General features: G+C 67.9%; 38 protein-coding genes, 2 tRNA genes and 2 pseudogenes (1 of these 42 running past the window's edge). 13 read left to right on the top strand and 29 right to left on the bottom strand.

The window, feature by feature from the left end:
• Positions 1 to 367: pseudogene (locus BST17_RS29280) on the top strand (hypothetical protein); the annotation flags it as partial.
• Position 368: 1 nt separating this feature from the next.
• Here the strand turns inward: BST17_RS29280 and BST17_RS11335 are convergent.
• On the bottom strand, positions 369 to 1286 hold the full coding sequence (locus BST17_RS11335) for a LysR family transcriptional regulator (protein WP_083057924.1): 918 nt from the start codon (positions 1284 to 1286) through the stop codon (positions 369 to 371).
• A gap of 83 nt (positions 1287 to 1369) precedes the next feature.
• Here BST17_RS11335 and BST17_RS11330 point away from each other — a divergent pair, with 83 nt between their 5' ends.
• Both BST17_RS11330 and fdhD read left to right on the top strand, forming a co-directional pair.
• On the top strand, positions 1370 to 3709 hold the full coding sequence (locus BST17_RS11330) for an FdhF/YdeP family oxidoreductase (protein WP_083057923.1): 2340 nt from the start codon (positions 1370 to 1372) through the stop codon (positions 3707 to 3709).
• Complete coding sequence (gene fdhD, locus BST17_RS11325; protein ID WP_083057921.1) at positions 3702 to 4523, top strand: formate dehydrogenase accessory sulfurtransferase FdhD; 822 nt, start codon at positions 3702 to 3704, stop codon at positions 4521 to 4523. The genes BST17_RS11330 and fdhD overlap by 8 nt, the downstream gene beginning before the upstream one ends.
• Before the next feature lie 79 nt (positions 4524 to 4602).
• On the opposite strand, the gene clpX is transcribed toward fdhD, so the two are convergent.
• Together clpX and BST17_RS11315 are read right to left on the bottom strand one after the other, a co-directional pair.
• Positions 4603 to 5883: an ATP-dependent Clp protease ATP-binding subunit ClpX gene (gene clpX / locus BST17_RS11320; RefSeq protein ID WP_083057920.1), complete on the bottom strand. Its 1281-nt coding sequence runs from the start codon at positions 5881 to 5883 to the stop codon at positions 4603 to 4605.
• Positions 5884 to 6184: 301 nt separating this feature from the next.
• On the bottom strand, positions 6185 to 6490 hold the full coding sequence (locus BST17_RS11315) for a hypothetical protein (protein ID WP_109750091.1): 306 nt from the start codon (positions 6488 to 6490) through the stop codon (positions 6185 to 6187).
• Positions 6491 to 6656: 166 nt separating this feature from the next.
• Between BST17_RS11315 and BST17_RS11310 the strand changes: the two genes are divergently transcribed.
• A complete protein-coding gene (locus BST17_RS11310; RefSeq protein ID WP_083057918.1) occupies positions 6657 to 7028 on the top strand; it encodes a DsrE family protein in 372 nt (123 codons plus the stop codon).
• A gap of 55 nt (positions 7029 to 7083) precedes the next feature.
• Here BST17_RS11310 and BST17_RS11305 read toward each other — a convergent pair whose 3' ends face one another.
• The 4 genes from BST17_RS11305 to BST17_RS11290 all read right to left on the bottom strand — a co-directional run bounded on the left by BST17_RS11305 (position 7084) and on the right by BST17_RS11290 (position 10043).
• Positions 7084 to 7710 (bottom strand): ATP-dependent Clp protease proteolytic subunit, encoded by a 627-nt coding sequence (locus BST17_RS11305; RefSeq protein WP_083057916.1) that lies wholly within the window; start codon positions 7708 to 7710, stop codon positions 7084 to 7086.
• Positions 7707 to 8306 (bottom strand): ATP-dependent Clp protease proteolytic subunit, encoded by a 600-nt coding sequence (locus tag BST17_RS11300; RefSeq protein ID WP_030133729.1) that lies wholly within the window; start codon positions 8304 to 8306, stop codon positions 7707 to 7709. Before BST17_RS11300 ends, BST17_RS11305 begins: the two co-directional genes overlap by 4 nt.
• 110 nt (positions 8307 to 8416) lie before the next feature.
• Positions 8417 to 9928: a trigger factor gene (tig, locus tag BST17_RS11295; protein WP_083057915.1), complete on the bottom strand. Its 1512-nt coding sequence runs from the start codon at positions 9926 to 9928 to the stop codon at positions 8417 to 8419.
• A gap of 41 nt (positions 9929 to 9969) precedes the next feature.
• Positions 9970 to 10043, bottom strand: a tRNA-Pro gene (locus BST17_RS11290).
• A 130-nt stretch (positions 10044 to 10173) separates the two neighbouring features.
• Between BST17_RS11290 and BST17_RS11285 the strand changes: the two genes are divergently transcribed.
• Positions 10174 to 10244, top strand: a tRNA-Gly gene (locus tag BST17_RS11285).
• 53 nt (positions 10245 to 10297) lie between these two features.
• Here BST17_RS11285 and BST17_RS11280 read toward each other — a convergent pair.
• Positions 10298 to 10546 carry a hypothetical protein gene (locus tag BST17_RS11280; RefSeq protein ID WP_234807629.1) on the bottom strand — a complete coding sequence of 83 codons (249 nt, stop codon included), beginning with the start codon at positions 10544 to 10546 and terminating at the stop codon, positions 10298 to 10300.
• A 117-nt stretch (positions 10547 to 10663) separates the two neighbouring features.
• Complete coding sequence (locus BST17_RS11275; RefSeq protein ID WP_083057912.1) at positions 10664 to 11095, bottom strand: hypothetical protein; 432 nt, start codon at positions 11093 to 11095, stop codon at positions 10664 to 10666.
• 161 nt (positions 11096 to 11256) lie between these two features.
• On the opposite strand from BST17_RS11275, the pseudogene BST17_RS11270 reads away from it, so the two are divergent.
• Both BST17_RS11270 and BST17_RS11265 read left to right on the top strand, forming a co-directional pair.
• Positions 11257 to 12439: pseudogene (locus BST17_RS11270) on the top strand (serine hydrolase domain-containing protein).
• Positions 12440 to 12504: 65 nt separating this feature from the next.
• The gene (locus BST17_RS11265; protein WP_083057910.1) at positions 12505 to 13323 is read left to right on the top strand and encodes a hypothetical protein; all 819 of its coding nucleotides are present in this window, start codon (positions 12505 to 12507) and stop codon (positions 13321 to 13323) included.
• 72 nt (positions 13324 to 13395) lie between these two features.
• On the opposite strand, the gene BST17_RS11260 is transcribed toward BST17_RS11265, so the two are convergent.
• Genes BST17_RS11260 through BST17_RS11245 form a run of 4 tightly spaced genes read right to left on the bottom strand, consistent with a single transcriptional unit; the run spans position 13396 to position 16998 of the window.
• Positions 13396 to 15069 carry a cation:proton antiporter gene (locus BST17_RS11260; protein WP_083057909.1) on the bottom strand — a complete coding sequence of 558 codons (1674 nt, stop codon included), beginning with the start codon at positions 15067 to 15069 and terminating at the stop codon, positions 13396 to 13398.
• 46 nt (positions 15070 to 15115) lie between these two features.
• Entirely contained in the window at positions 15116 to 15922 is an 807-nt protein-coding gene (locus BST17_RS11255) for an Fpg/Nei family DNA glycosylase (protein WP_083057907.1), read from the bottom strand.
• Positions 15923 to 15936: 14 nt separating this feature from the next.
• Entirely contained in the window at positions 15937 to 16416 is a 480-nt protein-coding gene (locus BST17_RS11250; RefSeq protein WP_083057905.1) for a ribose-5-phosphate isomerase, read from the bottom strand.
• Positions 16417 to 16458: 42 nt separating this feature from the next.
• Positions 16459 to 16998 (bottom strand): TetR/AcrR family transcriptional regulator, encoded by a 540-nt coding sequence (locus tag BST17_RS11245; protein WP_083057903.1) that lies wholly within the window; start codon positions 16996 to 16998, stop codon positions 16459 to 16461.
• An 85-nt stretch (positions 16999 to 17083) separates the two neighbouring features.
• Between BST17_RS11245 and BST17_RS11240 the strand changes: the two genes are divergently transcribed.
• Entirely contained in the window at positions 17084 to 17824 is a 741-nt protein-coding gene (locus tag BST17_RS11240) for an SDR family oxidoreductase (protein ID WP_083057902.1), read from the top strand.
• Here the strand turns inward: BST17_RS11240 and BST17_RS11235 are convergent.
• The 4 genes from BST17_RS11235 to BST17_RS11220 all read right to left on the bottom strand — a co-directional run bounded on the left by BST17_RS11235 (position 17821) and on the right by BST17_RS11220 (position 21435).
• Positions 17821 to 18780: an isopenicillin N synthase family dioxygenase gene (locus tag BST17_RS11235; protein WP_083057901.1), complete on the bottom strand. Its 960-nt coding sequence runs from the start codon at positions 18778 to 18780 to the stop codon at positions 17821 to 17823. The two genes, BST17_RS11240 and BST17_RS11235, sit on opposite strands and share 4 nt — an antisense overlap.
• Complete coding sequence (locus BST17_RS11230) at positions 18777 to 19223, bottom strand: nucleoside deaminase (RefSeq protein WP_083057900.1); 447 nt, start codon at positions 19221 to 19223, stop codon at positions 18777 to 18779. The genes BST17_RS11235 and BST17_RS11230 overlap by 4 nt, the downstream gene beginning before the upstream one ends.
• The gene (locus BST17_RS11225; protein WP_083057899.1) at positions 19220 to 20617 is read right to left on the bottom strand and encodes a purine-cytosine permease family protein; all 1398 of its coding nucleotides are present in this window, start codon (positions 20615 to 20617) and stop codon (positions 19220 to 19222) included. The genes BST17_RS11230 and BST17_RS11225 overlap by 4 nt, the downstream gene beginning before the upstream one ends.
• 209 nt (positions 20618 to 20826) lie before the next feature.
• Positions 20827 to 21435: a mycothiol-dependent nitroreductase Rv2466c family protein gene (locus tag BST17_RS11220; protein WP_083057897.1), complete on the bottom strand. Its 609-nt coding sequence runs from the start codon at positions 21433 to 21435 to the stop codon at positions 20827 to 20829.
• Between the two features lie 96 nt (positions 21436 to 21531).
• On the opposite strand from BST17_RS11220, the gene pepN reads away from it, so the two are divergent.
• Together pepN and BST17_RS11210 are read left to right on the top strand one after the other, a co-directional pair.
• A complete protein-coding gene (pepN, locus tag BST17_RS11215) occupies positions 21532 to 24126 on the top strand; it encodes an aminopeptidase N (RefSeq protein WP_083057896.1) in 2595 nt (864 codons plus the stop codon).
• Between the two features lie 85 nt (positions 24127 to 24211).
• The gene (locus BST17_RS11210; RefSeq protein WP_083057894.1) at positions 24212 to 24550 is read left to right on the top strand and encodes an HNH endonuclease; all 339 of its coding nucleotides are present in this window, start codon (positions 24212 to 24214) and stop codon (positions 24548 to 24550) included.
• A gap of 118 nt (positions 24551 to 24668) precedes the next feature.
• Here the strand turns inward: BST17_RS11210 and BST17_RS11205 are convergent, their stop codons facing one another.
• The 3 genes from BST17_RS11205 to BST17_RS11195 are packed head-to-tail and all read right to left on the bottom strand — an operon-like array spanning position 24669 to position 26038.
• Complete coding sequence (locus BST17_RS11205) at positions 24669 to 25151, bottom strand: DUF5130 domain-containing protein (protein ID WP_083057893.1); 483 nt, start codon at positions 25149 to 25151, stop codon at positions 24669 to 24671.
• Complete coding sequence (ctaJ, locus tag BST17_RS11200) at positions 25138 to 25341, bottom strand: aa3-type cytochrome oxidase subunit CtaJ (RefSeq protein WP_083057891.1); 204 nt, start codon at positions 25339 to 25341, stop codon at positions 25138 to 25140. The genes BST17_RS11205 and ctaJ overlap by 14 nt, the downstream gene beginning before the upstream one ends.
• 52 nt (positions 25342 to 25393) lie before the next feature.
• Positions 25394 to 26038, bottom strand: coding sequence for an HNH endonuclease (locus tag BST17_RS11195; protein ID WP_083057889.1), 645 nt, complete (start codon positions 26036 to 26038; stop codon positions 25394 to 25396).
• Positions 26039 to 26190: 152 nt separating this feature from the next.
• Between BST17_RS11195 and BST17_RS11190 the strand changes: the two genes are divergently transcribed.
• Together BST17_RS11190 and BST17_RS11185 are read left to right on the top strand one after the other, a co-directional pair.
• Positions 26191 to 26595, top strand: a complete 405-nt coding sequence (locus tag BST17_RS11190; RefSeq protein ID WP_083057888.1) for a globin — start codon at positions 26191 to 26193, stop codon at positions 26593 to 26595.
• Positions 26595 to 28121: an alpha-amylase family glycosyl hydrolase gene (locus tag BST17_RS11185; protein WP_083057886.1), complete on the top strand. Its 1527-nt coding sequence runs from the start codon at positions 26595 to 26597 to the stop codon at positions 28119 to 28121. Before BST17_RS11190 ends, BST17_RS11185 begins: the two co-directional genes overlap by 1 nt.
• Positions 28122 to 28166: 45 nt before the next feature.
• On the opposite strand, the gene BST17_RS11180 is transcribed toward BST17_RS11185, so the two are convergent.
• The 5 genes from BST17_RS11180 to ssb form a co-directional block, all read right to left on the bottom strand.
• Positions 28167 to 28829: a DUF8010 domain-containing protein gene (locus tag BST17_RS11180; protein ID WP_083057885.1), complete on the bottom strand. Its 663-nt coding sequence runs from the start codon at positions 28827 to 28829 to the stop codon at positions 28167 to 28169.
• The gene (locus BST17_RS11175; protein ID WP_083057883.1) at positions 28826 to 29239 is read right to left on the bottom strand and encodes an acyl-CoA thioesterase; all 414 of its coding nucleotides are present in this window, start codon (positions 29237 to 29239) and stop codon (positions 28826 to 28828) included. The genes BST17_RS11180 and BST17_RS11175 overlap by 4 nt, the downstream gene beginning before the upstream one ends.
• Entirely contained in the window at positions 29232 to 34091 is a 4860-nt protein-coding gene (locus BST17_RS11170; RefSeq protein ID WP_083057882.1) for an NAD-glutamate dehydrogenase, read from the bottom strand. The genes BST17_RS11175 and BST17_RS11170 overlap by 8 nt, the downstream gene beginning before the upstream one ends.
• Positions 34092 to 34284: 193 nt before the next feature.
• Positions 34285 to 35958 carry an energy-dependent translational throttle protein EttA gene (gene ettA, locus BST17_RS11165; protein ID WP_083057880.1) on the bottom strand — a complete coding sequence of 558 codons (1674 nt, stop codon included), beginning with the start codon at positions 35956 to 35958 and terminating at the stop codon, positions 34285 to 34287.
• Between the two features lie 77 nt (positions 35959 to 36035).
• On the bottom strand, positions 36036 to 36482 hold the full coding sequence (gene ssb, locus BST17_RS11160; protein ID WP_083057878.1) for a single-stranded DNA-binding protein: 447 nt from the start codon (positions 36480 to 36482) through the stop codon (positions 36036 to 36038).
• 256 nt (positions 36483 to 36738) lie between these two features.
• Here ssb and pknB point away from each other — a divergent pair, with 256 nt between their 5' ends.
• The gene (gene pknB / locus BST17_RS11155) at positions 36739 to 38574 is read left to right on the top strand and encodes a Stk1 family PASTA domain-containing Ser/Thr kinase (RefSeq protein WP_083057877.1); all 1836 of its coding nucleotides are present in this window, start codon (positions 36739 to 36741) and stop codon (positions 38572 to 38574) included.
• Between the two features lie 75 nt (positions 38575 to 38649).
• Here pknB and BST17_RS11150 read toward each other — a convergent pair whose 3' ends face one another.
• The 4 genes in view from BST17_RS11150 to BST17_RS11135 are tightly spaced (at most 23 nt apart) and all read right to left on the bottom strand, a layout consistent with a single transcriptional unit that may run on beyond the window.
• On the bottom strand, positions 38650 to 40659 hold the full coding sequence (locus BST17_RS11150) for a bifunctional copper resistance protein CopD/cytochrome c oxidase assembly protein (RefSeq protein WP_083057875.1): 2010 nt from the start codon (positions 40657 to 40659) through the stop codon (positions 38650 to 38652).
• A 23-nt stretch (positions 40660 to 40682) separates the two neighbouring features.
• Positions 40683 to 43028, bottom strand: coding sequence for a glycerol-3-phosphate 1-O-acyltransferase (locus BST17_RS11145; protein ID WP_083057874.1), 2346 nt, complete (start codon positions 43026 to 43028; stop codon positions 40683 to 40685).
• Positions 43012 to 44532: an HAD-IB family hydrolase/lysophospholipid acyltransferase family protein gene (locus tag BST17_RS11140; RefSeq protein ID WP_083057872.1), complete on the bottom strand. Its 1521-nt coding sequence runs from the start codon at positions 44530 to 44532 to the stop codon at positions 43012 to 43014. Before BST17_RS11140 ends, BST17_RS11145 begins: the two co-directional genes overlap by 17 nt.
• Positions 44529 to 44840, bottom strand: the final stretch of a protein-coding gene (locus BST17_RS11135; RefSeq protein WP_083057871.1) for a wax ester/triacylglycerol synthase family O-acyltransferase. Its footprint extends 1158 nt past the window's final position; the window shows 312 of its 1470 coding nt (coding positions 1159-1470); the start codon falls outside the window, past its right edge — the gene reads right to left on this strand; its stop codon occupies positions 44529 to 44531. Before BST17_RS11135 ends, BST17_RS11140 begins: the two co-directional genes overlap by 4 nt.

Genomic DNA, 44840 nt, shown 5'->3' with positions numbered 1-44840 from the left:
CCGCATCAACTACCACCACCGCCCCGAACTCCTCCGACACCCGCCGCACGACCGATCGCAATGGGCCGACCGGGCCGGACAACTCGACCGGCTACTGCACCCACCCGAGAACCCGCCGCGGGCCAAGGCATTCGACGAGACGCCACGGCCGGAAGACGAGGATCCCTGGCCGGGCCACGAGGTCAGCGTCGACCTGCCGGAGTACATGTTCGACGAGACCCGCTGGCCCGATGACGACATCACCGACGACGACATCACCGACGCCGCGCTGCTCGAACGATTCCGCCGACTCACTGCCGACATCGACTTCTGGGAGTGGGTCACCGGTGACCATCACCACGGCAGCATCGGTGTGCGCGGACCGTGACTCACGAGCCGCCGAGGTGGCCTCCGATGTCCAACCCGGAGGCCACCTCGACGAGCGCGGCCGCCACGATGGAGGCCGGCACCCGGTCCAGCACCACCAGACCGATCGCCGGCCGGGCGCCGTGCTGCACCATCGGCCGGGCGGAAAAGCCCTGCGGCAGACCGAGCGTCGGCAGCCATGCGGTCGACGCGATCGTCGCCCGTCCGGATCCGGCCAGATGCGCATAGAGCGCGTCGACGGAGTCCGCCTCCACGGCAGGGCGGTACTGCACGCCCTCGGCGGCCATGTTGGCATCCAGGATCCGGCGATTGCGCATCGTCGTGGTGAGCACGCACAGATCGAGCTTGGCGGCGTCCGACCACGCCACCTCCGCGGTCAGCAGCAGCGGGTGGTCCTGCGGAGCCAGCAGGACATACTGCTCCCGGTACAACTCGACCGACCGGGTTCCCGGAGGTGCCTCATCATCCAGGTACGTCAGGCCGGCGTCGATCTCGAAATCGGCCAGTCGCCGCGCGATCTCGCGTGACGACAGCGCCTCGATCCGCACCGAGGCCGCCGGATTACGCGCCAGGAATTCCGCGGAGATGAACGGGCTGACCGGGACCGCCGTAGGTATCGCGCCGATTCGCGCCGTGACGGTCAACCGCCCCCGCATCCGCTCGATATCGGTGAGCATGTCATCACGCTCGGCCACGATGCGCTGCGCCCAGGCGACCACCCGGCGGCCCTCCTCGGTGAACCCCTCGAAGCGATGTCCGCGCTGCACGATCACGATGCCGAGATCCTTCTCCAGCCGCCGGATCGCCACCGACAGCGTCGGCTGACTCACGTGACACCGTGCGGCGGCGCGGCCGAAGTGCCGCTCGGCCGCCAGCGCCAGCAGATAGTCCAGGTGCTGCAATTGGATGTCATTGGCCATCGATAGCAAGCGTCTATCACTGCATGTGAAATAGCAAATATGATCTGACCTGCGGCGGGCGCGGCCGGGTCTAGGTTGGAGTGATGACCGATATCGACGCGACGTATCACGAAGACGATCTCGTCGTCAGCGGCGCCAAGGACGAGGCTGCCGGGGTCAAGGCCGTCATGGTCAGCATGCAGCGCGCCCTCACGCAGATGGGTCCGGTGCGCACCGCGGCAGCCCTGGCCCGGCTCAACCAGCGGCATGGATTCGACTGCCCGGGGTGCGCCTGGCCCGAAGAGCACGGGGGCCGCAAGGTTGCCGAGTTCTGCGAGAACGGCGCCAAGGCCGTCGCCGAGGAGGCCACCAAGCGGACCGTCACCGCCGACTTCTTCGCCCGGCACTCGATCGCCGAGCTGTCCGACGAACCCGAGTACTGGTTGTCCCAGCAGGGTCGTCTGACCGAGCCGATGGTGCTGCACCCGGGTGACGATCACTATCGCCCGATCAGCTGGGACGACGCGTACCGGCTGATCGCCGGCGAGATGCAGGCCCTGTCCAGCCCGGACGAGGCCGTGTTCTACACCTCCGGGCGGACAAGCAACGAGGCCGCCTTCCTGTACCAGTTGCTGGTCCGCAGCTTCGGGACCAACAACCTGCCCGACTGTTCCAACATGTGCCACGAGTCGTCGGGCACCGCACTGGTCGACGCCATCGGCATCGGCAAGGGCTCCGTCACCGTCGAGGACCTCACCGTCTCGGACCTGATCGTCATCGCGGGGCAGAACCCGGGCACCAACCATCCGCGCATGCTGTCCATCCTGGAGAAGGCAAAGGCCAACGGCGCCAAGATCATCGCGATCAACCCGCTGCCCGAGGCCGGGTTGATCCGGTTCAAGGATCCGCAGAAGGTACACGGCGTGGTCGGCGACGGCGTGCCGATCGCCGACGAGTTCGTCCAGATCCGCATCGGCGGTGACATGGCCTTGTTCGCCGGGCTGGGGCGGCTGCTCTTCGAGGCCCAGGATGCGGCGGGCCAAGATGTCCAGATCATCGACCGGGACTTCATCGCCGAACACACCTCCGGGTTCGCCGATTATGAACGTCAGACACGCGAGGTCAACCTCGACACCGTGCTGGACGCCACGGGCATCGAGCGCGCACAGCTGGACAGGGTCGCGCACATGATGGCCTCCGCGCAGCGCATCATCGTCTGCTGGGCGATGGGCCTGACCCAGCACAAGCACGCGGTGCCCTCGATCGCCGAGATCTCGAATCTGTTGTTGCTGCGCGGGATGATCGGCAAGCCCGGCGCCGGTCTGTGCCCCGTCCGCGGCCATTCCAACGTGCAGGGAGACCGCACCATGGGCATCTGGGAGAAGATGCCCAATCCGTTCCTGGACGCGCTGGACGAGCACTTCGGCATCGTCAGCCCCCGCAAGCACGGTTACGACACCGTCGATGCGATCCGGGCAATGCGCGACGGCAAGGCGAAGGTGTTCATCGCGATGGGCGGCAATTTCGCCTCCGCAACCCCGGACACCGAGGTCACCGCGGCAGCGCTGCGCAATTGCACGCTGACCGTGCAGGTCTCGACGAAGCTCAACCGCAGCCACCTGGTGCACGGCCGGATGGCGCTGATCCTGCCCTCGCTGGGCCGCACCGACCGCGATATCCAGGCCGGCGGCAAACAGTTGGTGTCGGTGGAAGATTCGATGTCGATGGTGCACCTGTCCCGCGGCAGCCTGCACCCGCCGAGCGATCAGGTGCGCAGCGAGGTGGCGATCATCTGCCAGCTGGCGCACGCCCTGTTCGGTAGCGAGCATCCGGTGCCGTGGAGCACCTTTCATGCCGACTACGACACCATCCGCGATGCCATCGCCGCCGTCGTCCCGGGCTGTGCCGACTACAACCGCAAGGTGCGCGCCCCGGACGGCTTCCAGCTCCCCCACCCGCCGAGGGATTCGCGCGAATTCCCGACGATCACCGGCAAGGCCAACTTCGCCACCTATCCGCTGGAGTGGGTGCCGGTGCCGCCCGGCCGGCTCGTGCTGCAGAGCATGCGCAGCCACGACCAGTACAACACCACGATCTACGGTCTCGACGACCGCTACCGCGGGGTGAAGGGCGGTCGCCGGGTGGTGTTCGTCAACCCCGCCGACATCGCGGGATTCGGCCTCGCCGAGGGTGACATCGTCGACCTGGTGTCCGAATTCACCGATGCCGACGGACATCTCCAGGAGCGCCGCGCCGAGGCCTTCCGGGTCGTACCGTACTCGACACCGAAAGGCAATGCAGCGGCGTACTACCCGGAGACCAACCCGCTGGTGCCACTCGATCACGTTGCGGCGCGGTCGAATACGCCGGTTTCGAAGGCCATCGTGGTGCGCCTGGAGAAGGCCCGGCCGGCCGAGCGAAGCGACGGACAAGACCATGGGTAGGGTCACCACCCGGGTCCGGGTGCAGCACGTGACCGCCGATCAGGCGGTTGCCCGACCGGAGACACTGGCTGTCGAGGAGCCGCTGGAGATCCGGGTGAACGGCACGCCGTTGACCGTGACCATGCGCACCCCGGGTTCCGATGTCGAACTGGCGCAGGGCTTCCTACTCACCGAGGGGCTGATCGCCGGGCGGGCCGATATCGTCTGCGTTCAATACTGCAGCGGCGCGGGCCCGGACGGGCTCAACACGTACAACGTGCTCGACGTGACGTTGGCGGGCGATGTCCCGACGCCTGATGTTGATGTCACCAGGAACTTCTACACGACATCATCGTGTGGCGTATGCGGCAAGGCCTCACTGGATGCCGTCCGGTTGAGCAGTAAGCACGGGCCCGGTGACGATCCGGCCACCGTCGCCGCGGAGACCATCGCCGCACTGCCCGACAAGCTACGCCGACGGCAGAAGGTGTTCGCCGCCACCGGCGGCCTGCACGGGGCGGCCCTGTTCGACACCGATGGCGAACCGCTGGTGGTGCGGGAGGATATCGGCCGGCACAACGCGGTGGACAAGGTGATCGGGTGGGCACTCGAATCCGACCGGATCCCGCTGGCGGGCACCGTCCTGCTGGTCAGCGGGCGCGCCTCGTTCGAACTCACCCAGAAGGCGGTGATGGCCGGCATCCCGGTGCTGGCCGCGGTCTCGGCGCCCTCCTCGCTGGCCGTCGACCTGGCCAGCCAGTCCGGTCTGACGCTGGTGGCGTTCCTGCGCGGTGAGTCGATGAACGTCTACTCCCGGCCGGACCGGATCGTCTGACCTCGCCGACCCGTCCGCGCAGACCGAGAAACACGAAAGCCCCCGCCGTCGGCGGGGGCTTTCGCTGTGAGCGGGACGCCTAGGCGCTCTTGTCGCGACGCTCGCTGCGGGCCGGCTTACGCGGCACGATGGTCGGCAGCACATTGTCGAGCACGGTCTCCTTGGTGACGACCACCTTGGCGACGTCGTCGCGGCTGGGGATGTCGTACATCGCCGGCTGCAGGACCTCTTCCATGATGGCTCGCAGGCCACGGGCGCCGGTGCCGCGATGGATGGCCTGGTCGGCGATCGCATCGAGCGCCTCGGGCGTCATCTCCAGTTCGACACCGTCCATCTCGAACAGCCGGGTGTACTGCTTCACCAGGGCGTTCTTCGGGGTGGACAGGATCTGAACCAGCGACTCCTTGTCCAGGTTGGTCACCGAGGCGACGACCGGCAGGCGGCCGATGAACTCGGGGATCAGACCGAACTTGATCAGGTCCTCGGGCATGACCTCCGCAAAGTGGTCCTGGGTGTCGATCTCTGCCTTGGAGTGCACCTCGGCGCCGAACCCCAACCCGCGCTTGCCGACCCGGTCCGAGACGATCTTCTCCAGGCCCGCGAACGCACCGGCCACGATGAAGAGCACGTTGGTGGTGTCGATCTGGATGAACTCCTGGTGCGGATGCTTGCGGCCGCCCTGCGGAGGCACCGAGGCCTGGGTGCCTTCCAGGATCTTCAGCAGCGCCTGCTGCACACCCTCACCGGACACATCGCGGGTGATCGACGGGTTCTCGCTCTTGCGGGCGATCTTGTCGACCTCGTCGATGTAGATGATGCCGGTCTCGGCGCGCTTGACGTCGTAGTCGGCGGCCTGGATCAGCTTGAGCAGGATGTTCTCGACATCCTCACCGACATAGCCGGCCTCGGTCAGCGCGGTCGCATCGGCGATGGCGAACGGGACGTTGAGCATCTTGGCCAGCGTCTGGGCCAGGTAGGTCTTGCCGCAGCCGGTGGGCCCGAGCATCAGGATGTTGGACTTGGCCAACTCCACCGGCTCGGCCCGCGAGTCGCGGCTCTTCTCCTGCGCCTGGATGCGCTTGTAGTGGTTGTAGACCGCAACCGCCAGGGTCTTCTTGGCGGTGTCCTGCCCGATGACGTAGCCCTCAAGGAACTCGCGGATCTCGGCAGGCTTGGGCAACTCATCGAGCTTGACGTCGTCGGCGTCCGCCAACTCCTCTTCGATGATCTCGTTGCAGAGGTCGATGCACTCGTCGCAGATGTACACACCAGGCCCTGCGATGAGCTTCTTGACCTGCTTTTGGCTCTTTCCACAGAACGAGCACTTCAGCAGGTCTCCGCCATCTCCAATGCGCGCCATGTGGGAGGGTCCTACTTCCTGTTTGCAGTCAGTCAGATGTGGGTTGCCCCGGGGGTTAACCCGACGCTACCCGTTCGTTCCGTCACGGTGCGACCGAAGGGCCGAATCGCGTCGGTGGTATTCGTTCGCGTGCAGGAGAACATATCTCTCCCGGTGGCTTGCCACCCGGCGGCACGCGGACCGTATCCCTGGCGTGTCGCCGCCGTGACGGGATTGCCGTGTAAACAACCAGGTCGCGCCGCGCAGTTCGCCGCTGTCCACGATACCGTCCGCGGCCGACGGCAAACATCGGGATATTTGTTCACCGCGGTCCGAGACCACCGGGACCCACCGGTCCCGGACCGACCGGGCCCGGCCCCACCGGTCCCGGACCGACCGGGCCGACGCCCACCGGACCGACGACCCCGCCCACGCCCACCGGACCGGCCGGCCCCACCACGGGGTTGACGCCGTAGGGCAGGCACTGAACCACCGCCGGGTTCCAGTAGGTACCGGGCGGGCACGCCGGCTCCTCGGCATGGCCGAGCGGCGGCAGCAACATCTGTGCGGCCAGCAGTCCGCTCCCGATCGTCAACCCCGCCGTGAACAGCGTCATCCGATGCGTCATCACAACATCTCCCCTCTGCCCCGCCCGACCCGGCATCAGCGTTGCACTCGGCAACTCGCGGCGAGGGCATTTTGACGCAAACGTCAACAATCGGTGCACGGCCGCATCGGGGAAGTGGGGCAAATGCCCCATATACGCCGACCCGATCCGGCGTGAGGATCTAGGTATGACCAATTCCACGAACAAGGCAGCGATCAGTCTCACCACGGGACTGGAGGATGCCGAGAAGGTGACGGTGGCCTTCCTGGTCGCCGTCGGGGCGGCCGAATCCGGCAGACCCACCATGATGTTCCTGACCAAGGAAGCCGTGCGCCTGGTGGTGCCCGGGGTCGCCGTCGCCACCGCCTGCGAGGGGTGCCCGCCGCTGGCGAGCCTGATCGAGCGCTACCGGAAGGCCGACGGACGCTTCCTCGTCTGTCCGATCTGCATCGAATCCAAGAAGCTCGACGCCGACGGCTTCATCGACGGCGCCGAGCCCGGCGGCACGGTGCAACTGTGGGAGTGGATCGGCGACGGGGCCACCACGTTCAGTTACTGAACGCACACGACCCCGGCTCGCCGAGGCGAACCGGGGTCGTGAACGGTCTGCGGAACTAGGCGGTCTGCGCCGACAGCTTCCGGTACTCCAGCACCGTGTCGATGATGCCGTACTCCTTGGCCTCTGCGGCGGTGAGGATCTTGTCGCGGTCGGTGTCCTTGCGGATGACGGCCGGATCCTTGCCGGTGTGCCGGGCCAGGGTGGTGTCCATCAGGCTGCGCATGCGCTCGATCTCGGCGGCCTGGATCTCCAGATCCGACACCTGCCCCTGGATCGCCCCACCGACGGCGGGCTGGTGGATCAGCACGCGGGCATTCGGCAGCGCCAGCCGCTTACCGGGGGTACCGGCGGCAAGCAGCACCGCGGCGGCCGAGGCCGCCTGACCGAGGCAGACCGTCTGGATGTCGGCACGGACGTACTGCATGGTGTCGTAGATGGCCATCAGGCTGGTGAAAGAGCCACCGGGCGAGTTGATGTACATCGTGATGTCGCGGTCGGGATCGAGCGACTCGAGCACCAGCAGCTGGGCCATGATGTCGTTGGCCGACGCGTCATCCACCTGCACGCCGAGGAAGATGATGCGCTCCTCGAACAGCTTGTTGTACGGGTTGGATTCCTTGACGCCGAAGCTGGAGTGCTCGATGAACGACGGCAGGATGTAGCGCGATTGCATCGGGTTCATTTGATACCTGCTCCTGGTCCCTCGCCGTTGACGCTGACACTGGTGATGATGTGGTCGACGAAGCCGTACTCCAAGGCCTCCGAGGAGGTGAACCAGCGGTCACGGTCCGCGTCGGCTTCCACCCGCTCCAGGGACTGACCGGTGAACTGGGCGTTCAGCCGGTTCATCTCCTTCTTGGTCAGAGCGAACTGCTCGGCCTGGATGGCGATGTCGGCGGCGCTACCACCGATGCCTGCCGAGGGCTGATGCATCATGATCCGGGCGTGCGGCAGGGCGTAGCGCTTGCCCTTGGTGCCGGCGGCCAGCAGGAACTGACCCATCGACGCGGCCAGGCCCATCGCGTAGGTCGCCACGTCACACGGCGCCAACACCATCGTGTCGTAGATGGCCATGCCCGCGGTGACAGAGCCACCGGGCGAGTTGATGTAGAGGTGGATGTCCTTGGTGGGGTCCTCCGCGGCCAGCAGCAGAATCTGCGCGCACAACCGGTTGGCGATGTCGTCATCGACCTGGGTGCCCAGGAAGATGATGCGCTCGGCGAGCAGTCGCTCATATACCGAATCGATGAGGTTGAGCCCCGACGTGCCACCACGCATGTCAGTCACGGCTGGATACCTGCTTTCTTCGAGTTGTCGTACTCGTTCACCGACATTAACGAACGCGCAGCGAAGAGCACGCCCCAACAGGCGCGCTTTCGCTCACAGCGTCACTCGTCGGCGTCGTCCTCGTCCTTGGCGGACTTCTTCTTCGCGGACTTCTTGTCCTTCTTGGCCTTCTTCTCGGCCTTCTCCGCCTTCTCGTCGGCGTCGTCCGCGGACTCGGTGTCGACATCGTCGGCGGCGGGGTCCTCGACGGCCAGCTCCTCGGCGGCCTCGGCGTCGGCGGCCTCTTCACCACCGGCCGGGCCGAAGAACTCGGCGGTGTCGACCACGTTGCCCTCGGTGTCGGTGACGGTGGCACCGGAGACGACGGCGGCGATGGTCAACCCGCGACGCACATCGGCGAACATGGCCGGCAGCTGGTTGTTCTGCTGCAGCACCTGCAGCAGCTGCTGCGGTTCGATGCCGTACTGCCGCGACATCAGCACCAGGCGCTCGGTCAGGTCGGCCTGGCCGACCTGGATGTCGAGCTTGTCGGCGACGGCGTCCATCAGCAGCTGGGTCTTGACGGCCTTCTCGGCCTCGGTGCGGGTGTTCGTGTCGAACTCCTCGCGGCTGCTGCCCTGCTCGGTGAGGCTCTCGTTGAACTTGTCCTCGTCGTGGTCCAGCCCGTGGATGGCGTTGTGCAGGGTGTCGTCGACCTGCGCCTGCACGATCGCCTCGGGCAGCGGCACCTCGACATCGTCGAGCAGCGCCTCGAGCGCCTTGTCGCGGATCTGCTCGGCCTGCTGGATGCGCTTGACGCGCTTCACCTGCTCGACGAGGCTCTCCTTGAGCTCCTCGATGGTGTCGAATTCGCTTGCCAGCTGGGCGAATTCGTCGTCCGCCTCGGGCAGCTCGCGCTCCTTGACCGACTTGACGGTCACGGTGACCTCGGCCTCCTGGCCGGCGTGCGGGCCGGCGGCCAGGGTGGTCGTGAAGACCTTGGACTCGTCGACCTTGAGGCCGATGATCGCCTCGTCGAGGCCCTCGATGAGCTGGCCGGAGCCGATCTCGTGGGACAGGCCCTCGGTGGCGGCCTCGGGGACGTCATTGCCGTCGACGGTGGCCGACAGGTCGATGGAGACGAAGTCACCCTCGGCGGCGGGGCGCTCGACACCGGTGAGGGTGCCGAAGCGGGCGCGCAGGTTCTGCAGCTCGGTGTCGACCTCGTCGTCGGCGATCTCGATCGGGTCGACGGTGATCTTCAGCGCGGACAGGTCCGGCAGCTCGATCTCGGGGCGGATGTCGACCTCGGCGGTGAACACCAGCTCCTCGTTGTCCTCGAGCTTGGTGACCTCGATGTCGGGCTGGCCGAGCGGCTGGATCTCCGCGGAGGTGACGGCCTCGCTGTAGCGGCTGGGCAGCGCGTCGTTGACGACCTGCTCCAGGACGGCGCCGCGGCCGATGCGGGCTTCGAGCAGCTTGCGGGGGGCCTTGCCGGGACGGAAGCCGGGCAGGCGGACCTGGCCGGCCAGCTGCTTGAACGCGCGGTCGAAGTCGGGCTCCAGCTCGGTGAAGGGCACCTCCACGTTGATCCGAACCCGGGTCGGGCTCAACTTCTCGACGGTGCTCTTCACTGCGTTACTCCTTGTATGTGTGTTCCGTGTTGCTCGTGCGGTCGGGGTGACAGGATTTGAACCTGCGGCCTTCCGCTCCCAAAGCGGATGCGCTACCAAGCTGCGCTACACCCCGTGCCTGTTCGTGCCCTGCCTCGGTCGGCACGCACGCACGCCGACCACGCGAGATACTACGGGCACGTGTCGCGGCGCCATCAATTGGATTTGATCGCGCCTTCGCCGGTACAGTCTGCGATGCACCGCACGCGGGCGTAGCTCAATGGTAGAGCCCTAGTCTTCCAAACTAGCTACGCGGGTTCGATTCCCGTCGCCCGCTCTCGAGAGAAACGGCCCTACCGGCGGAAACGCTGGTAGGGCCGTTTTTCGTACTCAGATCCCGGTGCACAACGACACGAAGGGGATCGGCGCACACACTCCGATCGAGAAGCCGGGCGTCGGGTCACCGTTCCACGGCGGCGGGGGTGGGGGCGGCAACGGCGCGGCCAGGCAGGTGTTGGTCGGCGCGTCATAGAACGTCCCCGGCCCGCACTCGGCCGCCCGGGCATCGCCCATCGACACGAATGTCGCGTACGCCAACGGCAGTAGCGCCCCCGCGCCGGCTATCGCGATGCTTCGCACAGTGATCACCATGTGCAGGCCCCCTCGTGAAAGGTCCCCGACCCGCGTGTTCGGAGTCGCTTCGCCTCCGAGTACTGCAATCCCGAATTTACGCCGCGCGGTAAACGCTGTCACCGGTCAACGGAGCTTGTCCGCGAGCTCCGGGCACTCGTACTCGATCGCCACGTCCACGATCGTGCGCAGCGCGTCGGGCGGCAGTTCGCTCCCCATCTGCACGAGCACGTCGACCACGTCCTGCCGGGTGTCGTTGAAGCTGCCGTCGCCCATGATGCAGGCCAATGACAGCTGATCGGCGATCGCACTGTCAGAGCCGGCGATTCCCGCGGAGCGCACCGCGGCCACCGCCTCAGCGGATACGCCCGCCGGCGCGTCGGTGGTCGGGGCCGTCGTCACGGAGGTTCTCTCCGGCCCCTTCGACGTCGAGGTGGTCGAGGTGTACGGCGTGACGTCATCGGGAGCGGTGGCCATCCCGGATGTGCTGCCACCACAGGCGGCCGCCATTGCCACCGCGACGGCGCCGAACGCGGCCGCCACACATCTGCCGATCATCAGATCCCCCTTGCCCCAAGACAACCGTATCGCCGTCGACGCCGGGTGATTTCCACTTTCTGGCGCGCTTCGTCACCCAACCGCGATCGCGGCGTAACCCGGCCCGGCGCCACACGCCGTACCGTGGCGGGCAGGTATCCGCGGCGACTGGAGGTGCGGCCTTGGCTGTTGCCGTCGCCGGTGTCTGCGTTCCCGATTTCGACAGGGTGCGCGACGCATTCGAACAGAACTTCTCCCTCCGTGGAGACGTCGGCGCGGCCGTCGCCGTCTGGGTCGACGGCGATCTGGTGGTCAATCTGTGGGGCGGCACCGCCGATGCGGCCGGCCTACGCCCCTGGCAGGCGGACACGCTGGCGAGCATCTACTCCGGATCCAAGGGCCTGACGAGCACCTGCATCCATCTGCTCGCCGACCGCGGCGAGATCGACCTGGACTCCCCCGTCGCCCGCTACTGGCCGGAGTTCGCGCAGGCCGGCAAGCAGGACATCACCGTCGCGATGGTGTTGTCGCACCGGTCGGGCGTGATCGGGCCGCGTCGCCGGATGTTGCCCGAGGAGACCCTCGACTGGGACTCGGTCTGCGGCCAGATCGCGGCCTCGGCGCCGTGGTGGGAACCGGGGACGGCGCAGGGCTATCACATGGTGACGTTCGGGTTCATCCTCGGCGAACTGGTCCGCCGGGTCACCGGTCGCACGCTCGGCCACTACCTGCGCACCGAGATCGCCGAACCGCTGGGCATCGACGTCCATGTCGGCCTGCCCGCGGCCGAGCACCATCGCTGCGCAGAGATGATCAACAAGCCGCACATCCGCGATGTGCTCGCCGGCGGCGGCGCGCCCGGGCGCCCGCTGCGCCTCGACGAGCATCCGATGGCCGGGCTGTCGGTGGCGATGGGATTCGTGCCCGACGACGAACTCGGCTCGGCCGACATCGACCGCTGGCGCACTGCTGAATTTCCCGGTACCAACAGTCATTGTCAGTGCCCACGGGCTCGCGACGTTCTACAACGCGCTGGCCCAGGAGAAGCTGCTGAGCCGCGACGTGATGCAGCGAGTTCGGGTGTCCCAGGGCGGATTCGACACCGACGTCGTACTGGGCCCGCGTGTTGCCGACCACGGCTGGGGTCTGGGCTACATGCTCAACCAGCGCGGGACGGCTGGACCGAACACCGCCATCTTCGGCCACGGCGGTTCCGGTGGATCGTTCGCATTCGTGGATCTGGAACACCGGATCGGCTACTCGTACGTGATGAACTATTTCGATGCGACCAAGTGCAATGCCGATCCGCGCACGCTGGCGCTGTCGAATGAGGTGTATTCCGCGCTCGGTGTGAAAGTCGGCTGATCGCGCGGCTGTTCGCTGTGATCGAACACAGGAAGCCACTGTTTCCTGTCGGTACGCTGGACGTCATGAACGGCGTTCTCGTCATCCTCATCATCCTGGTCATCGCGGCGATCGCCTTTGTCGTCTACAACTCCTCACAGGCCAACGGCCGCAAGGCCGCCGACGCGCTCGCCGATGCGAAGGCCGATGCCCGCCGGGTGATCGAGCGACTGGGCGGTCAGGTGCTCAACATCACCGGCAACGACGACGCCTCCAAGCAGGCGATGGCGGACGCCTCCGAGCGCTACACCGCGGCGTCCTCGCAGATCGAGCAGGCCACCACCGCCAAGCAGGCCGAGCTGGCCAAGGAGAGCGCCATCGAGGGTCTCTACTACGTCCGCGCGGCGCGCACCGCGATGGGCATGGATCCCGGACCGGAGCTGGAATCCCTTGCCGGACAACGCTCTGCGGGTGTCGTGACCGAGGATCGGCGCGTCGACTTCGAGGGCCGTCAGATCGAGGCGTCCCCCTCGCCGTCGGAGCGCACACCCAACTACTACCCGGGCGGCCGGGTCGCCGGACGACCGGTCCCGGCCGGCTGGTACTCCGAGCCGTGGTGGAAGCCGGCGCTGGTCGCCGGTGCCTGGGGCCTGGGCTCGGCCATGTTGTTCAGCGCGATGTTCAGCGGAATGTCCGGTGTCGGCTATGACGCGCAGGCCTTCGAGAACGGCTATGGCGACGGATTCCAGGACGGGCTCGACCAGGGTCAGCTCGACGGTGGCGGCGACGCCCCCGGCGGGGGCGGCGGCGACCAGGGCGGCTGGGATTCCGGCGGCTGGGATGGCGGCGGCGACTTCGGTGGTGGCGACTTCGGTGGCGGCGACTTCGGCGGTTTCGACTTCTAGTTCACGAGTGCGACGTTTCTGCGCTCCCGAGGCCCGGATGACCGCAGAAACGTCGCATTCGCGGCAGCCGAATCAGAGCCGGCTCTCCAGTCGGGCCGTGACACTGGCCTCCTGCAGATCCAGCCGCTCCAGCATCGCTCGCACTGCCTCGTCCTCGATGCGGCCCTCGTCGCGTTCGGTGATCAGCGCCGCGCGCTGGGCGCCCAGCACCGAGAGGTACATGCTCGAGAACACCTCGGCCCGTTTGGTCTGCGCACCCGGATCGGGCATCTCGTCGGCATCCTGCGCGTGCCGCGCGATCACGGCCCGGATCTCGGTCACCAGGTCCTGGTCGATCCCCGCCGGCGGGTTGGCCCGGAACTCGGCGAGCACACCCTCGGCCGCCTGCTGCACGACCTGCTCGGCCTTGACCTCCTCGGCCCGGTCGGCCGCGTGGTCATCGTTGAAACGCGACAACTGCAAGCGCCGGATCAGCCAGGGCAGGGTGGATCCCTGGATGAGTAGGGTGCCGACGCTGACCACGAACGCGATCGCCTGGATCGTGGCCCGTTCCGGGAACGGTTCCCCGTCCACCGTGGTCGCCGGGATCGCGGCCGCGGCGGCCAGCGTGACCACCCCGCGCATCCCCGTCCACGAGACCACCACATTCTCCTGCCAGCTCAGTGAGCGACGGTCTATCCGGGACCGCCATCTGCCGAGCGGCCGGCGTGCAGCACCGCGACCGTTCTCTGGGGCCGGCACACTCCACTTGGCCTCGACATGGCGGGCCAGCTTGCTGCGACCGAACATCAGGAACACCGACAGCGGGCGGATCACCAGGACGATCAGCAGCACGATCGCCGACGCGATCGCGACCTGTCGCAACGATTCGTGTGCCTGCTGCAGGTCCTCGAGCACGAAGCGCAGGTGCAGGCCGATATAGGCGAAGACGAAGGCCTCCAGCAGCACGTCGACCGAATTCCACACGTAGCGCTCCTGCAGCCGGGTCTGATAGCCCGCGGAGAGTGTCCCGTTGCCCACCACGAACCCGGCGACCACGACGGCCAGCACGCCGGAGGCATGCATCTCCTCGGCCACGATGAACGCGGCGAACGGCACCACCAGGCCCTGCACGGTCTCCAGTCCCGGATTGGCCAGCCGACGCCGGATCCACAGCGTGATGTAGCCGAGCACGGCGCCGACCACGGGCCCCAGCACCGCGCTGTAGGTGAACAGCAGCACCGGGTTCGCGATGAAGGTGTGGGTGCCGGCCACCTGCGCCACCGCAATGCTGAACAGCGTCAGCGCGGCGGCGTCGTTGATCAGGCTCTCCCCGGTCAGGATGGCCATCACCTTCCTGGGCAACCCCAGCTTGCGGCCGACCGCGACGGCGGTCACCGCGTCCGGCGGGGCCACGATGGCCCCGAGCACCAGCGCCGTCGCGAACGTCAGGGGCACCACCACCAGCCACGCCGACACCGCCGCGACGGTGAACGCGCTGACCACCACCAGCCCGACGCCCAGGCCGAGGATGGGGCGGATGTTGCGCAGGAACGTCGGGAAGGAGAAGTTCAGCGCCGCCGAGTAGAGCAGCGGCGGCAGCACCACCGTGAGCAGGATGTGCGAGTCCAGTTCCGGCGGTTCGAAATCCGGCGCGAACGACACCACGATGCCGACGACGACGATGATCAACGCCGGTTCCAGGCCGCGCCGGTGCGCGATGGCCGTCACGACGATGGCCCCGACGACCACGAGAATCAGTTCCACGGCTGCGATTCTCCCTGCCGGCCCTGGGACCCGCCGACCGCGCAGGTCAGCTCTGGCAGGTGGGACACCAGAACACGTTGCGGGCCTCCAGTTCCGCGGTGCGCACCGGAGTACCGCACACCCGGCACGGCTCACCGGTGCGGCGGTAGACATAGGTGCGCGGCCGGCCTTCGCGGTAGGACGGCGCACCGCGGTCGTCTTCGGGCCGTACGACGATGATCTTGCCGCGCCGCACCCCGACCTTCATCAACGCGACGAGGTCGGTCCACATGTCACCGAATTCGTCACCGTCGATGTGCGTGCCGGGCCGGTAGGGATCGATCCGGTGGCGGAACAACAGCTCGCTGCGGTAGACGTTGCCGACGCCGGCCAACACCGCCTGATCCATCAGGAGTCCACCGATGGTGCGGCGGGACTTGGAGATTCGTTTCCACGCCAGCTCCGGGTCGGCGTCGGGGCGCAACGGGTCCGGACCGAGCCGCGCGATCACATCGTCGACTCCCCCGTCATCGATGACCTCGCACGCCGTCGGTCCCCGTAGGTCGGTGTAGTAGTCGGCGCCGATCATCCGCATCCGGACCGCGCCGACCGGCGCGGGCGGTGCGCCGTCCTCGCCGAGCGGTGCCTCGCGGAAACTGCCGTACAGGCCGAGGTGAACGTGCACCACCGCGCCACCGTCGTAGTGGTGGAACAGGTGTTTGCCCCAGGCATCGGAGCGGCGCAGCACCCGACCGGACACCGCGGCCGCGCCATCGCTGAACCGGCCCTGCGGACTGGACACCGTGACCGGCGCCTTCCCGAACCGCTTCTGGTGCAGCCGGGCGAGCCGGTGCAGCGTGTGCCCCTCAGGCATGTGTCAGGCCACGGTCACGCCGGGGCGCCGGGCACCGGCGGCGCGACGTGGTCGACCTCATAGGCGGCCAGGATGTCGATGCGACGCTGGTGGCGTTCGGCTTCCGACCACGGCGTCGCCAGGAAGGCGTCGACGATGGCCAGCGCCTCCTCCTCACTGTGCATGCGGCCGCCGAGCCCGATGAGCTGGGCGTTGTTGTGCTCGCGGGCCAACTTCGCGGTTTCGACACTCCAGGCCAGCGCGCAGCGGGCGCCAGGCACCTTGTTCGCGGCGATCTGCTCGCCGTTGCCCGATCCGCCGAGCACGATACCCAGGCTGTCGGGGTCGGCGACGGTCTTGACCGCGGCGTCGATGCAGAACGCCGGGTAGTCGTCGTCGGCGTCGTAGCTGTAGGCGCCGCAGTCGATCGGCTCGTGGCCGCTCTTGGTGAGGTGCTCGATGATGGTCTTCTTGAACTCGAAACCGGCATGGTCGGCACCGATGTACACGCGCATGGCGGTAACCCTACTAATCCCGCCCGTCGGCACATCGCGCACCTAGCGAGCCGACAACCCGTCGAGCAGGACGCCGAGCAGGCGCGGTGTGCGCTCGTCCCATTCGTCCTCCTCGACGTGGGCCAGGAACCAGGACAGCAGGATGACGTCGCGCGGATCGACGTCGCCGCGCAGCACCCCGGCGTCTCGGCCGGCGGCGAGCAGGGCGCCGAGGGCGTCACCGAGCTTGCCCGGTGTCTGCGCGGCGATGTCCCGCCAGACGGACGCCTCGACTGCGGCCATCACCCCGAACTTCACCCGGGCGTACGCAGCGAGGTGGGTGAACCACCGCCGCAGCGCCTCGACGGGTGGCTGTTGATCCAGCAACGCGTATGCCGCGGAGACCAATTCGTCGATCTCGTCGTCGTAGAGCGCGCGCATCAGATCATCCCGGGTGCCGAAATGGCGATACAGCGTGGCCTGGCCGACACCGGCCGCCCGTGCCACCGCGCTGAGCTTGAGTTCGCCCGGTTCGGTGACGAGCCGGCGCGCGGCCTCGATGATGACCGCCCGGTTGCGCGCCGCATCGGTGCGCTCGGACACATTCGCCCCCCCGTCTTGAAAACGGACACTTTGTCCGCTTATATGGAAACGGACAACTTGTCCGTATCTCTGGAAAGGCTAGATCATGGACTCACTCGCCGACAAGGTCGTGGCCATCACCGGCGCCAGCAGCGGTATCGGCGCGGCGACCGCCCGCAGGCTGGCCTCGCGCGGGTGCGCCGTCGTGCTGGGCGCGCGTCGCACCGACCGGCTCGACGACCTGGCCGCCGAGCTGCGAGCCGCGGGAGGCAGGGCCGGCACCGTCGCGGTCGATGTCACCAGGGCCAAGGACCTGCAACGACTGGTCGAGTCGGCGGTGGCGCGGTTCGGCCGTCTCGACGTGCTGGTCAGCAGCGCCGGGATCGGTCCGATATCACCGGTGGCTGCACGACGCCGCGGCGATTGGGACGCCATGATCGACGTCAACCTGCGCGGGGTGCTCCACGGGATCGACGCCGCGCTACCCGTTTTCGAGCGGCAGGGCCGCGGGCACCTCGTCACCATCGTCTCGACGGCCGGCCTGCAGATCGCCCCGACGATGGCGGTCTACGCGGCCACCAAGAACGCCGTGCGCACCCTGCTGGAGGGACTGCGCCGGGAGTCCACCGACGGGACGCTCAAGACGACCGCGATCTCGCCGGGGTATGTACGCACCGAGTTCAGCGACTCGATCACCGACCCGGCCATCCGCGCCGAGATCGAAAACGGGATGCAGACGTTCGCGCTCGATCCGGACGCGATCGCCAGAACGGTCGAGTTCGCGATCGATCAGCCCTGGGAGGTCGAGATCGGCGAGCTGGTGATCCGCCCGACCGTGCAGGGTTAGCCGACCGTGATCGCGTCGAGCCGCTCCTTGATGAAATCGGCCGAGGTCACGGGGTCGAGGCCGCCGACGCGGCCGACCGGCGGTTCCAGCGGGGTGACCAGCGCATCGTGGTTGGCCTCGTAGAAGTAGATCAGCGAGACCAGATCCTCCTCGGGTGCGTGCGGCTGCGGCGGCAACACCCGGTGCCGGCCCGACGGCCAGCGCCGTCCACTCCAGTACTCCAGCAGATCGCCGATGTTGACCGTCAGCGCGCCCGGCTCCCACGGGGCGTCCTCCCACCCGGCTTCCTCCGAATACACCTGCAGCCCACCGGCACCCGGTTCGCGGTCGAGGACCGTGACGGTGCCGAAGTCGGTGTGCGGACCGATGCGGAACTGACCGGGCTCGGGCTCCCCGACGACACTGACCGGCGGATAGTGGTTGATGTTCATCGTCCAGGTCGGCCGGCTCGCCAAGGCGGCGAACGGGTTGTCGGACAGGCCGAGTGCCGCAGCGAACAACGCCAAGAGGTCATCGGACAGCGTGCGCATGGCGGTGGTGTACTCGTCGACCAGGCCCTGCAGGTGTGCCACCTCGGCCGGCCAGACGTTGGGGGCGAACCAGATCCGATCCACCTCGGGATCCCCGGTGGCGGTCTCCGCACCGAGGCTGAAGCTCTCCTTGAGATCCGGCGGCGTCTCGGTGCCCTCGGCGTAGGCGTTGGCCTCCGCGCCGGGACCGATCCAACCGTGCCCGCCGACCGGCACCGAATACCGTTGCTTCACCTCGGTGGGCAGGGCGAAGAACTCGCGGCTCGCCGCGCGCACCCGGGCCGCCAGACCGGCGTCGACACCGTGTCCGGTGACCACGATGAAACCCGCCCGCTGCAGCCCCTCGTCGACCTCGACCGCCAACTCCTCGGCAGCCGTGCCGCCGGCGTACCAGCGTGAGAGGTCTACCGTTGCAATGGCACTCATTCAGCCACTCCGATGTCCTCGTTCCACAGATCGGGCCGGTCGGCGATGAACTCCGTCATCATCGACACGCACCGCTCGTCCTCCAGAAGGGTGACCTGCACACCGTTCTCGGCCAGCCAGTCGTGCCCGCCGGAGAACGTCTTGGCCTCCCCGATCACCACGGCGCCGATGTTGAACTGGCGCACCAGGCCACTGCAGTACCAGCACGGTGACAGCGTCGTCACCATCACCGTGGACCGGTAATCACGCTGACGGCCGGCGTTGCGGAAGGCGTCGGTCTCACCGTGCACCGACGGGTCGTCGTTCTGTACGCGCCGGTTGTGCCCGCTGCCCAGCAGCACACCATCGGTGGTGAACAGCGCGGCACCGATCGGAATGCCGCCCTCGGCCAGACCTTTTCGTGCCTCGTCGACGGCGACGTCGAGCATCTGCTCCGGGGTCATACGGTCACCTTCGCTGCGTCGATCTTGGATCGGCAGAGCACCAGGTAACTGCCCGCAGCCAGCAGGAACCCGACGAAGAATCCGATGTCACCGAGTTCGGGCACCGCCCGCACCACATATCCCACGAACAGCTCCTGATTGCAGAACAGCAGGAATGACACCACCAGACCGATCAGGAACGACAGTAGTCCCGGCCAGTTCGAGTAATTGCGGTCATAGAGGAATCCGTCCACCCGGTGGCCGCGGCGCAGGAACTGATCGGCGAACACCACACCCAGCCACGGGCCGACCCAGTAGGCGATGAGGAACAGGAAGCTCTTGTAGCTGGTCGCGGCGTCGGCCAGCGCCCACCAGGCAACCAGGAATCCGGCCAACCCGAAGAAGGCCGTGGCCAACGCCCGGGCGATATGGGCGGGCAACCGGACACCGGTGGTGACGAACGCCATGCCTGCCGAATAGACGTTGATGGCGTTGGCCGCGACCGCTCCGATCGCGATGGCCAGCAGGGTGGCGGCGGCCAACCAACCGGGCAGCGAACTGGTGAAGGCATCGGTCGGGTTGTCGCTTGCGCTCGCCGTCACGATGGTGACCGAGGCGGCGCCGACGATGGCCAGGATGGTGCAGGCGCCGAACAACCCGGCCGCGGCGAAAAGACCCGTGCGCAGCGGCGAGACGCTGGTGGGCAGGTAGCGGCTGAAGTCCGCGGCATAGGGTGCCCAGCCCGCGACGTAGCCGAACGTGGTGCCCACCGTCAGCAGGAATCCACCGAGTCCCCCGACGCCACCGTCGAGGGCGGGTGCACCGAGATCGGCCTTGGTCATGATCAGCACCGAGGTGATCGCGAAGATGACCGCCAGCACCGGGAACGCCCACCGCTCGAAGGCCTGCACCAGGTTGTGCCCGAAGAAGGCCAGCGCGGTCTGCACGACGACGACCAGCACCAGCGCGAGCAGCGGACCGATGCCGAACAGGGTGGACAGCGCGAAGGCGGCGCTGATGCTGTTGGTGGCGAACCAGCCGACGCCGGCGGTCACCGCCATCAGCGTCGAGGGCACCGCATTGCCCTTGTAGCCGAAGGCAAGTCGTCCGCTCACCATCTGCGGCACCCCGAGTTGCGGGCCGCGGGCGGACAGGAAGAAGTGCGCCACCGCCCCGAGCCCGGCGCCGACGATGATGCCCGCGGCGGCCTGCCAGAAGTTCATCCCGAAATACGAGACCGCCAGCACACCGAGGAAGATGGTCGCGAACTCCAGGTTGGGCGACGCCCAGGTCCACAGCAGCTGACTGGGCCTGCCGTGCCGGTCGGCCTCGGCGATGAACTCGTTGCCGCCGGGTTCGACGGCGACGATCCGGTCCCGGTAGGTGCCGTCGGTGGTGGGTTCAGCCGCTGTCATTCTGAGCACTTTGACGCGCCCGGCACATGCTTGCAACCGGAACGACGGAATCTCACACCTTCGGATTTCGTCGCCGTACACCGCGGATCCATCTGCCCGATGGTTGCTGTTCGTCGACAAATGCGCTGTCGGACACAGCGACTGGCGCGTCGATATGCGCGCTGGATTGCGCTACGCGATCGGCAGAGAAGTAGGGGCTCCAGGGCCCGTCAGTCGAATTCGGGCGACTCGTGCCGGGTGCGCTTGAGCTCGAAGAAGTGCGGGTAGGACGCGAAGATCACCGAGGCGTCCCACAGCTTGCCGGCCTCCTCGCCGCGCGGGATCCGGGAGAGCACCGGGCCGAAGAACGCGACACCGTTGACGTGGATGGTCGGGGTGCCGACATCGTCACCCACGGCGTCCATGCCCGCGTGGTGGCTCTTGCGCAGTGCCTCGTCGTACGTGTCGGTGGTGGCGGCTTCGGCGAGCTCGGCGGGCAGCCCGGCCTGCTCCAGCGACTTCTTGATCACATCATCGAAGTCCTTGTTGCCCTCGTTGTGGATCAGCGTGCCCATCGCGGTGTACAGCGGGGACAGCACCTCCGGCCCGTGCGCCTGCTCGGCGGCGATCGCCACCCGCACCGGACCCCAGGCCTTCTTCATCATCTCCTGGTAGTTCTCGGGCAGGTCGCGGCCTTCATTGAGCACCGCCAGGCTCATCACGTGGAAGTTGACCTCGATATCGCGGACCTTCTCGACCTCCAGGATCCAACGCGAGGTGATCCAGCACCACGGGCACAGCGGGTCGAACCAGAATCCTGCGACATCTTTGGCGGCCATACAGATGATCCTCTCGATTGCGACGGAGTCCTCTTCTCGACCGCACAACTATTGCCGCCCGGCATATGTTCCCGCCAGGGGACTAAGTTAGGCCTCGTGGCTCTTCCCAATCTGACTCGCGACCAGGCCGCCGAGCGCGCGGCGCTGGTGACCGTGGACAACTACCGCATCGAACTGGACCTCACCTCCGGCGGGCAGGAGCAAGGCGACCCGGGGAATCAACCCGGTGAACGGACCTTCCGGTCCGTGACCACCGTGACGTTCAAAGCCCTCGCCGGCGCCGAGACCTACATCGACCTCGCCGCCGACACCGTCCGCAGCGCCACCCTCAACGGCCACAGCCTCGACGTATCCGGTTATGACGAGTCCGCCGGCATCGCACTGACCGGCCTGGCCGAACACAACGAGCTCATCGTCGACGCCGACTGCCTGTACTCCAACACCGGTGAGGGCCTGCACCGGTTCGTCGACCCCGTCGACAACGAGGTGTACCTGTACTCGCAGTTCGAGACCGCCGACGCCAAGCGGATGTTCGCCTGCTTCGATCAGCCCGATCTGAAGGCCACCTTCGACGTCACGGTGAAGGCTCCCGAGCACTGGCAGGTGATCTCCAACGGCGCCACCGCATCGGTGGAGGGCGGCACCCACACCTTCGTCACCACCCCGAAGATGAGCACCTACCTGGTCGCGCTGATCGCCGGGCCGTACGCCCGCTGGGACGACGTCTACACCGATGACCACGGTGACATCCCACTGGGCATCTTCTGCCGCGCATCGCTGGCCGAGTTCATGGATGCCGACCGGTTGTTCACCGAGACCAAGCAGGGATTCGGCTTCTACCACCGCAACTTCGGCGAACCGTACGCGTTCGGCAAGTACGACCAGCTGTTCGTGCCGGAGTTCAACGCCGGCGCCATGGAGAACGCCGGCGCGGTGACCTTCCTGGAGGACTATGTCTTCCGGTCCAAGGTCACCCGCTACTCCTATGAGCGCCGCGCCGAGACCGTGCTGCACGAGATGGCGCACATGTGGTTCGGCGACCTGGTCACCATGCAGTGGTGGGACGACCTGTGGCTCAACGAGTCCTTCGCCACCTTCGCCTCGGTGCTGTGCCAGGCCGAGGCCACCGAGTACACCCAGGCGTGGACGACGTTCGCCAACGTCGAGAAGTCCTGGGCCTACCGGCAGGACCAGCTGCCGTCCACCCATCCGGTGGCCGCCGACATCCCCGACCTGCATGCGGTCGAGGTGAACTTCGACGGCATCACCTACGCCAAGGGCGCCAGCGTGCTCAAGCAGCTGGTGGCATATGTCGGCCTGGACGCGTTTCTCGCCGGGCTGCGCGACTACTTCCGCGACCATGCGTTCGGCAACGCCACCTTCGGTGACCTGCTGGGCGCGCTGGAGAAGTCCTCGGGACGCGACCTGTCGGGCTGGGGCCAGCAGTGGCTCAAGACCACCGGGCTGAACACGCTGCGGGCCGACTTCGACGTCGACGCCGACGGTAAGTTCACCCGCTTCGCGGTGCATCAGTCCGGGGCGGCGCCGGGGGCCGGGGAGACCCGCGTGCACCGGCTGGCCGTCGGCATCTACGACGAGGACGCCTCCGGCAAGCTCGTCCGGGTGCACCGCGAGGAACTCGACGTCGAGGGTGCCGCCACCGAAGTGCCTGCGCTGGAAGGCGTTTCGCGCGGCAAGTTCATCCTGGTCAACGACGACGACCTGACCTACTGCTCGTTGCGGCTGGACCCGGAATCGCTGCAGACGCTACTGACCCGGATCGCCGACATCGCCGAGCCGCTCCCCCGCACGCTGGCCTGGTCGGCGGCCTGGGAGATGACCCGCGAGGCCGAGCTGAAGGCCCGCGATTTCGTGACGCTGGTGATCTCCGGGATCCACGCCGAAAGCGAAGTCGGTGTGGCGCAACGACTGTTGCTGCAGGCGCAGACCGCGCTGGGTTCCTACGCGGACCCGCAGTGGGCCGCCGAGAACGGCTGGCCGGCCTTCGGCGACGCGCTGCTGGACCTGGCCCGCGAGTCGGCGCCCGGCTCGGATCATCAGCTGGCGTTCGTCAACGCGCTGACCACCTCGGTGCTCGCGCCCAACCACATCGCCGTGCTGTCCACGCTGCTGGACAACGAGCCCGCGGCGGTGAACCTGACCGGCCTGGTGATCGACACCGACCTGCGCTGGCGCATCGTCACCGCGCTCGCGCGGGCCGGCGTGATCGACGCCGACGGTGCCGAGACGCCGTTCATCGATACCGAGGCCGAGGGTGACCGCACCGCGGCCGGGCGGCGCAGCGCGGCGGCGGCCTCGGCCGCGCGCCCGCAGGTGGCCGTCAAGAACGCGGCCTGGCAGCAGGTGATCGAGGACGACACGCTGCCCAACATCACCACCCGCGCCATCGTCGGTGGCTTCGTGCAGCCCGGGCAGGCCGAACTGCTCGCCCGGTTCCGGGACCTGTACTTCGCCTCCATCCCGGGTGTGTGGGAGCGCCGCTCCAGCGAGGTCGCCCAGACCGTGGTGATCGGGCTGTACCCGTCGTGGGACATCAGCCAGGGCGGGCTGGACGCCGCCGATGCGTTCCTGTCCGGTCCGGATGTGCCGCCCGCGCTGCGCCGCCTGGTGCTCGAGGGTCGGGCCGGGGTGGAGCGGTCGCTGAAGGCCCGCGCCTACGACATCAGCTGACCTCCCCGCCGAGGGTGCATGTCTGCTCCCCGACACGCCGCTCGCGCACCCGAGTTATCGCACCCTCGCCGCGCATGATTTCCCGGTGGCCGTCAGCAACTCGCGCAGAGCCCGCGCCGCCCGGCGGCGCACCCGCCGCGTCAAGGCGGTCGTCAACGACCTCACCGTCGCGCAGTGGGCGGCCATCCAGGATGCCTGGGGCGGCTGCGCCTACTGTGGGGTGACGGGCAAGCCGATGCAGCGGGACTGCGTCATGGCGATCTCGCGCGGCGGGCGCTACACGATCGAGAACGTGGTGCCCGCCTGCGCGGCGTGCAACGCCAGCAAGTGCAATGACGAGGTCACCGGCTGGATGCGCCGCAAGCGTCTCGACGAGCGGCTGTTCCTGGAGCGCTACGTCGCGATTCGCGCGCAACTGGCCTGAGCGCACGTCAGGGGTCTGCCGCGCGCGGTATCCGCTCCTGGTGTGAACCTCGGCGACTGCGGCCTGAAATGCACCCGGCCCCGGTACCGAGGTACCAGGGCCGGGTGTACAGCGTCGATCAGGCCGGCGAGATCGCCGCGGACATCACGTTGACGGCGCTGACCAGGGCGTCGATCAGATTGCCCTCACGCAGCGATCCGAGCGCGGCGGACACCCCGAGCGGTGCGGCGGTTTCGGCGCCGCGACCCTTGAGTTCGGAGCCGAAGACGACCTCGATGGCCTTCTGGTTCGGCGATACGGCCAGCAACACCGCGTTGTCGGCGGTCGGCACCTTGGCCAGCAGCTCGCGGGCCGTGGCCGCGGTGTCCGCGCCGAGGTCGCCGATGAAGACCGCGAAGCGTGCCTTGGCGTAGCGCGACCCGTACTTGAGCGCGTTGTCCAGGGCGACGAGGTCCTTGATCGAGAACGGGTAGTGCACGGACAGCTCACCGGGTTCGGTGACACCGGAGATGCGGCCGCTGCTGGTCAGCGCGTAGCCGTAGGGCAGCTCCAGATCGGTGCTGGTCCTGGCGATCTCGTTGGTATGGCTACCACTTGCCACTTGCGCCACCTCCCACTGTCACGTGATGGCCGTGGCCGCCGTGGCCATGATCGGCCGGCTCGTCGGCTGCCCACAGGATCGGATCGTGGGTCCACTCGTCGCCGAGCTTGTAAGACTCCGGGTGCGGTCCCTTGTGGCGATAGGCCAGCGCGGCCAACACCAGGAAGATGACGATGGGGATCCCACCCATCAGGCCATGGGCAAGTGCTGTACTCACAAGGCAAACCTAGCGCAAGCGTCGTTCACGCCGCGCCTTCACCCAGATATCTGACCCAGGCGGGGTCGAGTTCCTTCACCGAGGACAGCAGCCGCCAGTGCTGCCCCTTGGGCGGCATCGGGGCCGACCGCAGCGACCAGCCCAGCTCGGCGAGCAGCCGGTCGGCCTTGCGGTGGTTGCACGCCGAGCAGGCCGCGACGCAGTTCTCCCAGGAGTGCTCGCCACCGCGGCTGCGCGGGATGACGTGGTCGACGGTGTCGGCCTTGCCCCCGCAGTAGGCGCACCGGAACCGGTCACGGTGCATCAGCGCGGCGCGGGTCATCGGGATACGGGCCCGGTAGGGCACCCGGACGAAGGTGCGCAGCCGGATCACCGAGGGGACGACGATGGTGCGCGTCGCGGAGTGGATGACCGGGCCGGACGGGTCGTCGTGCACGACGTCGGCCTTGCCACACATCAGCATGATCACCGCCCGACGCATCGGGAGCGCGGTCAGCGGTTCGTAGGTCGAGTTGAGCAGCAGTACCCGTCGTCGCCCCCAGACCGAGCCCTGTCCGACGGTGGGCGGTGCCTCTGCGACCTGTAGGGAACGCGCGGCAGTAGAAGCGACCACGGCCGTGGGGTACTGGTAGCCCGCTCGTCGAGCAGGGCTTTTCTTGCGCTGCGACATTCGTCCTCCGAGGACAGTCCACCACGATTTGTGATCGCTCGCACGGCTATTTCGGCGGTGTTGGCTGGTCAGTCCGGTGAACATCGGGTGACATGGCCTCTGAGCGGGGCTCGGGGCAGCCTGCGCGGACTGCGCGGACGGGATCGGGAACAATGGGTGCGGTGACCCAGCCGCAGCATTCGTTCTACGACGAAGTCGGTGGCCACGAGACGTTCACCGCGATCGTGGCCAAGTTCTACGAGCTGGTGCGCGAGGACGAGATCCTGCTCCCGCTCTACCCCGAGGACGATATCGACGGGGCCGAGGAGCGGCTGCGGCTGTTCCTGGAGCAGTACTGGGGCGGGCCGCGGACCTACTCCGATCAGCGCGGGCACCCGCGGCTGCGGATGCGGCATTCGCCGTTCCGGATCGGCTTCCTGGAGCGCGACGCCTGGCTACGCTGCATGCACACCGCGGTCGCCTCGATCGACTCGCAGACCCTTGACGACCGGCACCGCAAGGCGTTGCTGGACTACTTCCAGATGGCCGCCGACTCGATGGTGAATTCCGCGTTCTGATGAGCCGACCGAAGAGTCCCTGGTGGTCGCGGGCGGTGTTCTACCAGATCTACCCCCGGTCGTTCGCCGACAGCGACGGTGACGGCGTCGGTGATCTGGACGGCATCACCGCACGGATGGACTATCTGGACGCCCTCGGTGTGCAGGCACTGTGGCTCAACCCGGTGATGGTCTCGCCGATGGCCGATCACGGCTACGACGTGTCCGACCCGCGCGATATCGATCCGCTGTTCGGCGATCTGGCCGCACTGGACCGGTTGGTCACGGCGGCGCACGACCGCGGCATCCGGGTCACCATGGACCTGGTGCCCAATCACGTGAGCTCGGCGCATCCGTGGTTCGTCGAGGCGCTCGCCGACCCGTCGCGGCGCGACCGGTTCATCTTCCGTGCGGGCGTCGACGGCGGCCCGCCCAACAACTGGGTGTCGATCTTCGGCGGACCGGCCTGGACCCAGGTGCCGGACGGACAGTGGTATCTGCACCTGTTCGACTCGGCCCAGCCGGACCTGAACTGGGATCACCCCGAGGTCTTCGCCGATATCGAAGCGACCCTGCGGTTCTGGCTGGACCGTGGTGTCGACGGGTTCCGCATCGACGTGGCGCACGGGATGGCCAAACCGGCGGGCCTGCCCGATATGGATCTGACCGACAATCAGTTGCTGCGCAACAGGGCCGACGATCCGCGGTTCGACAACGACGCGGTGCACGACATCCACCGGTTCATCCGCCGGGTGCTCGACGACTATCCCGAGGCGGTGACCGTCGGCGAGATCTGGGTGCACGGCAACGAGCAGTTCGCGAAATACCTGCGCCCGGATGAGTTGCACCTGGGCTTCAACTTCCAGTTGGTGCAGGCCGATTTCGATGCGGTGGCGGTTCGGACGGCCATCGACAATTCACTGGCCGCGGCCGCGTTGGCCGGCGCCGCCCCGACCTGGACGCTGTCCAATCACGATGTGGTTCGCGAGGTCTCGCGCTATGGCGACGGTTCTCAGGGGCTGGCCCGGGCGCGGGCGATGGCACTGGTGAAACTGGCGCTGCCCGGATCGGTATTCGTCTACAACGGCGCGGAACTCGGACTGCCGAACGTGGATCTGCCCGACGAGGTGCTCCAAGACCCGGTCTGGGAACGCTCGGGTCGGTCCGAGCGCGGCCGCGACGGCTGCCGGGTGCCGGTCCCGTGGAGCGGATCTGCTCCCCCGTATGGGTTCTCGTCGACAGCGGACACCTGGCTGCCGATGCCGGCCGACTGGGCGCCGCTGACGGTCGAGGCGCAATCCGGTGATCCGAACTCGACGCTGGCACTGTACCGGCGGGCGATCCACCTGCGTTCCACCCGCCCGGAGTTCAGCGGTGACGGTGTCGAATGGCTCGGGCCCCAAACGTTCCGGCGTCCGGGCGGGTTGACGTGCGTGTTCAACACCGGAGACGCGCCGATACCGCTGCCGGCCGGCGAGGTATTGCTCACCTGTGGGCCACTGACGGGCGGATCGTTGCCCCCGGACACCGCCGCCTGGGTGGTGTGAATCCGACGCACTCACGTTCGGTGAGCGAGCGTCAGCGCGCCGACTTCAGCGCAGCACCAGCGCCGGATCGCCATGGCGCCGGTACACGCTGCCGAACCGGGCGTCGACCCGCAGCCACGCCGGGTGCGCGCGCACCCGGACGATCTCGTCGGTGGCCAGAACGTCGGCGTTCTGCGGAAGGAAACCCATGGCGGTCAACGCCAGGACGCACCGCATCGGGATACCTACGCTGGACTCCCCCGCGCTGACGGCCAGCACCTCCTGATCCAGCAGGGAGGCCGGCGGGCCGTGCGCGCTGCCGTGCTCCTTGGCCAAGGCGGTGCCCCGCTCGGCGAGGTCCAGGATCGCCCAGGCGGGCACGTCGTCGTAGTGGGCGAACCCGGTGTCCGGCGGCAGCGCGCCCCGCCAGGCAGAGTCCATCGCGAAGCCCGGATCGACGAAACCCGTTGCGTCCATGGCCGAGAGCGTCTGCGACAGGGTGTCGGCGCCGGCGGACAGGTCGGTGGGCCGCACCCGGCCGGCCACCACCCGACAGGCCAGCACGTCGAACCCGGTGGACACCCAGGCGACCAGCTGACCGGTACCGGTGCGTTCCCGGAACCGGATCACCGCCGCATCGTCGAGGCGTAGGGCGCGGTCGACAAACGTCGCGAGGTCGTCGCGGTGGGCGGGATTGTCGAGCCAGAGGCCACGCTCGGGGGCGGTCACCGCTTGTACCGCTCCAGGTACTCCCGGTGGTGCGGCAGCAACCGCACCAGCTTCTGCTCGCCGATGTTGAACGCCACCAGCTGGGTCTCGCCGATGACCGCGGGCTTGGAGTCCGGGTCGGCACCGGCCGAGCGCACCTCGTAGCCGAGGTTGAAGTCCACCGTCCGCAGCCGGCTCACCCAGATGGTCACCTGCAGAGGCGAATCCATCAACCGGACCTGCCCCTTGTACTTGACGTTGACCTCGGCGATCAGCAGGCCGATGGTGTCGATGTCGTTGACGAAGGGCTCGTGCAGGAAGGGCACCCGGGCCTCTTCCAGGATGGTCACCATCGTGGCGTGATTGACGTGCTGGTACATGTCGATGTCCGACCATCGCACCGGCACCGATGTGACGAAACGCTCAGCCACTTGTCCCCGTTCCCGAAGTCCTTGTCATGCTGCGGATCTGACGGGCGGCCACCGACAGCGTTGCGAGATCGCGTTGCCCCTCGGACTGGATCTCGTCCAGTGTGCGCTGCGCGCGGTCCACCCGGGAGCTGTTGGTCAGCTCCCACTCCTCGATCTTCTGCTCACCGGTCTCATCCGGCTCACCGACCGCCAACACATCGAAGCACAGTGCGCGCAGCGAGCCGTAGATGTCATCCCGGATGGCCAGCCGCGCCAGCGAGTGCCAGCGGTCATCGCGTTCCAGCCCGGAGATCGCGGTCAGCAGACCGTCGATACCGAGGTGATCCATCAACGCGAAGTAGGTGTCGGCCACCTCGACGGCGTCCCGGTCGGCGATGTCGGCGATGTCGATGACGTCGAGCAGGCTGTACCGGTACAGGCCGTTGGCCACCGTGTAGGCCAGCTCCTTCGAGACCCCCTGGGCCTCGAACTCGCCGGATTCCTTTGCCACGATGGCCTTGTCGTCACCGCGCAGCCATTGCGGCATCAGCGGGGTCAGTGCGGCGACCTGATCGGCGAACCGGTTGATCTCGGCACCGACGGCCAGCGGCTGTGGGCGGTAGTTGACCAGCCAGCGTCCCGCCCGGTCGATCAGCCGGCGCAGATCCAGCGTCATCCGGTCGGTCACCGCGGTGGGCAACCCGTTGATACCGGCCACCTTGATGTCCCGCCACACCTCGCCGACCTTGAATATAGCGTCGGTGGCCGCGTAGGCACGCACCGCGTCGACCGGCCCGACGCCGGTGTCCTCGGTCATCCGGTAGGCGTAGGTGATGCCGCTGGTGTCCACCAGATCGTTGACCAGCATGGTGGTTACGATCTCGCGGCGCAGTTGGTGTGAGCGGATCTCACCGACGAACCGGTCACGCAGTTCGACCGGGAAGTACTGCGGGATGCGGGCCGCGAACACCTCCTGATCGGGCAGGTCGGTGCGCAGCACCTCGTCCTTGAGGGCCAGCTTGACGTGCGCCATCAAGGTGGCCAGCTCCGGTGAGGTCAACCCGATGCCGATCTCGCGGCGACGCAGGATCTCCTTCTCCGAGGGCAGCGCCTCCAGTTCGCGGTTGAGGCCGCGCTGGGTGACGAACTCGCGGATCTGGCGGGCGTGCACCGCCAGCAGGCTCGCCGCATTGGCCCGGCTGGTGCCCATCAGATCGTTCTGATCGATGTTGTCGGCCAATACGAGTCGGCCGACCTCGTCGGTCATCGACATCAGCAGTTCGGTGCGCTCATCGGCGCTCACCTTGCCCGAGGTCACCAGCGAGTCCACCAGGATCTTGATGTTGACCTCGTGGTCGGAGCAGTCCACCCCGGCCGAGTTGTCCAGCGCGTCGGTGTTGATCCGGCCACCGGCGAGGTTGAACTCGATGCGACCGCGCTGGGTGACGCCGAGGTTGCCGCCCTCGCCGACCACCTTGACGCGCAACTGGTTTCCGTTGACCCGCACGGCCTCGTTGGCACGGTCGCCGACATCGGCGTCGGACTCGGTCTCGGCCTTGACGTAGGTACCGATACCGCCGTTCCAGAACAGATCGACCGGGGCCAGCAGGACCGCCTTCATCAGCGCGGGCGGGGTCATCTCCTCGATCCCGTCGGGCAGGCCGAGGACCCGGCGCACCTGCGGGCTGATCGGGATGGACTTCTGGGCGCGGCTGAACACGCCACCCCCCTCGCTGATCAGCGAGGTGTCGTAGTCGGCCCAGCTGGATCGCGGCAGCGCGAACATCCGCTCCCGCTCGGCCCACGAGGCGGCCGGATCCGGGTCGGGGTCCAGGAAGATGTCGCGGTGGTCGAAGGCGGCCACCAGCCGGATGTGCTTGGACAGCAACATGCCGTTGCCGAACACGTCACCGCTCATGTCACCGACGCCGACGACGGTGAAGTCCTGCGACTGGGTGTCCACCCCGATCTCGCGGAAATGGCGCTTCACCGACTCCCACGCGCCCTTGGCGGTGATGCCCATCGCCTTGTGGTCGTAGCCGACCGAACCGCCCGAGGCGAACGCGTCACCGAGCCAGAACCCGTAAGACTTGGCCACATCGTTGGCGATGTCGGAGAACGTCGCGGTGCCCTTGTCCGCGGCCACCACCAGATAGGCATCGTCACCGTCACGGCGCACCACTCCGGCCGGGGTGATCACCGCACCGGTGGACTTGTCGACGTTGTCGGTCAGGTCGAGCAGACCGGAGATGAACAACCGGTAGCAGGCCACGCCCTCGGCGCGGGTGGCGTCGCGGTCGACGGCGGCATCCCCGGTCGGCAGCGGCGGCGATTTGACGACGAACCCGCCCTTGGCGCCGACCGGGACGATGACGGCGTTCTTGACCGCCTGCGCCTTGACCAGACCGAGGATCTCGGTGCGGAAGTCCTCCCGGCGGTCCGACCACCGCAATCCGCCGCGGGCGACGAACCCGAATCGCAGATGCACACCCTCGACCCGGGGTGAGTAGACGAAGATCTCGAATCTCGGCCTGGGCAGCGGCAACTCGTCGATCAGACCCGGATTGAGTTTGAACGACAACACATCCTGGGCGCGCGCCGAATCGGGTGAGCCGACGAAGTAGTTGGTGCGCAGCGTGGCCTGCACCAGGCCGGCGAAGGCCCGCAGCACCCGGTCGGTGTCGAGGCTGACCAGCGCATCGATATCGGCGGCGACGGCGGCCGCGGCAGCCTGGGCGTCCAGCGTCCGGCCCGAATCGGCCAGGTCGGCCTCCGGGGTGAACAGGGCCTCGAACAACTCGACGAGCGACCGGGCGGTGCTCGGGTTGCTGTTGAGCACACCCTCGACGAAGGTCTGGCTGTACGGGAATCCGGCCTGGCGCAGGTACTTTGCGTACCCGCGCAGGATGGTGACCTGCTGCCAGGTGAGTCCGGCGCGCAGCACCAATTCGTTGAAATGGTCGATCTCGGCACGGCCGTGCCAGATGGCGGTCACGGTGTCGGCAAAACGGCGCGCGACGTCCTCGACCTGAGTGTCCGGGGTGGTCGGGATGGACTGGTGCGGGGACACCCGGAACTGGTAGATCCACACCGGCAGCCCATCGGGGCGGGTCACTGTGAACGGGCGCTCCTCGAGCACCACGACACCCATGCACTGCAGCATGGGCAGCAGCTCCGACAGCGAAGCCGAGCGTCCGCCCAGGTACCAGGTCAGCCAGTCGACCCGGTCCTCGCCGCCGTCACGGAACACCAGCTTGACCGAGTTGTCCTCGAGTTCTTCGATGATCGAGATGTCGCCGATGGCGTCCTGCGGCGTGAACGCCTGCTTGTAGACCTCGGAGAAGGCGGTCGCATAGTGCTCGGCGACGCCCTGGGCGATCGATCCGGACTTGACCGCGCCGATCAGCCGGTCGGCCCACGTGCGGGCGGCTTCGGTGAGCAGGTTCTGGATACGGTCTTCGTTCTCGGAGGAGGCATCGATGTCCGAGCGCTGCGACCCGTCGGGCATCTTGACGGTGAAGTGCACGACGGCCCACGGTGATTCACTGACCCGCGCGGCGTAATCGATACTGGCGCCGCCGAGTTCGCGAACCAGGATGTCCTGCATCGCCAGCCGTACCGCGGTGGTGTAGCGGTCGCGCGGCAGGTACACCAGGGCCGAGACGAAGTGCCCCAGCTGGTCGGCGCGCAGGAACAGCAGGGTGCGCCGCAGCGAGCCGAGATCGACGACGGCGCGCGCCATCTCCATCAGGTCCGGGGTGTGCAGCGCGAACAGCTCCGAGCGTGGGATGGTCTGGATGACGTCGAGCATCAGCTGGCCGGGGTGGCTCGGATCCGAATGCGACTGCGCCATCACCTCATCGACGCGCCGCGAGATCAGCGGGATCTCAAGGACGTTGGCGTTCATCGCGGCCACCGTGAACAGGCCGACGAAGCGATGCTCGATCGCCTGGCTGGATGACGGGCCTGCCGGGTTCTCCCGGACCACCACGATGTAGGGGTAGGCGCCGTAGCGCACGAAGCTGGGCATGGTGGCCTGGGCGAGCACCAGCAGGTCGTCGGCCTCGGTCAGCTGCGGCAGCACGTCGGTGCGCAGCTTGAGCACACCGAGGCGGCTGGCCGGATCCACGGTCGCCTGCCCGTTGTGCACGGCGCAGCGCTGATAGCCCAGCAGCACGAAGTGACCGTCACCGAGCCAATGCAGCAGGGCGGCGACATCACGGCGGTCGGGACCCAGGAAATGGCCGGCGTGATCGGAGTCCAGCGCGTTGGCCAACCCGATCAGGGTCGCGTTCAGCGCGGCCGAGTCGGTGGCCACCTCGCGGGCGTCGGCCAGCACCGAGGGCAGCAGCGCGGCGACCCGCGCGACGGCGTCGGGATCGGCCGTCGGGGCCAGCCGGACATGCACCCACATCTCGTCGATCCCGTCGGCGGGTGCCTCCGGGTCGCCGGCGGGGGCCAGTGCCACCAGGGTGCCGTCGGCGCTGCGATCCGCCCGCAGCACCGGGTTCATCACCCCGGCGTAGGCGACGCCGAGACGGTGCAGCAGCACCGTCACCGAGTCCATCAGCATCGCGCTGTGGTCGGTCACCACCTGGACGGCCGGGCCGAACCCACTCGGGTCGTCGGCCGGGTGGATGGCGACCAGCGTTTCCCCCGGGCTGCGGCGGTGGCCGAGTGTGACGTGTGCGGCCAACAGCTCCGGGGAGACCAGCTTCGGCGCACCGCGGACGATCGGAGCCGTGATCGCGGTATCGGCCGCGGGCGCATCACCGTAGGGGCCGTGGTGGGTCTCGGTGTAGGCGTCGGTCAGCCGCGCCAGGGCGTCCTGGCCCAGCTGCAACTGCTCCGTGGTTCCGGGATTCACCGTCATGGGCGAAGGCTCCTCACTGAGACTTCTCGGATCGAACTCTGCCCTGCGGGCACACACATGAGCGACCCTATCGCCACGGCGCGGCCTTTGGTCGGAGGCCCACAGTTTCAACCCCGCCAGAACGACGAAATGGTCGCCGGACGTCACTATCCGGCAACCATTTCGTTGTTTTCGGTACTTGTAACCGAGGTTTTCAGTCGCGGGTCAGCTTGCGGTGGGTGACCCGGTGCGGGCGGGCCGCCTCGGCGCCCAGACGCTGGATCTTGTTCTCCTCGTAGGCACCGAAGTTGCCCTCGAACCAGAACCACTTCGCCTCGTTGTCGCTGTCGCCCTCCCAGGCCAGAATGTGCGTGCAGGTGCGGTCCAGGAACCAGCGGTCGTGCGAGATCACCACCGCGCAGCCCGGGAACTGCTCCAGCGCGTTCTCCAGCGAGGACAGCGTCTCGACGTCGAGGTCGTTGGTCGGCTCGTCGAGCAGGATCAGGTTGCCACCCTCCTTGAGGGTGAGCGCGAGGTTCAACCGGTTTCGTTCACCACCGGACAGCACACCCGCGGGCTTCTGCTGATCCGGGCCCTTGAACCCGAACGCGGACACGTAGGCCCGTGAGGGGATCTCGTTCTGCCCGACTTCGATGTAGTCCAGCCCGTCGGACACGACCTCCCAGACGTTCTTCTTGGGGTCGATGCCGGCGCGACTCTGGTCGACATAGCTCAGCTTGACCGTCTCGCCGACCTTGACCTCACCGCTGTCGGGTGCCTCCAGGCCGACGATGGTCTTGAACAGGGTCGTCTTGCCGACGCCGTTGGGGCCGATGACCCCGACGATGCCGTTGCGCGGCAACGTGAACGACAGGTCCTTGATGAGGATGCGGCCGTCGAAGCCCTTGTCCAGGTGGCTGACCTCGACGACGGTGTTGCCCAGCCGCGGCGGAGCCGGGATCTGGATCTCCTCGAAGTCGAGCTTGCGGGTCTTCTCGGCCTCGGCGACCATCTCCTCGTAGCGGTCCAGGCGGGCCTTGTTCTTGGCCTGCCTGGCCTTGGCACCGGAGCGCACCCAGGCCAGTTCCTCCTTGAGGCGCTTCTGCAGCTTCTGGTCCTTCTTGCCCTGGACCTCCAGGCGCTCGGCCTTCTTCTCCAGGTAGGTCGAGTAGTTGCCCTCGTACGGGTAGGCCCGGCCACGGTCGAGTTCCAGGATCCACTCGGCCACGTTGTCCAGGAAGTAACGGTCGTGGGTGACCGCCAGGATGGCGCCCTTGTAGTCGGCGAGGTGCTGCTCCAGCCACAGCACGCTCTCGGCGTCGAGGTGGTTGGTGGGCTCGTCGAGCAGCAGCAGATCCGGCTTGGACAGCAGCAGCTTGCACAGCGCGACACGGCGCTTCTCGCCACCGGACAGGTGGGTGACCGGCTCGTCCGGCGGCGGGCAGCGCAGCGCGTCCATGGCCTGCTCCAGCTGCGAGTCGATGTCCCACGCGTCGGCCGCGTCGAGCTCCTCCTGCAGCTGGCCCATCTCCTCCATGAGCTCGTCGGTGTAGTCGGTCGCCATCAGCTCGGCGACCTCGTTGTACCGGTTCAGCTTGGCCTTGATGGCGACGCCCGCCTCGACGTTCTCCCGGACCGTCTTGGTCTCGTCGAGCTCGGGTTCCTGCATCAGGATTCCGACCGTCGCTCCGGGCTGGAGGAAGGCGTCGCCATTGTTGGGCTGGTCGATGCCGGCCATGATCTTGAGGACGCTCGACTTGCCGGCGCCGTTGGGCCCGACGACACCGATCTTGGCTCCCGGGAGGAAGTTCAGGAAGACGTCGTCAAGGATGACCTTGTCGCCATGCGCCTTGCGTACCTTGCGCATTGTGTAGATGAATTCGGCCATGCCGTCGTCGTGCCTTTCGTCTGGCTGCAGATCGCGTAAAACTCGCGTCCCATCCTAGGCACCGGCCGAACACCCGGTTACGCCGACAGTGTGAGCTCCTGTTCGGTGGGTTGCACGGACGCCACATCGTCGTCGGATCCGTCGTCGCGGGATGCCGGCTCCTCGACGCGACGGGTGCGCTCCAGCTTGGCACGGCAGCGCGACAGGTCCGGGCCCACCGCATGGGCCTTGACCTCGACGCGGGACCGGTGGTTGCCCTCCTTGTCGTCGTATTCGTTGGTGTAGATCTCGCCGATCACCACCACCGGGTCCCCCTTGTAGAGCACGCTGCTGATTCCTTCGGCGACCTTGCCCCAGCAGTTGACGCTGAGGTACAGGGTGTTGCCGTTCTCCCAGTCGCCGTCGGGCGTGCGGCGACGCGAATTGCTGGCCACCCGGAAGTGGACGTAGTCCTGTTCGCCGACACGACGCGCGACGGGATCGGTGACGACGGTGCCGACGACGGAAAACGGGGTCTCGAACATTGCGGTGCCTTTCGGTCAGTTGATACGACGCCGGCTGCGGGGACTTCCTGCCACCGGTCTGTGCCCATTGACCGTCCGGACGCCGACGGGTCACCCGCGCCGAGGCCGTCCGGGCTGCCCGCCTGTGGATGAAATGGCAACTGTGCACACAGCCCGCCACCGGCTCGTAGGAGAGCCCATCACCCACCCGGGCGACGTCTTGAGCCATGATCGACGGTGTGGCACACGAGGGCAGCACAGTGATCGGAGGCGCGCGATGACCATGCCGCAACGCCTCACCGATCGCTATGAGCTGGGCGAACTGCTCGGTTTCGGCGGCATGTCGGAGGTGCACCGGGCCCGCGATGTCCGGTTGCACCGCGACGTGGCGATCAAGATCCTGCGTGCCGATCTGGCCCGCGACCCGAACTTCTCCCAGCGGTTCCGGCGTGAGGCTCGGCACACCGCCGCGCTGAACCATCCGTCGATCGTCGCGGTATACGACACCGGCGAGGCGCAGACGCCGACCGGCAGGCTCCCGTTCCTGGTGATGGAGTACGTCGACGGCGTCACCGTCGGCCAGCTGATCCAGCAGCACGGCGCGCTGCCGGCCAAGCAGGCCATCTCGATCATCGACGGGGTGTGCACGGCGCTGGAGTTCAGCCACGGCCGGGGCATCGTGCATCGCGACATCAAGCCGGCCAACATCATGCTCACCCCGAGTGGCGCGGTGAAGGTGATGGACTTCGGGATCGCCCGGTCCATGAACGCCACCACCGGCGACCGGCTGACCGCGACCTCCGCCGTCGTCGGGACCGCCGCGTACTTCTCCCCCGAGCAGGCCCGCGGCCAGCAGGTCGACGCCCGCACCGATGTGTACTCGCTCGGATGCGTGCTCTACGAGATGCTCACCGGTCAGGCCCCGTTCACCGGTGACACCCCGCTGTCGGTGGCGTATCAGCACGTCCGCGAACGCCCGGTCGCACCCTCGAAACGCCATGCCGGCATCACCCCCGAACTCGACGCGGTGGTGCTCACCGCGCTGGCCAAGAAGCCGGAGAAGCGCTACCAGAGCGCGGCGGAGATGCAGGCAGATCTGCGCCGGGTCGGGGCGGGCACCGCCCCACTGGCACCGGCTCCCGCAGCGGGCGAGACCGATGAGACCGCGCCCGTCGCCGGCCCGCACACGCTGACGTTGCCCGCGCAGCGTCCGCGCACCCGGTCGCGACGATGGGCGATTGCGGGGGCACTTGCCGCGGTGCTCGCACTGGTGGTCGGCGGTATCTATGCCGTCGGCGCGATGAACCGGATCCCGGTGCCCGACGTGCGGGGACTCGACCGCGCGGCCGCGGTCAGCCAGCTGCAGGACAGCGGCCTGAATCCCACGGTGGACACCATGCCGGACGGCTCGGTGCAGGCCGGTCAGGTGATAAGCACGGATCCGGCGGCGGGTTCGTCGATCTCGGAGGGCGGCGACATCACCGTCAACGTGTCGACCGGACCAGAGCAGCGCCGCGTGCCCGACGTCGCATCGATGTCCTACGAGGAAGCAGTGGACGCGTTGCGCGAGGCCGGGTTCGAGCAGGTGCGGCGCCGACCGCAGGCGTCCTCGGCCGAACAGCTCGACCGGGTCATCGGCACCGAACCGACCGCCGGTCAGGACTCCGCGACCAGCAACGAGATCGTCATCCTGGTCGGGTCCGGGCCGTCGTCGCGGCCGCTGCCCGATGTCATCGGACAGCCCGTCGAGCAGGCCACCCAGAACCTGAACACCGCCGGTTTCACCACCATCCTGCGGGCCGACGCCGACAGCGAGCTGCCGATCGGCCAGGTGGCCGAGACAGACCCGCCCCCGGGGACCTCGGTGGCCACCGACGCGCCCGTCACGCTGAAGGTCTCCCGGGGCAACCAGTTCCCGATGCCGGACCTGACGGGGCTGTTCTACAACGATGCGCAGCTGCAGCTGAGGGCGCTCGGTCATACCGGCCCGTTCCTCAAGGGCCCCGACGTCGACGCCGGCGGGAACAACCGGGCGCGGGTGGTGCGCCAGGATCCGGCGCCGGGCACCGGGGTGAATCGCGACGGCACCATCACGGTCAGCTACGGCAGCTGAGGACTCACCCGCGAGAGTGACGTTTCGGCGGTCACCAGCACGCTGCAACCGCCGAAGCGTCACTCTCGACAACGGCTATGTGGTCTTGTTGCGGTCCTCGATCTGCGCGAGCTTGGCAAGCATGTTGTTGTAGGCGGCCAGCTCGGCGTCCTCATCGCGGTCGGCGGCGCGGTCCAGCCGCTTCGCGGCACGGTTGTCGCTGCGCCGCCATTGGACCAACAGCGCCAGCATCACCAACACCAGCGGGACCTCGCCCGCCGACCACGCGATGCCGCCGCCGAGTTTCTGGTCGGCGAGCAGATCGGTGTGCCACGGCAGCTGCAGTGAGCGATAGAAGTCGCCGGCCAGCACGGTGTTCATCCCCATCAGCACCACCCCGAAGAAGGCGTGCAGCGGCAGGGACCCGAACACCATCGCCAGCTTGCCCAGCGGCGGGATCGGCCGCGGTGTCGGGTCGACACCGATGACCACCCAGTAGAAGAGATAGCCACTGAGCAGGAAGTGCAGGTTCATCGCCAGGTGTGCGCCGTGGCTGTCGGCGGCCGCGCCGAAGATGCCGCCGAAATACAGCCCGTAGAAGCCGGCCACGAAGATCGCGGTCGCCACGATCGGATTGGTGAGGAACTGTGACACCCGGCTGTGCAGCGCGGCCAGCAGCCACTCGCGCGGGCCGGGTGGACGCTCTCTGCCGGCCGTCGGCAACGCCCGCAGCGCCAGCGTCACCGGCGCTCCGAGTACCAGCAGCACCGGCACCAGCATCGAGAGCAGCATGTGCGCCGCCATGTGCATGCTGAACATGGCCGGCATGTAGCGGCCCAGGCCCGATGACGTGGCGAACAACAGCGCCGCGCAGCCCAGCAACCAGGCGATGATCCGGCCCGTCGGCCACGCGTCGCCACGCCGGCGCAGCCGCACCACCCCGGCGAGATAGATCGCGGCGAACACGACCGCGGCGGTGCCGAAGATCAGATCGAAGCGCCACTCGAACAGGACCCGCGCCAGCGTCGGCGGGCCCGACAGGTCGTAACCGATGGCGACCTCGGTGATCGAGGGCAGCCGCTCCGGTGGCGGGGGCGGGGTCCGGCCCAGCGCCACCGCGAGACCGAAGGCGACCCCGAAGACCAGCGATTCGACGAAGGCCAGCCGTACCAGCGCGCGCCGGTCGGTCGGGTCGGCCGCCAGCGCGGTGACGCTGCTGCGCCGCTGCAGCCAACCCAGCGCGCCGAGCACCACCAGTGCTGTCGCCTTGCCGATCAGCAGCCACCCATAGGTCTGGGTGAACAGGTCGGCGGGGCTGATGCGGACCAGCGCATTGCCGATGCCGGACAGCGCCATGGCGGCGAAGCACCACAGCGCGATCGCGGAGAACCGCCGCGCGGCCACGTCGATGTGCTCCCCACCGCGGACCGCCAGCGCCCACAGCGCCAGCAGTCCGCCGGCCCACACCACGCCGGCGATCAGGTGGATGAGCAGGCTGTTGGTGGCGATGTCATGGCTGCCACCGGAGGACGAGTGCCCGGTCAGGGCGAGGGGCAGCAGGGTGAGCAGCGATCCGGCCAGCAACACCGGCGTCCAGGACCACCGCAGTACCGGGATGCTGACGACGGTCACGATGGCCGCCAGCAGGGCCGTCCAGCGCCAGGTGCCGGCGGTCTCGACCATGCTGGCCACGGTCCAGACGTCGAGCGGGTTGAGTCGGTCGCTCAGCGGGGCGCCGGTGATGTCGGAGACCGTCAGCGGCACCAGCAGTACGGCGCACACCGTCCAGACGCCGGAGGCGACGGTGCCGGTGCGCAACGCCCGGTAGCCGGCCACGTCGAGCACCCCGGTGCGTTGCGGCGGGACCAGGAACGCGGCCATCAGGAAGGAGCCGACGGCGACGGCGGCGGCGATCTCGCCGGCGGCGCGGACGAAGGGCAGCCCGTAGGTGGTGGCCGGGCCGGGATCGGGCAGGCCGGTGGCGGCCAGTGCGTCGACGAGCGACAGGCCGCCGACGCCTGCGGCGACCGCTCCGGCCAGCAGCGCGACGCCCCACAGCGTCGGCCACACGGTGGCTGCGCGCACCGGCGGCGCGACGGTAGTCATGCCGTCCAGGGTATGTGGGCGCCTCAGCCGGCCGCGGGGCGGCGTAACTCCCGCTCACGTTTGCGGTACTGACTGAACGCCGTCTTCTCCACGGTGTTCAGGTCGGCCAGGATGCCGCGGATCTCCCGCAGGAACGCCTCGCGCCGTTCGGACAGGTCCGGCGCGCGACGCAGCAGGTTCTGATCGGCGACCACCTGGCGGGCGGTCGCGAACAGCAGCGCCGATACCGACTCGGCGCTGCGCACCTTGCCCTGGGCGACGTGCTGGCGGCCCACCCCGAGGGCGAGCTTGGTCAGGTCGGGTTCGGCGATCTCGGCCGAGGCGTCACGCAGCACATCGGCCACGATCTCGTAGGCCTCGAAGAACGGGCGCAGCATCGCGGCACCGAGCAGCGGCTGCTTGATGCGCAGCAGCTCCAGGATCGACTCCGGGCCCTGCGCGATGCGTTCCTCCCAGCCCTGCACCCACGACATCTCCCGCGTCACGTTCTCCCGGAAAGCGGCCGAGTCGGCGAAGTAGAACTCGAACTTGAGCAGGTCGCGCAGCCGCAGCACCTGCGACCAGAACGCGTCCAGCCAATCCGAGCCTGCGGTGGCCGCGTGCGCCAGCGCCAGCTCGATGATCGAGGTCTCCAGGAAGGCGTAGATGATCGAGTTGCGGTAGAACGCCGCCTCGTGTTCGTTCTCCGGGGCGATCCGCCACACCGGTTCGCGGCCACCGTCGACCCGGGTGACCGGGTGACCGCCCGAGAGCGCGTCCACCGCGGCCCGCACCCCCTCCTTGGTGCGCAGCCGCAGCACGCTGTTGGTCATCGGGATCTGGCGGCGTTCGAGGTAATCCAGCGAGTCGGCGAAGGTGTGGTGCAGCTGGTCGACGGTCAGCGCCACCCCACGCGAGGCGAGCAGCAGGGCCGACACCAACCCGGTGGCGTTGACCGGGGTGACCTGCACGATGCGCCAGGCCACCTCGAAGGCCATCTTCTGCATGGCCAGGCGTTTGGCGTCCTGATCCGCAGCGATCGGCCCGTTGGGTTCACCCAGGTACTGGCGCATCGACACCGCTTCGGGGAAGCGGACGTAGATCTTGCCGTAGTTGCGTTCGCCCTGGGCCTTGATGAAGTTGTAGAGCCAGCTGAAGCTTTCCGGGGTCTTCTCTCCGCCGCGGGCGTACTCGGCGTACTCGGCGGTCTCGTGGAGCTGGTCGAAGCTGATGGAGACCGGCTGCAGCAGGATGTCCTCGCTGCGGCCGTCGAGGTAGGCGTCGGCGACGTAGGACAGCAGACCGAGTTTGGGCGGCAACATCTTTCCGGTGCGTGACCGGGTGCCCTCGATGGACCAGTTGAGGTTGAACCGCTTCTCGACGATGTAGCCGACGAACTGGCGCAGCACGTACTTGTAGAGCGGGTCGTCGAGCTTGCGGCGCAGGAAGATGACGCCGGAGTGCCGGAAGATCGGACCCATGAACCCGAAGGACAGGTTGATCCCGGCGAAGGTGTGCACCGGTGGTAACCGGTTCTCCTGCATGGCAACCGGGACGATCACGCCGTCGAGGTAGGAGCGGTGCGAGAACAGCAGGACGGCCGGATGGACCTCCAGCGACCCCCGCATGGCCTCGATCTCGGTGCGGTCGTAGTCGATGTGCGGGTCGAAGCCGCGACTGAAGATGGCCCGGCCGAGGGTGGGGATCAGGTCGACGGAGAACCGGCTCCACCCGGTGGACAGCTCATCGAGCATCTCACCGGCCTTCTCCACGGTGGCGCCGGGAATCTGGTCCAGCCCCTCCCGGAACCGCGCCGACGCCAACATCTCCGGTTTGACCAGCCGGGGTGACTTGTACTCGGGCCCGAGCAGCCGCAGTTCCACCCGCTCGATCGCCAGGATCGCCCGCCGGATGACGAAACGCGCGAATTCGCGGGGGTTTTCGGCGGTGGTGGTGTCCTGCCACTGTTGGTGCAGCTCGGAGACCTTGGCCGGCTCGCCGGCGACCACCCGGGCCCGCGCGGGGTCTCTGCGCAGGATGCGGCGCTGCAGCAGTTCGGGCGGGCGATAGGTGTCGCGACCGGAGATCAGCGACACCACCTTGGACCGGGTCGGCAGCCCGCCCGGTACCCAGAAGATGCGTACTGGCACCACCGACCGGTCCGGGTCGGCGGAGAGCAGCTCGACCAGCCGGGCCATCACGGTGGCCGGCGGATCGTCGGAATGGTCGGGCAGCAGCAGGACCTCGACGCGCGCCTCGGGCCGTTCGCGGTGCTGTTGGGCCAACCAGTCGTCGAGCAGTTGTTGCTCGGCGGGTGAGCCGACCGCGGCCAACACCAGGGTGTCACCGGTCGGGCTGAAGCTGGCGAAGTCCTCAGCGACCGGCTTCACTGGCGTCCTTCCCGTGGTGGTAGATGGCGTGGTCCGGCAGATCACCGACGGGCCAGTTCCGCAGGGTGTCGAGATAGAGCGCGCGCACCTCGTCGATGCGCTCGGACAGGTTGTCGTGGGTCCAGTCGTCGATGGGGATCGGCGGGAACACCGCGACGTCGACCTTGCCGGCGCTGAAGGTGCTGGAATCGCGGGCGGCGATGACTTCGGCATTGCGGATGACGATCGGCACGATGGGGATGCCGGCGGCCATCGCGATACGGAACGGCCCCTTCTTGAACGGCCCCACCTCGGTGGTGTCCAGCCGGGTCCCCTCGGGGGCGATCATGATGGAAAGGCCCTTGCGCGCAAGCTCTTCGACCTTCTGCAGGCCTTCCACCGCCGACTGGGTGTCCTCACGGTCGATGAAGGCGGCGTCCATCACCTTGCCCAGCGGGCCCATCAGCGGGTTCTTCTCCAGCTCCTTCTTGCCGACACTGGTGAAGTCGACGCCGACCAGCCGCCCGGCGATGAACGGGTCGGCTTGGTTGCGGTGGTTGAAGATGAAGACCGCCGGCCGCTGCGCGGTCAGATTCTCGCGCCCGAGCACGTTAAGCTCGATGCCGGTGGTCAACATCAGCAGCTTGCTCCAGTTGGACGTGAAGAAGTTGACGCCGATCCGTTTGTTGCGGGTGAGCAGGCCGACACCGATGGCACCGGCGGCCACCGTCGGAATGGTGGCCAGGCTGGCCAGGGTGCGCAGTTGAGAGATCGGACTGCTGCCGCTGCGGCTGCTGAACTTCAGGATCGGCCAGCCGCGTTTGGCGGCCACCGCGGCCAGCTTGCCGGCCGGATTGGTCGGGCGCGGGTTGCCGACCAGATACATCAGCGCGACGTCCTCGTCGCCGTCGGCGTAGAAGTAGCTCTTGGACAGGTCCACGCCGTTCTCGGCCGAAAACTTCTGCACCGCATGGGCTTTGCCGGGACCCCAGATGATCGGTTCGGCGACCTCCCCGGTGATGAGACCGTCCTCGTCGGCGATGAACTTGTTGCTCAGGATGTTGTCGATGCCCAGGAACCGGGCGACGGGCTCGACCTGCACGGTCAGGGCCGACGAACTGAGCACCACGGTGTGCCCGCGGGCCTGGTGTGCGCGCACCAGGGCGCGCATCTCCGGGTAGATGCGGTTGCGGACATGCTGGACGAACAGCCGCTCCCCCAGCTCGTCGAGGTCGCTGAGCGAGTTCCCGTGCAGCATGCGGGCGCCCTTGCCGATCAGGTCCTCGAATTCCGATCGGCCCAGCTGATGGTTGATGCCGGCCTGCACCATGCCGATGAACTCGCCTGCGCTCATCTGCCGCCGGCGCAACCGGTCCTGGGTCATCAGTACGCCGGTGAAGCCGGCCACCAGGGTTCCGTCCAGATCGAAAAACGCGCCGACCTCCGGGCCCGGCGGGCTGGCCTCGATCTCGGCGACGGTGCCCGGCAGCCGCATGACCTTGGACTCGCCGTCGGCGGGACTCATTGCGCTGCACTCCCATTCGAGGATATGTCATCGGGCACGGTGAACGACGCGGCCACGGTCCGGCCATCGCCGCCGAGCGCCAGGATCTCGTCGAACCCCCGGACCAGGCTGCGCTGCCACAACTCGTCGTCGCTGAAGGCGGCCCGGTCATACCGTGTGGTGACGGTGACGTACCCGCCGCGCGATACCAGCACCGTCATCATCGCCACCCCGGGCAGTGGCCCGAGTCCGTAGTGCCGCAGTACCTTTGCCCCCGCGATGAAGGTATCGCCGGGGTAGACGGGCACATTGGAGGCTTGCACGTCGGA

The organism is Mycolicibacterium bacteremicum (assembly GCF_002086115.1).
Lineage (GTDB): Bacteria > Actinomycetota > Actinomycetes > Mycobacteriales > Mycobacteriaceae > Mycobacterium > Mycobacterium bacteremicum.
This window is presented reverse-complemented; position numbering and strand designations above follow the sequence as displayed.

Excerpts from the sequence above, each read along its gene's own strand:
- BST17_RS11240 (WP_083057902.1), top strand. The coding sequence starts at position 17,084 with ATGGACTCACTCGCCGACAAGGTCGTGGCCATCACCGGCGCCAGCAGC.
- ctaJ (WP_083057891.1), bottom strand. The coding sequence starts at position 25,341 with ATGGGTGGGATCCCCATCGTCATCTTCCTGGTGTTGGCCGCGCTGGCC.
- BST17_RS11310 (WP_083057918.1), top strand. The coding sequence starts at position 6,657 with ATGACCAATTCCACGAACAAGGCAGCGATCAGTCTCACCACGGGACTG.
- BST17_RS11195 (WP_083057889.1), bottom strand. The coding sequence starts at position 26,038 with ATGTCGCAGCGCAAGAAAAGCCCTGCTCGACGAGCGGGCTACCAGTAC.
- clpX (WP_083057920.1), bottom strand. The coding sequence starts at position 5,883 with ATGGCGCGCATTGGAGATGGCGGAGACCTGCTGAAGTGCTCGTTCTGT.
- BST17_RS11335 (WP_083057924.1), bottom strand. The coding sequence starts at position 1,286 with ATGGCCAATGACATCCAATTGCAGCACCTGGACTATCTGCTGGCGCTG.
- BST17_RS11225 (WP_083057899.1), bottom strand. The coding sequence starts at position 20,617 with ATGACAGCGGCTGAACCCACCACCGACGGCACCTACCGGGACCGGATC.
- BST17_RS11265 (WP_083057910.1), top strand. The coding sequence starts at position 12,505 with ATGAACGGCGTTCTCGTCATCCTCATCATCCTGGTCATCGCGGCGATC.
- ettA (WP_083057880.1), bottom strand. The coding sequence starts at position 35,958 with ATGGCCGAATTCATCTACACAATGCGCAAGGTACGCAAGGCGCATGGC.
- fdhD (WP_083057921.1), top strand. The coding sequence starts at position 3,702 with ATGGGTAGGGTCACCACCCGGGTCCGGGTGCAGCACGTGACCGCCGAT.
- pknB (WP_083057877.1), top strand. The coding sequence starts at position 36,739 with ATGACCATGCCGCAACGCCTCACCGATCGCTATGAGCTGGGCGAACTG.
- BST17_RS11300 (WP_030133729.1), bottom strand. The coding sequence starts at position 8,306 with ATGCGTGGTGGCACGTCGGGGCTCAACCTCATCGATTCGGTATATGAG.
- BST17_RS11170 (WP_083057882.1), bottom strand. The coding sequence starts at position 34,091 with ATGACGGTGAATCCCGGAACCACGGAGCAGTTGCAGCTGGGCCAGGAC.
- BST17_RS11305 (WP_083057916.1), bottom strand. The coding sequence starts at position 7,710 with ATGAACCCGATGCAATCGCGCTACATCCTGCCGTCGTTCATCGAGCAC.
- BST17_RS11220 (WP_083057897.1), bottom strand. The coding sequence starts at position 21,435 with ATGGCCGCCAAAGATGTCGCAGGATTCTGGTTCGACCCGCTGTGCCCG.
- BST17_RS11255 (WP_083057907.1), bottom strand. The coding sequence starts at position 15,922 with ATGCCTGAGGGGCACACGCTGCACCGGCTCGCCCGGCTGCACCAGAAG.
- BST17_RS11150 (WP_083057875.1), bottom strand. The coding sequence starts at position 40,659 with ATGACTACCGTCGCGCCGCCGGTGCGCGCAGCCACCGTGTGGCCGACG.
- BST17_RS11230 (WP_083057900.1), bottom strand. The coding sequence starts at position 19,223 with ATGACCCCGGAGCAGATGCTCGACGTCGCCGTCGACGAGGCACGAAAA.
- BST17_RS11250 (WP_083057905.1), bottom strand. The coding sequence starts at position 16,416 with ATGCGCGTGTACATCGGTGCCGACCATGCCGGTTTCGAGTTCAAGAAG.
- BST17_RS11315 (WP_109750091.1), bottom strand. The coding sequence starts at position 6,490 with ATGACGCATCGGATGACGCTGTTCACGGCGGGGTTGACGATCGGGAGC.
- BST17_RS11190 (WP_083057888.1), top strand. The coding sequence starts at position 26,191 with ATGGGTGCGGTGACCCAGCCGCAGCATTCGTTCTACGACGAAGTCGGT.
- BST17_RS11275 (WP_083057912.1), bottom strand. The coding sequence starts at position 11,095 with ATGATCGGCAGATGTGTGGCGGCCGCGTTCGGCGCCGTCGCGGTGGCA.
- BST17_RS11330 (WP_083057923.1), top strand. The coding sequence starts at position 1,370 with ATGACCGATATCGACGCGACGTATCACGAAGACGATCTCGTCGTCAGC.
- BST17_RS11140 (WP_083057872.1), bottom strand. The coding sequence starts at position 44,532 with ATGAGTCCCGCCGACGGCGAGTCCAAGGTCATGCGGCTGCCGGGCACC.
- BST17_RS11235 (WP_083057901.1), bottom strand. The coding sequence starts at position 18,780 with ATGAGTGCCATTGCAACGGTAGACCTCTCACGCTGGTACGCCGGCGGC.
- ssb (WP_083057878.1), bottom strand. The coding sequence starts at position 36,482 with ATGTTCGAGACCCCGTTTTCCGTCGTCGGCACCGTCGTCACCGATCCC.
- BST17_RS11185 (WP_083057886.1), top strand. The coding sequence starts at position 26,595 with ATGAGCCGACCGAAGAGTCCCTGGTGGTCGCGGGCGGTGTTCTACCAG.